The organism is Vibrio sp. RE88 (assembly GCF_013113835.1).
In the GTDB taxonomy this organism is placed as follows: Bacteria; Pseudomonadota; Gammaproteobacteria; order Enterobacterales; family Vibrionaceae; genus Vibrio.
On record NZ_VTYQ01000003.1, the window covers coordinates 631329 to 688999 of the forward strand.

54 protein-coding genes and 1 tRNA gene (2 of these 55 cut by a window edge) are annotated in these 57671 nt (G+C 45.5%); 11 read left to right on the forward strand and 44 right to left on the reverse strand.

Going from position 1 to position 57671, the window contains the following annotated elements; genetic code table 11:
• The 5 genes from F0265_RS08865 to F0265_RS08885 form a co-directional block, all read right to left on the reverse strand.
• Window positions 1–49: the 5' end (the start) of an ATP-binding protein gene (locus tag F0265_RS08865; protein ID WP_171748593.1), read on the reverse strand. 1400 nt of this gene lie to the left of the window's left edge; the window shows 49 of its 1449 coding nt (coding positions 1–49); it begins with the start codon at window positions 47–49; its stop codon lies beyond the left edge, outside the window.
• Window positions 50–52: 3 nt separating this feature from the next.
• Window positions 53–775, reverse strand: a complete 723-nt coding sequence (locus tag F0265_RS08870; protein ID WP_171748594.1) for a response regulator — start codon at window positions 773–775, stop codon at window positions 53–55.
• Window positions 776–934: 159 nt separating this feature from the next.
• On the reverse strand, window positions 935–2407 hold the full coding sequence (locus tag F0265_RS08875) for a YdiU family protein (RefSeq protein ID WP_171748595.1): 1473 nt from the start codon (window positions 2405–2407) through the stop codon (window positions 935–937).
• Window positions 2408–2902: 495 nt separating this feature from the next.
• On the reverse strand, window positions 2903–3511 hold the full coding sequence (locus F0265_RS08880) for a DUF2913 family protein (RefSeq protein WP_171748596.1): 609 nt from the start codon (window positions 3509–3511) through the stop codon (window positions 2903–2905).
• Window positions 3512–3712: 201 nt separating this feature from the next.
• Window positions 3713–3789 (reverse strand) — tRNA-Arg (locus F0265_RS08885).
• A 201-nt stretch (window positions 3790–3990) separates the two neighbouring features.
• Here F0265_RS08885 and folD point away from each other — a divergent pair.
• Window positions 3991–4854 (forward strand): bifunctional methylenetetrahydrofolate dehydrogenase/methenyltetrahydrofolate cyclohydrolase FolD, encoded by an 864-nt coding sequence (folD, locus tag F0265_RS08890; RefSeq protein ID WP_038161037.1) that lies wholly within the window; start codon window positions 3991–3993, stop codon window positions 4852–4854.
• A 47-nt stretch (window positions 4855–4901) separates the two neighbouring features.
• Here folD and recR read toward each other — a convergent pair whose 3' ends face one another.
• The 7 genes from recR to F0265_RS08920 form a co-directional block, all read right to left on the reverse strand.
• Entirely contained in the window at window positions 4902–5501 is a 600-nt protein-coding gene (gene recR / locus F0265_RS08895; RefSeq protein WP_006959387.1) for a recombination mediator RecR, read from the reverse strand.
• Between the two features lie 16 nt (window positions 5502–5517).
• Window positions 5518–5847 (reverse strand): YbaB/EbfC family nucleoid-associated protein, encoded by a 330-nt coding sequence (locus F0265_RS08900; protein WP_006959389.1) that lies wholly within the window; start codon window positions 5845–5847, stop codon window positions 5518–5520.
• Window positions 5848–5918: 71 nt separating this feature from the next.
• Window positions 5919–8003, reverse strand: a complete 2085-nt coding sequence (gene dnaX / locus F0265_RS08905) for a DNA polymerase III subunit gamma/tau (RefSeq protein ID WP_171748597.1) — start codon at window positions 8001–8003, stop codon at window positions 5919–5921.
• 12 nt (window positions 8004–8015) lie between these two features.
• Window positions 8016–8561, reverse strand: coding sequence for an adenine phosphoribosyltransferase (gene apt, locus F0265_RS08910; protein WP_006959393.1), 546 nt, complete (start codon window positions 8559–8561; stop codon window positions 8016–8018).
• Between the two features lie 162 nt (window positions 8562–8723).
• Complete coding sequence (locus tag F0265_RS08915) at window positions 8724–9089, reverse strand: DUF454 family protein (protein ID WP_171748773.1); 366 nt, start codon at window positions 9087–9089, stop codon at window positions 8724–8726.
• Window positions 9090–9136: 47 nt separating this feature from the next.
• Window positions 9137–9268: a hypothetical protein gene (locus F0265_RS24675; RefSeq protein WP_006959397.1), complete on the reverse strand. Its 132-nt coding sequence runs from the start codon at window positions 9266–9268 to the stop codon at window positions 9137–9139.
• A 166-nt stretch (window positions 9269–9434) separates the two neighbouring features.
• Complete coding sequence (locus tag F0265_RS08920; protein ID WP_171748598.1) at window positions 9435–10535, reverse strand: response regulator; 1101 nt, start codon at window positions 10533–10535, stop codon at window positions 9435–9437.
• Window positions 10536–10779: 244 nt separating this feature from the next.
• On the opposite strand from F0265_RS08920, the gene F0265_RS08925 reads away from it, so the two are divergent.
• Window positions 10780–11655, forward strand: coding sequence for a LysR family transcriptional regulator (locus F0265_RS08925; RefSeq protein WP_171748599.1), 876 nt, complete (start codon window positions 10780–10782; stop codon window positions 11653–11655).
• A 42-nt stretch (window positions 11656–11697) separates the two neighbouring features.
• On the opposite strand, the gene F0265_RS08930 is transcribed toward F0265_RS08925, so the two are convergent.
• The 3 genes from F0265_RS08930 to fadI form a co-directional block, all read right to left on the reverse strand.
• Window positions 11698–12246: an NAD(P)H nitroreductase gene (locus tag F0265_RS08930; protein WP_171748600.1), complete on the reverse strand. Its 549-nt coding sequence runs from the start codon at window positions 12244–12246 to the stop codon at window positions 11698–11700.
• Between the two features lie 104 nt (window positions 12247–12350).
• The gene (fadJ, locus tag F0265_RS08935; protein WP_171748601.1) at window positions 12351–14474 is read right to left on the reverse strand and encodes a fatty acid oxidation complex subunit alpha FadJ; all 2124 of its coding nucleotides are present in this window, start codon (window positions 14472–14474) and stop codon (window positions 12351–12353) included.
• Window positions 14474–15781, reverse strand: coding sequence for an acetyl-CoA C-acyltransferase FadI (gene fadI / locus F0265_RS08940; protein WP_043007274.1), 1308 nt, complete (start codon window positions 15779–15781; stop codon window positions 14474–14476). Before fadI ends, fadJ begins: the two co-directional genes overlap by 1 nt.
• Before the next feature lie 628 nt (window positions 15782–16409).
• Here fadI and F0265_RS08945 point away from each other — a divergent pair.
• From F0265_RS08945 to F0265_RS08960, 4 genes are all read left to right on the forward strand, one after another.
• A complete protein-coding gene (locus tag F0265_RS08945) occupies window positions 16410–16985 on the forward strand; it encodes a sigma-70 family RNA polymerase sigma factor (protein ID WP_171352227.1) in 576 nt (191 codons plus the stop codon).
• Window positions 16978–17706 carry a DUF3379 domain-containing protein gene (locus F0265_RS08950; protein WP_065740502.1) on the forward strand — a complete coding sequence of 243 codons (729 nt, stop codon included), beginning with the start codon at window positions 16978–16980 and terminating at the stop codon, window positions 17704–17706. Before F0265_RS08945 ends, F0265_RS08950 begins: the two co-directional genes overlap by 8 nt.
• A gap of 265 nt (window positions 17707–17971) precedes the next feature.
• Entirely contained in the window at window positions 17972–19258 is a 1287-nt protein-coding gene (locus F0265_RS08955) for an outer membrane protein transport protein (protein WP_171748602.1), read from the forward strand.
• Between the two features lie 317 nt (window positions 19259–19575).
• Window positions 19576–20910: an outer membrane protein transport protein gene (locus tag F0265_RS08960; RefSeq protein WP_171748603.1), complete on the forward strand. Its 1335-nt coding sequence runs from the start codon at window positions 19576–19578 to the stop codon at window positions 20908–20910.
• A gap of 51 nt (window positions 20911–20961) precedes the next feature.
• Here F0265_RS08960 and F0265_RS08965 read toward each other — a convergent pair whose 3' ends face one another.
• The 23 genes from F0265_RS08965 to sixA all read right to left on the reverse strand — a co-directional run bounded on the left by F0265_RS08965 (window position 20962) and on the right by sixA (window position 42337).
• A complete protein-coding gene (locus F0265_RS08965) occupies window positions 20962–21732 on the reverse strand; it encodes a VacJ family lipoprotein (RefSeq protein ID WP_171748774.1) in 771 nt (256 codons plus the stop codon).
• Window positions 21733–21795: 63 nt separating this feature from the next.
• Complete coding sequence (gene ccmI / locus F0265_RS08970; protein WP_171748604.1) at window positions 21796–23016, reverse strand: c-type cytochrome biogenesis protein CcmI; 1221 nt, start codon at window positions 23014–23016, stop codon at window positions 21796–21798.
• On the reverse strand, window positions 23016–23495 hold the full coding sequence (locus F0265_RS08975; RefSeq protein WP_171748605.1) for a cytochrome c-type biogenesis protein: 480 nt from the start codon (window positions 23493–23495) through the stop codon (window positions 23016–23018). Before F0265_RS08975 ends, ccmI begins: the two co-directional genes overlap by 1 nt.
• Entirely contained in the window at window positions 23492–24046 is a 555-nt protein-coding gene (locus tag F0265_RS08980) for a DsbE family thiol:disulfide interchange protein (RefSeq protein ID WP_006959426.1), read from the reverse strand. The genes F0265_RS08975 and F0265_RS08980 overlap by 4 nt, the downstream gene beginning before the upstream one ends.
• Window positions 24046–26004, reverse strand: coding sequence for a heme lyase CcmF/NrfE family subunit (locus tag F0265_RS08985; RefSeq protein WP_095572229.1), 1959 nt, complete (start codon window positions 26002–26004; stop codon window positions 24046–24048). The genes F0265_RS08980 and F0265_RS08985 overlap by 1 nt, the downstream gene beginning before the upstream one ends.
• Window positions 26001–26486: a cytochrome c maturation protein CcmE gene (gene ccmE, locus F0265_RS08990; RefSeq protein ID WP_171748606.1), complete on the reverse strand. Its 486-nt coding sequence runs from the start codon at window positions 26484–26486 to the stop codon at window positions 26001–26003. Before ccmE ends, F0265_RS08985 begins: the two co-directional genes overlap by 4 nt.
• Window positions 26483–26689 (reverse strand): heme exporter protein CcmD, encoded by a 207-nt coding sequence (ccmD, locus tag F0265_RS08995; protein WP_171748607.1) that lies wholly within the window; start codon window positions 26687–26689, stop codon window positions 26483–26485. Before ccmD ends, ccmE begins: the two co-directional genes overlap by 4 nt.
• Before the next feature lie 3 nt (window positions 26690–26692).
• A complete protein-coding gene (locus F0265_RS09000; protein ID WP_006959432.1) occupies window positions 26693–27445 on the reverse strand; it encodes a heme ABC transporter permease in 753 nt (250 codons plus the stop codon).
• A gap of 112 nt (window positions 27446–27557) precedes the next feature.
• Complete coding sequence (ccmB, locus tag F0265_RS09005) at window positions 27558–28226, reverse strand: heme exporter protein CcmB (RefSeq protein WP_006959433.1); 669 nt, start codon at window positions 28224–28226, stop codon at window positions 27558–27560.
• Window positions 28227–28228: 2 nt separating this feature from the next.
• Entirely contained in the window at window positions 28229–28849 is a 621-nt protein-coding gene (gene ccmA, locus F0265_RS09010; protein ID WP_171748608.1) for a cytochrome c biogenesis heme-transporting ATPase CcmA, read from the reverse strand.
• Between the two features lie 191 nt (window positions 28850–29040).
• Complete coding sequence (locus F0265_RS09015; RefSeq protein ID WP_038512945.1) at window positions 29041–29535, reverse strand: DUF2802 domain-containing protein; 495 nt, start codon at window positions 29533–29535, stop codon at window positions 29041–29043.
• Window positions 29535–30029 (reverse strand): chemotaxis protein CheW, encoded by a 495-nt coding sequence (locus tag F0265_RS09020; protein WP_006959436.1) that lies wholly within the window; start codon window positions 30027–30029, stop codon window positions 29535–29537. The genes F0265_RS09015 and F0265_RS09020 overlap by 1 nt, the downstream gene beginning before the upstream one ends.
• A 37-nt stretch (window positions 30030–30066) precedes the next feature.
• On the reverse strand, window positions 30067–31077 hold the full coding sequence (locus F0265_RS09025) for a chemotaxis protein CheW (RefSeq protein ID WP_171748609.1): 1011 nt from the start codon (window positions 31075–31077) through the stop codon (window positions 30067–30069).
• On the reverse strand, window positions 31070–31846 hold the full coding sequence (locus F0265_RS09030; RefSeq protein ID WP_171748610.1) for a ParA family protein: 777 nt from the start codon (window positions 31844–31846) through the stop codon (window positions 31070–31072). Before F0265_RS09030 ends, F0265_RS09025 begins: the two co-directional genes overlap by 8 nt.
• A 9-nt stretch (window positions 31847–31855) precedes the next feature.
• A complete protein-coding gene (locus F0265_RS09035; protein ID WP_171748611.1) occupies window positions 31856–32986 on the reverse strand; it encodes a chemotaxis response regulator protein-glutamate methylesterase in 1131 nt (376 codons plus the stop codon).
• A 24-nt stretch (window positions 32987–33010) separates the two neighbouring features.
• Complete coding sequence (locus tag F0265_RS09040) at window positions 33011–35302, reverse strand: chemotaxis protein CheA (protein WP_171748612.1); 2292 nt, start codon at window positions 35300–35302, stop codon at window positions 33011–33013.
• Between the two features lie 9 nt (window positions 35303–35311).
• Window positions 35312–36031, reverse strand: a complete 720-nt coding sequence (locus F0265_RS09045) for a protein phosphatase CheZ (protein ID WP_171748613.1) — start codon at window positions 36029–36031, stop codon at window positions 35312–35314.
• A 40-nt stretch (window positions 36032–36071) separates the two neighbouring features.
• On the reverse strand, window positions 36072–36440 hold the full coding sequence (gene cheY, locus F0265_RS09050; RefSeq protein WP_019277848.1) for a chemotaxis response regulator CheY: 369 nt from the start codon (window positions 36438–36440) through the stop codon (window positions 36072–36074).
• A gap of 45 nt (window positions 36441–36485) precedes the next feature.
• Window positions 36486–37220, reverse strand: coding sequence for an RNA polymerase sigma factor FliA (locus tag F0265_RS09055; RefSeq protein ID WP_006959443.1), 735 nt, complete (start codon window positions 37218–37220; stop codon window positions 36486–36488).
• Window positions 37213–38100: a MinD/ParA family protein gene (locus F0265_RS09060; RefSeq protein WP_171748614.1), complete on the reverse strand. Its 888-nt coding sequence runs from the start codon at window positions 38098–38100 to the stop codon at window positions 37213–37215. The genes F0265_RS09055 and F0265_RS09060 overlap by 8 nt, the downstream gene beginning before the upstream one ends.
• A gap of 13 nt (window positions 38101–38113) precedes the next feature.
• Window positions 38114–39595, reverse strand: a complete 1482-nt coding sequence (flhF, locus tag F0265_RS09065) for a flagellar biosynthesis protein FlhF (RefSeq protein WP_065740509.1) — start codon at window positions 39593–39595, stop codon at window positions 38114–38116.
• 30 nt (window positions 39596–39625) lie between these two features.
• A complete protein-coding gene (gene flhA / locus F0265_RS09070) occupies window positions 39626–41719 on the reverse strand; it encodes a flagellar biosynthesis protein FlhA (protein WP_171748615.1) in 2094 nt (697 codons plus the stop codon).
• Between the two features lie 153 nt (window positions 41720–41872).
• The gene (gene sixA / locus F0265_RS09075; RefSeq protein WP_171748616.1) at window positions 41873–42337 is read right to left on the reverse strand and encodes a phosphohistidine phosphatase SixA; all 465 of its coding nucleotides are present in this window, start codon (window positions 42335–42337) and stop codon (window positions 41873–41875) included.
• A 240-nt stretch (window positions 42338–42577) separates the two neighbouring features.
• Here sixA and F0265_RS09080 point away from each other — a divergent pair, with 240 nt between their 5' ends.
• The gene (locus F0265_RS09080; RefSeq protein ID WP_171748617.1) at window positions 42578–45352 is read left to right on the forward strand and encodes an insulinase family protein; all 2775 of its coding nucleotides are present in this window, start codon (window positions 42578–42580) and stop codon (window positions 45350–45352) included.
• On the opposite strand, the gene F0265_RS09085 is transcribed toward F0265_RS09080, so the two are convergent.
• Window positions 45344–45943, reverse strand: coding sequence for a VOC family protein (locus F0265_RS09085; protein ID WP_171748618.1), 600 nt, complete (start codon window positions 45941–45943; stop codon window positions 45344–45346). The two genes, F0265_RS09080 and F0265_RS09085, sit on opposite strands and share 9 nt — an antisense overlap.
• 244 nt (window positions 45944–46187) lie before the next feature.
• Between F0265_RS09085 and argS the strand changes: the two genes are divergently transcribed.
• A complete protein-coding gene (gene argS, locus F0265_RS09090; protein WP_171748619.1) occupies window positions 46188–47921 on the forward strand; it encodes an arginine--tRNA ligase in 1734 nt (577 codons plus the stop codon).
• 99 nt (window positions 47922–48020) lie between these two features.
• Window positions 48021–48449, forward strand: coding sequence for an HIT domain-containing protein (locus tag F0265_RS09095; RefSeq protein ID WP_171748620.1), 429 nt, complete (start codon window positions 48021–48023; stop codon window positions 48447–48449).
• Between the two features lie 31 nt (window positions 48450–48480).
• Here the strand turns inward: F0265_RS09095 and F0265_RS09100 are convergent, their stop codons facing one another.
• From F0265_RS09100 to znuA, 5 genes are all read right to left on the reverse strand, one after another.
• Window positions 48481–48711, reverse strand: a complete 231-nt coding sequence (locus F0265_RS09100; RefSeq protein ID WP_019277841.1) for a FeoC-like transcriptional regulator — start codon at window positions 48709–48711, stop codon at window positions 48481–48483.
• Window positions 48708–50984 (reverse strand): Fe(2+) transporter permease subunit FeoB, encoded by a 2277-nt coding sequence (gene feoB / locus F0265_RS09105; protein WP_171748621.1) that lies wholly within the window; start codon window positions 50982–50984, stop codon window positions 48708–48710. Before feoB ends, F0265_RS09100 begins: the two co-directional genes overlap by 4 nt.
• Window positions 50984–51211 carry a FeoA family protein gene (locus F0265_RS09110; RefSeq protein WP_171748622.1) on the reverse strand — a complete coding sequence of 76 codons (228 nt, stop codon included), beginning with the start codon at window positions 51209–51211 and terminating at the stop codon, window positions 50984–50986. Before F0265_RS09110 ends, feoB begins: the two co-directional genes overlap by 1 nt.
• Before the next feature lie 548 nt (window positions 51212–51759).
• Window positions 51760–55089, reverse strand: coding sequence for a helix-turn-helix domain-containing protein (locus tag F0265_RS09115; RefSeq protein WP_171748623.1), 3330 nt, complete (start codon window positions 55087–55089; stop codon window positions 51760–51762).
• Between the two features lie 244 nt (window positions 55090–55333).
• Window positions 55334–56212, reverse strand: a complete 879-nt coding sequence (gene znuA / locus F0265_RS09120; protein WP_171748624.1) for a zinc ABC transporter substrate-binding protein ZnuA — start codon at window positions 56210–56212, stop codon at window positions 55334–55336.
• Between the two features lie 82 nt (window positions 56213–56294).
• Here znuA and znuC point away from each other — a divergent pair, with 82 nt between their 5' ends.
• Entirely contained in the window at window positions 56295–57080 is a 786-nt protein-coding gene (znuC, locus tag F0265_RS09125; RefSeq protein ID WP_171748625.1) for a zinc ABC transporter ATP-binding protein ZnuC, read from the forward strand.
• Window positions 57073–57671 carry the 5' portion of a zinc ABC transporter permease subunit ZnuB gene (znuB, locus tag F0265_RS09130; RefSeq protein WP_171748626.1) on the forward strand. 187 nt of this gene lie beyond the right edge of the window, so 599 of the gene's 786 nt are visible here — the first part of the coding sequence; the start codon lies at window positions 57073–57075; its stop codon lies beyond the right edge, outside the window. Before znuC ends, znuB begins: the two co-directional genes overlap by 8 nt.

Genomic DNA, 57671 nt, shown 5'->3' on the forward strand with positions numbered 1-57671 from the left:
TACGGGTGACCAATGAATTGGGTTTTAGCCTACGTAACAGAGTGTTCATCTATCAATGTTCAATACTGACAGGAACAGCGAGGATATAGCCATTTCCACGCATAGTTTTAATATATTGCGGGTATTTACCGCTGTCGCCCAAGCGATGACGTAAGCGACTCAGTTGGACGTCAATACCTCGTTCAAAGGGAAGTGCCTCTCGTCCTCTGGTCGCAAAAGAAATCGTATCACGATCCAGAACCTCATTCGGACGCGAGAGAAACAACATTAAGAGTGCAAAGTCGCTGCCCGACAGATCGTGTTCTTCTTGGGTATCACTATGGGTAATTTTGTGCGCTAAGGTATCAAGTTGCCAGTCACCAAACGTAATCTGTTTCGGTAGAGCGTCTGAACCTTTTTCTTCATTGATTTGAACTCGTCGCAAGACTGCTTTGATTCGAGCGATGAGCTGACGTGGATTAAATGGCTTGGCAATGTAGTCATCGGCACCAATTTCCAGACCAATGATCTGATCAGTTTCGTCCGACACTGCGGTCAGCATAATAATAGGTACATTAGAGTCGCGACGAATGTGTTGGCACAAAGTAAAGCCATCATCACCCGGTAGCATCACGTCAAGAAGCACCATATCAGGGTAACCTTCTTGATCGAGGTGCACCTTTAATTCTTCGCCATCCGCCACGGCGTTGACCTGATAACCCGCTTTGGTTAGGTATTCACCCAACAGCTCCCGAATTTCTAGATCATCATCTACAACAAGTATCTTTGCGTTCATTCACTTCAATTATTACTTACGATGTCTGGCCCTAGTTTAGAGATTAATAGGTATGGGGCAGATTGATAAAATTGGATTATTTGATCACAAAACAGATTCAGATCACAACCTATTAACAAATATAAAAGTAATTCAGTACTTTTTCACAAGAGAGGTCAATTAGGAAGAACAGCTGATCTCCATTTTCTTCCCCCATTCGGGCGGCAGCTTAGCGTACTCGTCCATTTCCGGCTGCTCATCATAAGGGTATTTGAGTAGTTCAGCGACTCTGTTTACTTCACTAAAATCGCCTTCTTCAGCTTTATCGATCGCCAGCTGAGCGAGATAATTACGCAATATGTATTTGGGATTCACACGTCGCATTGCCTCGCAGCGTTCTGATGCTTCAATGAGAGAACCAAACTCATCGACCTCTTGTTCACATCGGACAAGATAGTCTGTAAGCCATACTTTTACCGCTTCACCATCGACAAACAAATCGACCACTACTTGGGGATCCTTACGGTCTAGATTGGATACCTCACGCATAAAGCGTGTGTAATCGACTTGGTTTTTCTCTAACAATTCGAACATCGATTGAAAGAGCTCACTGTCCTTTTCTCGCTTGCTCTGAAGGCCGAGTTTGCTTCGCATCAATCGGCTGAAACTCTTACCAAGTATACCTTCATACTGCTCCAGTGCTGATTCTAAGTCATTCTTCTCAATGATCGGGGTTAACGCGTGGGCAAGGGCCGATAAGTTCCACAATCCCACTCTAGGCTGTTGGTCGAACGCATAGCGGCCTTCGTAATCAGAGTGGTTGCTGATGTAGCTAGGATCATAATCGTCAAGAAATCCAAACGGGCCATAATCAAACGTCTCGCCAAGAATAGACATATTGTCGGTATTCATCACACCGTGGGCAAAACCGTAAGCCTGCCAGTGCGCAATCAAGTTAGCTGTACCTTTGACCACATGTTCAAACATCGCTAAGTAAGGTTTGTCAGTCTCGATGCAGTCCGGCCAGTACCACTCAATCACTTTATCCGCTAGCAACTTCAGTTCGGCTATCTGATTGGTGTAAAAGAAATGCTCAAAGTGCCCAAAACGAATATGGCTCTGAGACATTCGCAGTAAAAGCGCGCCCTGCTCGGCTTTCTCACGGTAAACAAAAGTATCGCTGGTTAACATCCCTAACGCCCGTGTCGTTGGGATCCCTAAGCCTGCCATTGCCTCACTGCACAAATACTCTCTGATCGTGGAACGCAGTACCGCTCGCCCGTCGCCCGTTCTCGAATAAGGCGTTAATCCAGCACCTTTAAGATGGATGTCAAATAAGATGCCTGACTGATTAGAAATTTCGCCCAGCAACAATCCCCGACCATCACCTAAATCTGGGTTGTAAATACCAAACTGATGACCCGCATACTTCATGGCCAAACAAGGGGTAGGCATAGGTTTAAGTTCGCCGGCAAGAAAAGATTTCAGTGAGCCTTGTGGCGCTTGCAAAGGTAGGCCGAATTGGCGAGCAAACTCACTGTTCCAAGTCACCCAGCGACTGTTGTCGAGCGCTTGCGGCTGAACATGGGTATAGAATGCTGAAGAAAATTGACTAAAGCGGTAATTAAGATTGAGCGACGACAGGGAAGACATATGCAGTCCATTTGCAAAGCTGTTATCGCAGAAAGTAGCATAAAGCGGATAGGAATGCTTCGAAAGCTGCCCTAATAAATGATTCTAAAAGTAAGTAGTTACACACTTATTAAGGCTTAGCTTCACTGACGTCCAATGTTAGATGAGAGCAAAAACACCCACAATACCAACAAGTGAAAATAGACAAGTACGGCTGATAACGCCAAAGTTAGAAGGTTGGATCATTTCTTGATGCTGCATACGTTCTCCTCGTTGTTTTTATTACATCTTAATTACAATATGATGAAATCGAAGGATTTTCTCAATACACACCAAGATTAAATTTTTATGACAATCTGAAAAATTTGAGAGTTTAGGCTTCTTTTTTGAGTTTTAGAGGGTGTAAAGAATCTGTTCCAATTCGAACTTTGTAGTTAAGTTGCGGCTAAAATTCGCGAAAATCTAATTAAATAACAATAATCGAAATTTAGATTCGAACAGGTGAGAAGCAGTAAACTATTTCAAGCCTAAGCTAATACGCACAAAATTATCATCTTCGTAATCAACTTTATGTTCAAAGATTGCAGAAGCGTAAATGGTTCGAAGAATGGAATGCTTTTCGCCACGAGTGCCACGAAATAGCATTGAAATATCAGCAGATAGACGATTGCGATTGTCAAAATGCGCATTCAAATCCGGTGACAGCACACACAGTAGGCAACCTTTAGGATTAAAGGCTAAGTCGACCTCTTCTGCACTAGACACCAGTACCGTCGTATTGAGTTCCTTCTCCAGCATGTTGATCAGCAGTAAAAAGCTATCTAGATGCGGTAATTCATCGCCATGAATGGGCGAGAACAGATTCCCTAGCATTGATTCCATATCCAGACGCTGAGATCGAGCGTGGCTAACCAGAGAACGAACTTTCTTCTTAAAAGGCTTATATTTCTTGCTGTTAGCCGCTTTGTTCAGCCAAGCAGAGAGAATGTCATTAATGTCCGAACGTGACTTTCGACCTAAGGCCTGTGCAGAATGATTGGTGTGCAGATGAAGCAATGCATGCAATGCTAGCTCAGACAGGAGAGGCTCAAACTCGGGTTTAATTTTGGTATGGATACTGCGCATGTTGTCTGAACGTATGGTGCCCTGTTCAAGCTTTAATCAATTTAGGTACTTTGAGAAGGAACGCCATGCTACAGAAAAGCTCAGCTTATGTACAGGTCGAATTTAGTGCAATCGTCACGCTATGATGACAGCCCAATTTTCATCCTTCTATGAAACGACAAAACCCTGACAGCCGTAAAGCTATCAGGGTTTCTAAATAAATGGCACGCCCTGCAGGATTCGAACCTGCGACCACATGCTTAGAAGGCACGTGCTCTATCCAACTGAGCTAAGGGCGCGCTACAGGGAAAGGATTATACGAGTTCGAGTCCTTAAAACAAGGTCTTTTCTTAACATTCTGATCTGAATGACTAAAAAAAGGTCACCGAACTTCATTTTGATTAAAAACACCCCAAAGCAAACGTTTGCTTCTAGATGTTCGTCAAATTTTTTGCGACAATGCGCAGCAACTAAATAGCCACTCTATTTAAAGGAACGCCATGACTGCTCAAAATATTGATGGAACACTTATTTCTCAAACCGTTCGATCGGAAGTTGCCGCTCGTGTAAAAGCTCGGGTTAATGCGGGCTTAAGAGCGCCTGGCCTGGCTGTTGTGCTGGTTGGTGAAGATCCAGCATCACAAGTGTACGTTGGAAGCAAACGTCGCGCGTGTGAAGAAGTAGGATTCGTATCAAAATCATTTGATCTTTCCGCTTCAACATCAGAAGAAGAATTGCTGTCTCTGATCGATGAGTTGAATGCTGACGAAGAAATTGATGGCATTCTGGTTCAGTTGCCATTACCGGCCGGTATTGATGCAACACATGTTTTAGAGCGTATTCACCCAGAAAAAGACGTTGATGGTTTCCACCCTTATAACGTTGGTCGTCTTGCTCAGCGTATTCCTAAGCTTCGTTCATGCACACCAAAAGGCATCATCACGTTACTTGACCGCTACAATATTAATCTTCGCGGTCTGCATGCTGTTGTTGTGGGTGCTTCCAATATTGTTGGCCGCCCTATGACGCTTGAACTTCTGCTCGCTGGCTGTACAACGACCACTTGCCACCGATTCACCAAAGATCTCGAAAGCCATGTTCGTCAAGCAGACTTGGTGGTAGTGGCTGTGGGTAAACCTAACTTTATTCCAGGCAACTGGATCAAAGAAGGCGCCGTGGTGGTCGATGTCGGTATCAACCGCTTAGAATCTGGTAAATTAGTCGGTGACGTCGATTACAAAAACGCAAAGGAAAGCGCGAGCTTTATCACTCCTGTTCCTGGTGGCGTTGGGCCAATGACAGTGGCCAGCTTGATTGAGAACACTATGTTGGCTTGTGAACAGTTTCACACCAAAAAGAAATAATAAAAAAGCCACTCGCAAGAGTGGCTTTTTCAATCATCCGATATGAATTACAGCTTTTGTCGGCCTAATAGGGAATGTGAAAGCGTTGTTCCGTCCACCAGCTCCAATTCACCACCAACAGGGACACCATGAGCAATTCTGCTCGCCTGAACCTGATGTTCCTTACACAATTCAGCGATATAGTGAGCCGTTGCTTCCCCTTCGACCGTTGGATTAGTCGCGAGAATGACTTCAGAGACATCACCTCGGCGTAAGCGATAATCGAGCACATCAAGACCTATGTCACTCGGACCAATTCCGTCAAGTGGTGACAAATGTCCCATAAGAACAAAATAACGACCAGAGAACTGACCTGTGGATTCCACTGCAGCTATATCAGCCGGGCTTTCAACCACACAAATTTGACCATTTTCCTGACGTTTGGGATTGGTACAAATATGGCACGTTTCTTCTTCGGTAAAGGTGCGACATTCATTGCAGTGGCCGATTTCCGTCATCGCTTGGCTTAACGCGTCCGCCAACTGCAAACCACCTTTTCTATCGCGCTGTAACAAATGAAAGGCCATACGCTGAGCCGACTTGGGGCCAACCCCAGGCAGACAACGTAAGGCCTCCATCAATTGCTCCAGCATATGACTGGTGCGCATTAACTAACCCTATCGATTAGAAAGGCATTTTCATGCCTGGTGGTAGTTGCATACCTCCAGTCACGCCAGCCATTTTTTCTTTCTGAGTTTCTTCAACACGACGAGCAGCGTCGTTGAAAGCAGCAGCGATAAGGTCTTCTAGCATTTCTTTGTCGTCTTCCATCAGACTTTCATCAATCTCAACGCGACGCACACTGTGGCTACCCGTGATAGTGACTTTTACTAGACCAGCACCAGACTCACCTGTCACTTCCATATTTGCAATTTCTTCTTGAAGCTTTTGCATACGCTCTTGCATTTGCTGGGCTTGCTTCATTAGATTGCCCATACCGCCTTTACCAAACATGATTATCTCTCTGGTTATTTAGCTTATTTCGTTAATAGATGGGGTCGAAGTGTAAGTTTTCAACCCCAGACTTAAATTGGTCGTACACTGTCTTTATCGAGTTCAGCAGCAAATCGCTGCTCTATAAACTGGACATGGTTGTCGCTTTCCAGGCTGACAAAAGCCTGCTGCAATCTGCCTTGATAAAGCTTTTCTCTCAGCTCTAAGGGAGTTTCTCCACTGTCGCCTATTTCAACAGTAAGATGGCACTCCTCACCGGTAGCTCTATTGACTGCCTCGAGTAACTCACTTTGCGCTCGCTCAGTATTTAAATGCGCTTGCTGAGGCCTTAATGTCAGTGCAATCGATGAACCTTGTTTTTCAAAATGGGAGTTCAGAGCCAACTGTTCGGTCATCTTTGCCGTATCCAACTGGCTAATCAGCTTCGCCCACTCATTTTTCTCTAAGCTTTCTTCTGCTAGCTTTTGGGCCATTTCAGGTGTTTTTTCATGCTCCAAGGCCTTTTTTATCTGAGTTGGAGTAAGTTCGCTGCCCTGTTTTTCGACTTGAGGCAGTGTCGGCTTCCACTGATAAGGCTCATTCTTATCCGGCTCAGGTGTCGCTACCGACTGTGAGTTTGACAATGGCGACACCGGCATAGTTCCTGAGTGTCGCTGAGCAACACGGTCAAGAACAGAATCTGATTTTTTTGCTGATGTCGCGTTAGCCTTTTTTGGCGTATTTCCTGGATTGTTCCCTTTACGTTGAGAACGAAGCTGGTGACGCAATCCACTCACAGGCGATGCAGGTTGGCTCTGTTGCACTGAAGGCGGAACCTGCTGCTCTTGAGGCATAGGTTGAACCGGTGCTTCATGCTGCGGAGGAGTGTAATCCATAGGCTCAGGACTATATTGCTCAGGCATGTAACCAGCCGGAGGTAACTCTTCTCGCTCCTGCGGATAGGAAGGAGTCGGTGCGACAGGCGGCGTTACATTGGGAGCAGGCGCACTAGAGACAGGTTGAGAGACTGACGCTGATGTCGTCGGTTCTGACTGAGCAACATCTGTCGAGATAGCATGTGCATGAGGTTTTGCCGACGGTCTGAATGCCATCATTCTCAGCACAATCATCTCTAGGCCGATACGCTCTGAAGGCGCTAAAGGTAGATCTTGGCGGCCTTTCAAAGCAATTTGATAATACAGCTGAACATCTTGAGGCGCTAACGCACGGCTCAAGAGCTCTATTTTTTCTGCGTCAGGTTGCGCCTTGTCTAGGGTCGCAGGCAGTGCCTGATACATTGCTAATCGGTGTAACTGAGTCGCAAGCTGTTGGAGTAGCCCATCCCATTCAACACCGTTTTGTGCTAAGGCCGATAAACTGTCCATCGCCACCTGAGGCTGTTTTGAACTGATCGCCTCAAGCAAATGCAACGCTTGGTCGGTATCAAGCGTGCCCAACATATGTGCCACACTGTCGGTAAGCACCAGTCCATTACCTAATGCGATCGCCTGATCACTTAAGCTCAGGGCATCACGCATACTGCCATCTGCGGCATGCGCAATCATTCCAAGCGCTCGGGGCTCAGAAGAAACTTGCTCATGCTTTAAAATATGATCCAGTTGCTCATGGATATTATCAACACTGATTGGCTTGAGGTGGAACTGCAAACAGCGGGATAAAATGGTAACTGGAAGCTTCTGAGGATCGGTTGTCGCCAGAAGGAATTTCACATACTCAGGCGGCTCTTCGAGCGTTTTAAGCAACGCGTTAAAACTGTGGCGCGAGAGCATGTGGACTTCATCAATTAGATAGACCTTAAATCGACCACGTGCAGGTTTATATTGCACGTTATCAAGCAATTCACGAGTATCTTCAACTTTAGTGCGTGACGCTGCATCGATTTCTAATAGATCAACAAATCGACCTTCATCGATTTCTCTACAGGTATCACAGGTACCACATGGCGTAGCAGTAATCCCTGTTTCACAATTCAGCCCCTTGGCAAACAATCGACCTATGGTTGTTTTACCAACACCACGTGTCCCGCTAAACAAGTAGGCATGATGGAGTCTGTTCTGGGCTAAAGCATTTTCTAATGCTGTCAAAACATGGCTTTGCCCTACAACTTCATTAAATTTTGTAGGTCGCCACTTTCGAGCTAAAGCAAGATAACTCATGAATATGTCCGATTAATGTCCGTCAAATTCACAGATACTGTATACGTCGAGACCTAAGCCTTCGAGACGCTTGTCACCACCAATCTCTGGAAGATTTATAACGAATGCAGCATGTTCTACAACGCCACCCAACTGACGAATCAGTTTAGTGGTAGCTTCAATCGTTCCACCAGTCGCAAGCAGATCATCAACAACTAACACTTTATCACCTTCTGCAATCGCGTCAGTGTGAATTTCCAGTGTGTCAGTGCCGTACTCAAGCTCATAAGATTGAGCAACTGTCTCACGTGGCAATTTACCCGGCTTACGAACAGGCACAAAACCTAGCCCTAACTCTAGGGCAAGAGGAGCGCCAAAAAGAAAACCGCGCGCTTCTGTACCTACAATCTTGGTAAAGCCCATGTCCTTGTACTTTTCAACTAATAGCTGGATCGTCGCTTGGTAAGCTGGAGCGTCTTCCATCAAGCTGGTCACGTCACGGAACAGAATGCCTGGTTTAGGGTAGTCTGGGATACTTTTGATGCTAGATTTGATCAGTGAGATTGTTTCAGTTGTCATAACTCATTTCTTAGATTGGCTAAGCGTGTACCTTATCGTGTCATTATGTGGCAAGCGCTAGCGGGGTTCTCAGCACAATTGGGTCACTAACAGTTGACTTAAATTATCTGTGCCTACAATAACAAGCGCCCACTCGAAGAGCGGGCACACTTCCCTGCAATCTTAGTGATTTTCTTGCTTGTCAGCAAGGCGCTCAATCACAGGCAAACGAATAAACCAGGTCAATAAGATGATCAGCATAACCACCAGCATAATCTTTAACCAAAAGTGAGGAACAACCCAAATAGAAAAAGTAAAGCTCGCGACCATACAGATGGCACCACGTGTTTTTACTTTGCTGGTTACAGCACCATGCTGATGCCAATTGTCTAAAATAGGTCCGAACGTTTTGTGTTCATGCAACCAACGATGGAAAGTTGGACTGCTGCGCATAAAACAAGCGCTAGCAAGAAGAATAAAAGGAGTCGTTGGGAGAAGAGGGAGGAATATGCCCAGAAAGCCCAGGCACAAACTTAAGCCACCAACAATATTTAAACCAAGTCTTTGAATACTGATGGTAAGCTCCGAAAAATCAGTTAGAAGCCCGCGTATCCGTTCACTACACGAATCCAAGTTAAAGTGGCTGGTAGTGTTGGAATCAATAGAGCTGCAATAAAACCTAGAAAGTAGAAAATATTATAAGGTTCTTTGAAATCTTTGTCTGCCATGGGATTACTTCTCTAATGTAAGTGACGATTTTTCAAACCACTAGTTAAACTTTCGTTAAAACATTGGGTCATTTTTGTTTTGGCGGACTATACCTTAATCTCTTGCTCATAAACACCGAACAAAAAAAGGGTTATTTCGATATTGCGCTCAATAACGAGAGAGCGCTTACGCGCTCCCTCCACGGAAAATATCCAAGCTAAAGCTACTTGAGCCAAGACAGCTCAAAGTTAACTGGCAAGCAGACTGTATTGGCAAGTCAGTGGTAATAAAGTTCTTCGCGCAGCTATCCCCTAGCCTGACACCAGCGGGGATATGTTGAGAAAAGTAGCCATTTGACCATTGCCCATCTAGCCCTGCCGGTAAAATGGATAATGTACCTTCAGAGACATCAGCAATACCAAACAGCGCACGCACTGGGCTAGCACATTCCGAACACGCTAAACCTTTCTCCAGTAAATCCGCAATGTCTTTGAGATCAGCGTTAAAGCACTTGAGGTTACGCAAGTAATCATGGAATAACGCACGGACCAATAAAGTAGTGGCTGCGCCATGCTGGCCTTCACTCGCTGAATCAACAAGATAAAACGCAAACTGGCCATTCATAAGCCACGCATAATCAAACACCAACGGCATGACATCTGTCGACTGCAACAAGCGGTAGCTGCACTTCCAATCACCCTGAGATGTGTCCTTATCTGGAAGCAACGCATGGAGTAAATCTTTAGCAGCAATGGGATTATCTTCAAGATATTCAAGGTGCCAGTGTAACTCTTGCTCTTCAGGCATATCACCGCTGTCTACGCGAAACCACTGACTGGCGAAATCACGCTGGTCACACAGGTGGTTGTCAGAATCATCAAGTGTGTTTTCGATTGCACTCGCAAGATGCTCATGATTAGAAATTGGTTTTGGTAGGAAATCTTTAATACCAAAACGAAGAGCCTTAGCAACATCAGACATTTCATCTGTTGCTGACACCACAATTAAAGGAAGAGATGGGTATTCTAAACTCACCTCTTCAACAAATTCGATACCGTCTAAAACAGGCATAGAAAGATCACAAAGGATGAGATCTGGTTCAGCGCTTCTTAACTTTTTAAGACCTTCTAAACCATTTTCAGCTTCGACAACCTGATAACCTTGAGCTTTAAGGAATCCACAAGTGATCTTACGAAAAACAGGATCATCGTCGACTAACATGATCAGTTTTTGGCTGGCAGCCAGCTGAGCTGAGGGCGTTGTCGCCACTTCATATGTTTTATGCATAAACCTTCGCCTCACGCAACTAAAAACGTACAACTGCTGTTATTATTGTTTTTGTAAATTGTTTCAAACACTCATTTAAAAGTAGTCGCGAAAGTGTATTTATACAAATCTTCCACTTTGCGCCCTTGTTGCATACTATATGTATGCAATGTCAAAGATCGTAAAACTTGTTGATGTGACTCAACCTTTGACATCTGTTATAGATATAAATTACCCAAATTCGTAAAAAAATGTGTCGGACGTAATGAAATTAGATGATCTCAACCTTTTTAGGCTAGTCGTTGAAAATGGGAGCTACACTGCGACATCTCGCAAGACGATGATTCCCGTTGCAACAATCACACGACGCATACAAGCGTTAGAAGAGGCACTTAACCTAAGGTTATTGAACCGCCATGCTCGTAAACTTTCCCTTACGGAAGCAGGTGAACGTTTCTACAACGAATGCTCTCCCCTACTTAACCGATTAACCTCTGCAGCCGAAGAGATCACTGACGAATGCCGAGGTGCTGCTGGTAAAATTCGTATTTCTGCCCCCTCAAACCTCACTAAGCGTAGAATGATGCCTATGCTGAATGAGTTTATGAAGCACTACCCTGACATCAACATTGAGCTCACGACGAGCAACCACGCTGATCAGCTTGACCCGACAGAGTGGGATGTCATTTTCCGTGTCGGCCCTCAGCGAGATTCAAGTCTAATTGCGCGCAAGATAAGCTCCGTTGAAGACATATTAGTTGCCAGCCCTGAGTATCTAAAAAATCACCCCACTCCCAAGCATGCGGAAGATTTACACAATCATTCCCTATTAAAAGGCGCGCCTCTTCTTAAATGGCAGCTCACCAACAGTAACGGTGAAACCGTCGTCAATAATGACAAAGGGCGCTTCCAAGCAAGTACTCTGGATGTCGTACGCAGTGCATGTTCCAACGGTCTGGGGATCACTCTCATGCCAGATGCGATGCTTAAAAAATACATTGAAGATGGCAGCTTAACGCGCGTACTCGAAGACTGGAGTGCGAACCCACGTGATATCTATATGCTTTACAATCATAAAGACCATCTACCAGAGAAAGTGCGCTTATTCATCGACTTTGTTATAGCCTACAATATTCACTAGATGAAAAAAGAGCTTGGATGATCCAAGCTCTTTTTATAATCCCTACAGATACTCAACAAATTTACTCAGATCGCGCTCTGGCACTTTCATCGGCGTGCATGTTGGTGTGCCTAAATAAAGAAAGCCGACAATTTCGTCGTCGCCTTCCAAGCCAAATGCTTGGTGAACAGCTTGATGGAACATCCACTTACCTGAGCGCCAAAAACCTTGAAAACCTTGAGCCACCGCCGCCATTTGCATCGCCTGCACCGCACAACCCGCAGATAGGTATTGTTCTAGTGCAGGTACTTTTTCATGCTCAGTGACTTTGGCAATCACTGTAATGACCATAGGTGCACGGAATGGCGCATTTTTCAGTTTCTCTATTACCGCTTCTTCGCTGCTTTCTGCTTTGGCCGCTGAAACCAGAATATCTGACAGCTTGTTCAGCCCTTCACCCTGGGAAATAACAAAACGCCAAGGCGTCAGGCCTGCATGATCCGGGGCTCTCAATCCTGCACGGATTATGTTCTCAAGCACATGGCCTTCTGGCGCGGGTTCAGATAGTTTTGCTATCGAACGGCGATTGAGCAACAAATCTAAAGCATCCATTTGAAATCCTTACTGAGTTTTTATAATTGCTTTGGTTTGATCATAACCTCAGGTAGCAAAAAAGGCGAACCTTACGGCTCGCCTGATTGTCATCTTGTCGCGTATCACTCGTAAAACAATTTATCCAACCCTGCTCGAGTCAATAAGCCGTCACATGGAGCGAAACGATCACCGTATTTCTGTGCGTGCTCGTTCATCATTTCTACCAGCGTCTTCACGCCAATCTGATCCATGTAGCGGAAAGGACCACCAAGGAAAGGAGGGAAGCCAATGCCAAAAATAGCACCAATGTCACCATCACGAGGGCTACGAATAATGCCTTCGTCCAGACAACGCACCGCTTCGTTCAGCATAGGTAGCACACAGCGCATCGCGATGTCTTTCTCTGCCATTTTAGACTCTGGTGATAAGCTCAATAGCTTATACACTGACTTATCGACTTCTTTCTTCTTACCTTTATAGGTATAGAAACCTTTACCCGTCTTACGCCCTTTACGATTGTCATTCAGCAAGATATCGAACACGTCCGGACCTTGGAATCTCTCACCCAACTCTTCAACCAGAATCGGCATGATCTTAGCACCAATATCAACACCAACTTCGTCAAGCAAGGTTATCGGACCTACTGGGAAGCCAAAGTTCAGCAAAGCTTTATCCAATTGCTCTATCGGCTCGCCAGACATCAACACTTGTGCCGCTTCATTCATGTACGGTGCAAGAATACGGTTCACGTAGAAGCCTGCACAATCTTTGACAACAATCGGCGTTTTGCCTTGCTTACGTGCAAACTCAACTACAGTCGAGATTGTTTCATCAGACGTTGTTTCATGAGGGATCACCTCAACCAACGGCATTTTTTCTACTGGGCTAAAGTAATGAAGACCTACAATGTTTTCAGGTCGCTGCGCTTTTTCCGCTATCTGATGAATAGGCAGCGAAGAGGTATTAGTAGCAAAAATAGTGCTATCTTTCGCATTCTCTTCCACATCAGCAACCATTTGCTGCTTCAGGTTCAAATCTTCAAATACGGCTTCAACGACAACATCCGCGTGATTGAAGCTGGTGAAGTCTGTGCCACCTGACATCTGCAACATTTTGGACTGCAGTTGTGCTTTAGAAATAATGCGACGCTTACGCTGCTTGTCAAACAACTTGTAGTTGTACTTCAATGCGTTAAGAACACCATCATTAGAGACATCTTTAATACGCACTGGAACTTTCGCTTTCGAGACACTGACGTGGCTAATTCCAGCACCCATCAGGCCACCACCAAGAACCGCCGCACGTTCAATCGCTTTAGGCTCAGCATCGCTGCCATTCTCTTTCTTCATTTCCGTTGTCGCGAAGAAAATAGAACGAAGTGCTTTCGACTCTGAGGTCATCACCAACTCACCAAAGCGCTGCGCTTCTTTTTGCTGGCCTTTCTCAAACCCTTTCTCTAGGCCGTGGCGAATCACTTCTAGGATTGCCTCTGCCGCTGGGTAATTGCCGCGAGTCTTTTCGATGGTCTTCTTAGACGCTTGTTCAAAGATCACTTTACGACCAAGGCCGGTATTAGCGATCAGTTTCTCTTTCGTTGAAACCTTACGTTTGGCTCGCGATTTTCCGGCATGCTTTTCGACAAAGCTCTTCGCGACTTCAAGCAAAATCGTTTCAGGTACCACGGCATCCACGACACCAAGCTTCTTGGCTTTTTTAGCGCGTAACTGCTTACCTGTAAGAATCATATCTAGAGATGGCAACAATCCGACAAGGCGTGGCAATCGCTGCGTACCGCCAGAACCCGGTATAAGTCCAAGTTGTACTTCAGGTAAACCTAAACGGGTTTTATCTGAATTGGTACAAACTCGGTAATCACATGCAAGAGCAAGTTCCAAACCGCCACCTAGGCAAGGGCCGTGAATGGCAGCGATAACAGGATAAGGTAGATCAGAGAGCTGTTGAAACATCTGCTGGCCTTGCTCAGCTAGTGCTTGAGCTTCTGACGCACTATTACATGCGTCCAGCATCCTAACATCAGCACCTGCGATGAAGTTATCAGGTTTCAGAGAGTGGACAATCAAACCTTTTACTGAGGATGTTTTCTCCTTCAGTTGGGTAAAGATGTCTTCCATTTCCTGAGCAAACGCTGCCTGCAAGGTGTTCATTTTCTCACCCGGAACATCAATGGACAGCCAGGCGATATTTTGTTCGTCTATTTTTAACTCAAACGCTTTTTGCTCGCTCATTACTCAACCTCCAAAACCATAGCTGCACCCAAACCACCTGCGGCACACGCTGTATTCAGCGCCAGTCCACCACCTCGACGTTTTAGCTCTCTCAATGTCTGAGTAATCATTCGTGCGCCAGTGGCTGCAAATGGGTGACCATAGGCAATCGAACCACCAAGCACATTGAACTTATCCATATCGATTTCACCAATCGCTTTAGAGCGACCCAGTTGCTCTTGTGCAAACTTATCAGAAGCAAACATCTTCACGTTTGATAAGGTTTGAGCAGCGAATGCTTCATGCATGTCAATTAAGGTAAGGTCGGACAGTTCGATACCCGCTCTATCGAGCGCCATCGGCGTTGAGTAAGAAGGCCCCATCAGCATATCGGTTTCAACACCAATAGCGGAGAATGCGTAAGAGCGGATGTAGCCCATAATTTCAAGGCCCAGCTCTTTAGCTTTACCTTCACGCATCAGCATAATTGCCGCTGCGCCATCTGTAAGTGGAGTACTGTTTGCGGCGGTTACGCTGCCATATTGACGATCAAAAGCAGGACGTAATTTCGCGTAACCTTCAAGTGTAGAATCATGGCGAATATTATTATCTTGCGAGAGCCACTTTTTGTACGGTTCAGGGAATGCCGTCATGACTTCCCCTTCAATTTTCCCGTCATTCCAAGCCTGAGCCGCAAGAGTATGCGATCGATGCGCCAACGCATCCTGCTCTAGACGGGTAATCGAATGTGATTTCGCCATCTGTTCAGCAGTTTGACCCATCGACAAACCTGTTGAGTATTCAGCAACCGCTGGAGGCACTGGCATCAGATCTTTGAACGACAGGCTTTTAAGAATTTTGAGCTTTTGACCCATGGTCTTAGTTTTGCTCAGCGCCAGTAGGTTCGCAGCAAGCTTTTTAGAAACGCCAATAGGTAAAACAGAAGAAGAATCCGCACCGCCCGCGATACCCACATCGATTGTGCCTGACATAATGCTCTCTGCCACATTCACTGCCGACTGAAAGCTCGTCGCACAAGCGCGCGTCACACTGTAAGCATCGGTATGAATATTCATTCCCGTTCCCAGTACAATCTCACGTGCGATGTTCGGAGCTTCCGGCATTTGCACAACCTGACCGAATACCACTTGATCAATCAACTTTGGATCAATCTCGGTGCGAGCCATCATTTCACTCACCACCATTTTACCTAGATCAACCGCTGGAACTTGGCTGAACTCAGTACTTTGGCGTGCAAATGGCGTACGCAAACCAGCGACAACTGCGACGCGCTCTCCGGAACGCGTTTTCACTTCCTGCTTGCCCATTGTTTCTCCTTTAAGAATAAGAGGTCTGACCAGAAACATTGTAATCAGAATGTTAACACAATCAAACAACCGTTTAAATAAACGTGACTTAGGATGGAAAAGCAATTTAAACCAAGAGAATGAACTAAAGCTGAACGCAACAGTCATTTATAGAACAAATAGCTTGCAGACAAAGACTTAGTCCAGACAATCTGTGAGCGTAAAGCTCAATCATCTATAATTGCCATACGAGCATTAAGTGTGGGCAAAAAAAAACCACACAGAACTGTGTGGTCGGAATATATAAAACAATTAACTTACGCCAATTGAAAATAATCAGTTTCCTGATTAGGAGAAAGTAAAGTCAGCCTTCAAAAGGAAGTGTCATCTTGCTCAACTTGTTAGTCATAAGACCAACTAGATGACAAGGAGTACTATAACCTTTGAAATTCATCGGATTTTGAAATAGATCAAGTTTAAGTGGATTTATCCCCCCAATTCGATTTTATAAAATATATCTAGTTAACTTTCACTCTATCAGTAGCTATGAGAACATTCGCTTGCACATAAAGTTGGACATACCCGTTTGATTTAGGTCTCACGCTATAGCCTTTACTTACAGGCGTACAACAAAAACCACAGAGCAAATTTGGAGGCTCATGTGTCAGTCATCAATTTTTTTGGGAAGAAAAAGTCCAATAGTCCGGTCAACTCGGATATGGACAGACAAAGAAAGTACGAAGCGCTTGTCAGAGCGTATCACAGAGATCTGTACCGCTACGCTTACTGGCTATGTAAAGATCAGTCTGTGGCAGAAGATTTGGTACAAGAAACTTGCCTAAGGGCATGGAAATCTCTGGATAGCTTACAGGACGAAAAAGCGGCAAAATCTTGGCTCATTACCATATTGAGACGAGAAAATGCTCGCCGCTTCGAAAGAAAACAGTTTGATCTGGTCGATATTGATGATCATGGTAATGATGCAAAGGTCAGCGATGACCCGCACCATCAGTCGGAATGGATCCAGGCACAGATCATGAAGCTGGAAGATGAATATCGCGAACCACTTTTCTTGCAAGTCGTTGGAGGCTTTAGCGGCGAAGAGATTGGTGAAATACTAGGTCTGAATAAGAATACTGTGATGACTCGTCTGTTCAGAGCAAGAAATCAATTGAAAGACATGTTAGATACAGAAAACAGTCACAGAGGGCAGCAAAATGGATGAGTTAGAATTTCGTCGTCGCATCATGTCCGATCCTAAAGACCGGGACAGCGATATTTTAGAAGCAATGAAGTCGAATGATGCCAATGGCAAATTCGCCGATGATATTCTGGATCTTGACGCTCAGATTGCCAAAGCAATGAATGTAGATGTCCCTGAAGATCTGGCAGACAGAATATTGTTCAATCAGACATCAAGCACAGAATCAAACGTGGTTAGACCGAACTTTGCCAAACGTGCAATGGCCATGGCTGCATCGATTGCTTTTGTCTTTGGTTTGCTCGTCGGGCAGGTGAATTGGGGCAACATCGTTGTATCTCCAGCACAAGCAAGTTTGGCTGATACCGCCATCAAGCACGTCATTGATGAGAAGCCATTTGTGGAACATTTGGATGAAAACGTCGCATCATCGCAAATAAACGCCAAGATGATGCCGTTCGACCATCAGCTCGGTGAGAATTTCCCTTATCACGTCTACTACCTTAATCACTGTGGATTTGGTAAATCGAATGCGCTGCATATGGTATTCCAGGGTAAGAAAGGTAAAGTCACCTTGTTCTTAACAGGCATCGCTTCCGACAAAACTGTCGATTTCGAGGAGAAAGGCATGGCGGGTGTTGTAGAACCTGTCGGTCAGACCAGTTTAATCTTGGTCGGAGAAGAAGGTGAAGATGTGGCCAAAATCGCCGAAAACCTGATGACTATCATCAAACCGATGAGTTAACCAAATTTTAACATTTTGTGACCTACCTCATGGCTTGAACGAATCGTTTAAGCCATTTTTTTAGCACAAAATTAGAGCTACAGCTCTAAAAAGAAGAATTTTTCAGCATTTTCCTGCCAGATACACATCATTTCCATAATTTTATCATCCAATTAGGCAATGGTCGGATTTCTATCTTTTATACTTGAGTCTAGTATCAGCCACCACTGAGCTTTTGCTCGAGTATAACGTCCGGTAGAGACGAACAAAAAAGGAAAAAGCAAAAATGAACAAGACGCGTCTGTTTAAAAAATCACTTTTAGCAGTGACCATTGCCACAACTACAATGGCTTCGCAGCAAGCTCTCGCTGCAGGTTTCCAACTTAACTCTCAATCAGCAACAGGCTTAGGCCGAGCATTCGCTGGTGACGCTGTTATTGCTGACAATGCTTCTGCAATGGCGCGTAATGCCGCTGCGATGGCACTATTTGATCGCACGGAAATGTCACTTGGCTTCAACATCATTGATTCAGAAGTAGATGTTAAAGACGTTAGCCATTCAGTTACTGGCCCTCAAGACCTAAATACAACGAACGATGCAACCTCTTTCGTCCCAAACCTTTATGTTTTGCATCCAGTAAACGACAAAATTGCCGTTGGCCTAGGTTTATATTCTAACTATGCAACTACTAACGAGTTCGACAGTAATTGGGGCCGAGGTACAGGTACAATCCTCACTTCCCCAACTATTGTTCCCGTTCCTGGTGCTGATGCTTTTGGTGGAATCACTAACCTGAGCTCAATGAATCTTCTACTTGCGGCCTCATATAGAATCAACGAACAATGGAGTATCGGTGGTGGTCTTGACGTAATTTACGGTCAAGGTGAGTTGAAGCGCAGCACCAACTTCAACGGTGCATCTGAGCAACAATTGCTTGATGTTGACGTTGATGGTGTTGGAGTAGGGTTCAACGTAGGTACTGTATTTGAACTCGACGAAAATAACCGTTTTGGTCTGAGCTACCATTACAGCCCAGAGATAGAAGCTGATGGTACGGCTAAACAATACAACTCAACGACCACACAATTTGAAGACATTGGCAAAGTAAAAATTGCCCTACCATCACGAGCAGAATTCTCAGGTTACCACCGCATCGAAGATACTAAGTTCGCTGTTCACTACAGCATCCAGTACATTAGCTGGAATGACTTCGAAGAGCTAGGGTCTACTAGTGGTACGCAGATTAAAGAATATAAATGGCAAGATACTTTCCACTACTCAATTGGTGGTACTTACTACATTAACCAAAATTGGGAAGCTCGTATCGGCTACATGTTTGATGAAGGTGTACAGGATGAGCTAACATCAGTCTCCGTACCAGACTCTGACCGTCAGTGGTTCTCTGCAGGTGCGACATACCATCTAAACAAAGATCAAGCGATCGATGTCGGCTTTACGTATCTAACAAGTAAAGAGAAGCAAGTTAATGACAAGCTTGGTTCAGTAACCTTAGACGCTACAACACAAGCAACAGCTATGCTATTTGGTTTGCAGTACACTCACAAGTTTTAACTCTTAGTTAATAACAACTTTAAAGGGCCAGTTTTTTACTGGCCCTTTCTTTTAGCTGAACGATAAAACCCACCTTAAGCCCCTGTTTCTCAATTATTCTCAGCTTACAAATGTACTCGTAAACAGCACTTTCATGCTACATGTGTACGCTCAATACCCAAAACAAACCATTAACATTCAGTCAATTAAATAGAAAAATAACCACATGACAATATTTTATGCCGAAGACAAGGTTAACACTGTTTTTAATTTTTAAAGCAATAACTCTAAACTTATGATCGCACGACAAATTACCCATACGTTCAGCGAACATAAAAATGAAAACAAACAAAACTCTCCTATCTCTTGCAGTGGCAGGTGGCCTTCTTTCAGTATCAGCATCTGTGAACGCAGCAGGGTTCCAGCTCGCTGAGTATTCAGCAACTGGTTTAGGTCGTGCGTACGCTGGTGAAGCAGCTATGGCCGACAACGCGAGCGCACAGTGGCGCAACCCAGCAATGCTAACTTATCTCGAAGGTACTCAGATTTCTGTCGGTGCTATCTATGTAAACCCTAATGTAGATGTCAGTGGTAGTGTGGACGGCTCTAAGTCATCGAATCCGACCCTTCCTACATCAAATGCCTCTTCTGATGATTTCGCGAATGATGCCGTTATTCCTAACTTTTATATCTCTCACAAGTACTCTGAAAAAGTCGCTGTCGGCTTTGCGATGGGTACTAACTACGGCATGGAAACCAATCTGGGCGATGACTTTGCCGCAGCGCATTTTGGTAATGAGGCTAGCGTGACCACTATGGAAGCCAATCTAAACGCTGCCTACAAGCTTAATGAACAGTTTAGTTTTGGTGGCGGTATCCGTTACGTCATGGGGGAAGGTAGCTTTGGCGCAAAAACGCCGGAAAACAATGTAATTGGTGTTATCGGCACGACTCCAATTTCCGCTGCCAAGGGAACCACTCTAAAATACATGGAAGGTGATGATACCGCGTGGGGCTGGCAAGTCGGTACTGCTTGGCAAATTAATGAAGATCATAGAATTGGTTTTACTTACAAATCTGAAATTGATCTAAAACTTGAGGGTTACGCCACGGGTATCGGTTTTGACTCGTCCCTTAAGGATGGGAACCGTGACAACGGCTCAATGGATCTCGCCCTGCCTGCAACTGCAGAACTAGCAAGCTTCCATCAACTAACGGAAAAGCTCGCGATCCATGCTAGCTTAAACTGGACGGATTGGAGCAGTTTCGAGAAACTTGAAGCACAGCTTGATACCCATGGCACTAAAATGGTGAAGGTTGAAAATTGGGAAGACAACTACCGCTTTGCTATCGGTGCAACCTATCAGGTTGACCAAAAACTAACTCTACGCACGGGCGTAGCATACGACACGTCAGCAGTTAGTGATAAAAACCGCACGATTACCATTCCGGAAACCGATCGCACATGGCTAAGCCTAGGGGCAAGCTACGAGTTTACTAAACAGTTCACACTGGATGGCGGATTAACCTACATCCTTGCGAAAGACGCACCTATCACAGAATCGCGCGGATACGCATCAGATAATGAAGCACAAAACGTTGCTGGCCAATTTGTCGGCGAGACTAAAGGCAGCATCTGGCTAATTGGTGTTCAAGCTAATTACAAGTTCTAAGTAAACTATCCAAATAAAGAAAAAGGCTTGGTCAGTGACCAAGCCTTTTTATTAGAAATCTTCATCCAGATATTCATCTAGATAAGCTTCTTCATCAGCATCGTAATCGTCCTTAGGCTCGATTTCTGCTTTAAAGTCTTGCCTCTGAAGAAAAGCATCACGTGTAAGCGCATAAGGATCGGGGGAATTCTCCAGCATCGCTTCTTGAGACACTAATGCCGCACGTGTCTCCATACCTTCAAGTGCCCACTTACCTAGCCCAGCCCAGAAGTTGAGTAATGACAGTGGCACATATAATCCATCAACAATGTCTGTGGATTCGCGCACAGTCCAAGGACCATAGCCCGGCACCATCACATAAGGGCCATTACCTACCCCATAATGACCAATGGCATCACTGAAAGCTTTCTCATTGTGGTCTGTGATCCCAGCTTCAGAAGCGATATCAATGATGCCTAAAAGCCCAAATGTACTGTTAATCCAAAAGCGATTGAAATGATCGAGTGCTTTCTCACCATTCCCCATGAAGATGTTGTTCACCATACTTGCTGGCTCATCTAAGTTGCCAAGGAAATTGGATACACCATGACGTAGTGGATCGGGTACGTAATTAACGTATGCCAACGAAACCGGACGAACGAAGTAAGGGTCTAAATAGTCATAGTTGATTGTCCACATCGTGCGGTTAAACCCCTCAAATGGGTCATTGACCTCCGATTCGGCTGACGTTGAGTGTTCACTTTCCTGAGGCGAGCCCGCACAGCCAAATAGAAAAATCGACGTGCAAGCAATCACCCATATCTGAGACTTGAGGCTCTTCATTATTATAATTTCCATAAAAAAGGCCGGTGTAGTCACCGGCCTTTGTACATTCATAAGGGGTATCTATTGATACTGCTTATCAATTATAACTTCAACAGGTTCGCCCATTTTAACGGCTTCGCTCTCTCCAAACCAGTCCCCTTGTTTAGTTGCGACATTTCCATCGCTGTCTAGACGTACTCTCACCATCAAAGATTCGAGTGAAGACAGCTTGCGATCTTGCAACATGCTGTTTCCATCATCCAAAACAACGGTCCTCGGGAAAGAACCCATCGGGTATCTGGCAGCCGCAACTGGCATTGGAGAACCATCGGCAGTATGAACTGAAACAATCAGCGCTGAATTTGGGTCAGCCTGAACCTCTGTGCTCAAAGCGATAGATACAGACACAGATTTACCACTCGATACGTGATCGCCCATTTGTTTCTGAGCATTTTCGATGCTGCGAGAAAGCATCTCGTAGCGACTGTCCTGCGGACCGATCATCTGCTGCATCACACTCCAGTAGCGAACCGCTGCTGGGTAATCTTTGCGTTCATATGCATCGAAAGCTAACAATGAGAATACGCGTAAGTCAACGTAATCGCTCTGAACCAGCTGACCGAGAATCTTACGAGCTTTGTCTTGGTCGATATCATCCTGAGACAACATCAAAGCTTGCGCATAACCCAGTTTGACATCTGCGTTATCTGGTTCGAGTCTGTACGCTTTTTTCATTGACCCGATTGCCGTTTCCACATCCCTATTGGCTAGTGCAATACGACCAAGAAGCAACCAGCCTGTAGAGTCATCAGGTTGGTAATGCAGACGAGTACGAAGTGCTAATGTCAGATCCTGCATTTCGTCATCGCTCAATGCCGTGCCTTCTGGTGCCATAAGCTTTTTAGACAGAGCAGGAAGATTTGCACTCACTTGCTGCCATTCTACAACTTCATCCGAAGCACCAAATTTCATGTACATGGCGTAAGACAACACTACAACCAGAAGAACAGATGGAATAAGCACTGCCATTGGTGAGATGCCGTTTTCACGCTCTACTTTCTGATCTTCCGGGATATCGTCTAACAGCGATTGTTTCAAGTCGTCGATCAGATCTTGTTGGTTTTCAACTAAGCCTTCTTCGGCTTCTTCTTCGAGCTCCGATAAACGGTCTTTGTAAAACGCTTTGTTTAACTCATCACGCAACGCTTCATCATTATTCGCTTTTTTTCTAATGATCGGCAAAGCGATCAGCAGTGAGCTCAGTACAACAAGAATGACTGAAGCTACCCAAAATAGTGTCATTACTGCTTATCTCCATCATTCTTATTATCCAGCAGCTCTTTCAAGCGCGCTTCTTTATCTTTGTCCCAAGATTCTGACTCTTCTGGTTGCGCCTTACGTGATCGAGTTCTTAGGACAATAAAGCCAAAGCCAAATACCACGACAAAAATCGGCCCTAGCCATAAAATTGATGTCGCCATTGTGAATGGTGGATTGTAGGTAACAAAATTACCGTAACGGGCAATCATATAATCAACGATTTCCTGTTTTGACTTGCCTTCTTTGGTCATTTCATACACTTTTTGACGTAAGTCGACAGCCAACTCTGCGTTGGAATCCGCGATAGTATTGTTTTGACACTTAGGACAACGAAGGGTGTTCCCGAGTTCTTTGAACTGCTGCTCTTGCTCCAAGTCATCAAATTCATAGATTTGGATCGTGGCATGTGCTGCCAAAGACAGAGTCATCGCAGCAAACAGAGCCAATATCATCTTTTTCATTGTCCAGCCTCCGCCAGAACTTGCTCATACATCGGCTTCAGCGTTTCGTTCCAGTTTCGGTCATTCACATCACCGACATGGCGATAACGAATCTTGCCTTGCGCATCAATAAGGAATGTTTCTGGTGCACCATATACGCCCAAGTCTAAACCAAGCATTCCATTACCATCAAATAGGCTAATCAGGTATGGATTACCAAGCTCATTCAACCACTGAACGGCTTTATCACGTTCATCTTTGTAGTTCATACCAATGATCTTAACGCCTTGAGACGCTAACTCATTCAGGTACTGGTGCTCTGCATAACAAGTTGGGCACCAAGTCGCCCATACGTTTAGCAGTAGTGGCTCACCTTTAAAGATAGATTGATCGTAAAGTTTGCCTGGTTCGGCGAGATCTTCAAGACGAAACTCAGGAACCGATTTGCCGACAAGTACCGACTCTAGCTTGGTCGGATCATCGCCATGTGAGTTTTTTACAAGTTGGGTGGCAAAAACTGCCACCAAACCCAAAAACGCCAACAGTGGGATGAATAATAATTTCTTATTCATTATGCCTCCTGCGTTTTAGCGCTTTTTCTGAAACGATAGCGCTTGTCACTGATTGCAATAGCGCCGCCTAGAGCCATTAGCAATGAACCAGCCCAGATCCAGCGAACAAACGGCTTGTAATAGATACGTACCGCCCAAGACTTATTATCGTCTAGACGTTCGCCCATCGCGATATACAAATCACGAGTCACACCACGATCAATCGCAGCCTCGGTCATCATCGAGCGTGCAGTGCGATAGAAGCGTTTTTCTGCATGAAGTGTATTGATGTACTTACCGTTATGAGTGATTTCAAAGTCAGCGATATAACCATCATAGTTCGGGCCATCTTTGTCACGCAGTCCTTCAAAGTAGAAATCATAACCCTGAATGTTGTAATGTTGACCAGGAGCCAAACGTACATCTCGCTCAATACTGTAATTCTGAACCATCGCAATACCAATGATACTTACAGCAAGGCCAATATGGCCCATCATCATAGCCCAGTGGCTACGCTGAAGTTTCTTGATACCAACAGCAAAACTGTGACGGTGAGTAGCACGTTCATGCAACTCAAAGCCGTGCATAAAGATAATCCACAACGCCATCACCCAGCCGAGATAAGCCATAAACTGGAAAAAATCAGCAAACAAGTAAACAAACACACCAGCAAGTACAAGCGACGCGACACCTGAAACCAGCATAGGTTTGATCAAGCTTGACAAGTCATCTCGCTTCCAACGAATCAGCGGGCCTATACCTAGCAAGAAAGAGAAAGGAATCATCAGCCACGCAAACAACATGTTGAAGAATGGCGCACCGATAGACACGGAACCCAAACCAATCTGTTTATGAACCAGTGGTAATAATGTACCGACCAGAACCACTACTAAAGCGGCAATCAACAAGACGTTGTTTGATAGTAGCGCATTCTCACGGGAAACTAAGCTAAAGTTACCTCGAACACGAACTGTTGCCCCTTTCAGAGCGAACAGCAGTAGCGAACCGCCGATAACAAACACGAGGAAGCCAAGAATGAACATGCCCCGTGACGGGTCAGATGCGAACGCGTGAACTGAAACCAAAATACCCGAACGTACAAGGAAAGTACCTAATAAACTCAGCGAGAAGGCAGAGATTGCCAATAGCACAGTCCAAGCTTTAAAGGTACCACGCTTTTCGGTTACAGCTAATGAGTGCATTAGCGCTGTACCCGCAAGCCAAGGCATAAACGATGCGTTTTCTACTGGATCCCAGAACCACCAGCCACCCCAGCCGAGTTCGTAGTACGCCCACCAAGAACCTAGTGCAATACCTAGAGTCAAGAATAACCAAGCAGCTGTCGTCCAAGGGCGAGACCAACGAGCCCAAGCGGTATCAAGTCGACCTGTCATCAATGATGCAATAGCAAAAGAGAACGCAACTGAGAAGCCTACGTAACCCATGTAAAGCATTGGTGGGTGAATAATCAAGCCTGGGTCTTGAAGCAATGGGTTTAAGTCACGACCATCGACAGGAAAGAATGGCAAGGTACGTAGGAACGGGTTAGATGTAACGATGATGAACAGTAAGAATCCAACCGTAATCATGCCCATTACAGCAAGCACGCGAGCAACCGATTCTTGCGGCATGCCACGGCTAAATGTCGCGACGGCAACTGTCCAAGCAGCTTGAATCAGAACCCAAAGAAGCAAGGAGCCTTCGTGTGCTCCCCAAACCGCCGTCAGGCGATAGTACCAAGGTAACTGACTGTTTGAGTTGGTAGCAACATAGTTGAGCGTAAAGTCATTGGTGTAGAACGCCCAAAGCAGCACACAGAAAGATAAAAGAAGTAGCAGGAACATTCCCCAAGACAAAGGTCTTGCGGTGTTCATCAACATAGTATTATTTCGAGACGCACCGACTAATGGCAGTATGCTCAACAGCACTGCCATTGCCAGTGAAACGATCATTGCAAAATGACCAATTTCAGCAATCATTGACCGCTTCCTTGTTTTTGTTGTTCTGTATATTCAAGCGGTTGGTGATTTTTCTTCATCGCTTCCGCTATCTCTGGCGGCATGTATTCTTCATCATGCTTTGCCAACACTTCAAAGGCTTCAACGGTCGTCGCATCTTTCAATACACCCTGAGCGACAATCCCCTGCCCTTCACGGAACAGGTCTGGAAGAATACCGTCATAGACGATGGTGACCTTAGGGCCGACATCATGTAAATCGAAAGAAACACGCAGTGATTCAGGATCTCGTCGAACCGAACCTTCAACCACCATACCACCAATCCGCAGACGTTGACCGACTTCTGGCTTGGTGCCGTCAGGTTTACCATCCACCAACTCTGTCGGTGTATAGAACAAATCCATATTCTGATTTAATGCGTAAAGCATCAGGCCAACAGTCGCGCCAATACCAATGAAAATTGCTAAGACAATGCCCAGCCTTTTCTTCCGCCTAGGGTTCATAATGTGTTCTCCAAATTTTTAGCCGCATCAATACGCGCTTGCCTGTCTACCTTCGACTGCACTTCATTCAACAGGTTTTTGCCACGGCGAATACTGACCATAAGCAGAACAAACATCGAAAAGAATGTGATACCAAAAGCGCTCCAAACATAGCCGGCATAACCGCCCATCGCGAAAAAATCGCTCAAAGATTCAAAATGCATCGTTTAGTTACCTCGCTGAGATTTAGCCTGAGCTAAAGCAATCACCCACGGGCGGTGACTCTCTTTGCTAATAATCTCATTGCGTAGACGAATCATCGTCACTACACCAAAGAAAAATGCAAAACCGAAAATGTTCAGCAATAGAGGCCAAAGCATATCGCTAGAGATGGAAGGTTTTGCAAATTTAGTGATAGTCGCTCCCTGATGTAGGGTATTCCACCACTCTACTGAGAAATGAATAATCGGTAAGTTCACAACGCCAACAATCGCAAGAATACCTGCCGCTTTAGCTGCCGTTTTCTGGTCATCAAACGCGTGATAAAGCGCGATGACACCGAGATAAAGGAACAAGAGGATCAGTTCAGAGGTTAAACGTGCATCCCATACCCACCATGCACCCCACATCGGCTTACCCCATACAGCACCCGTAAGCAGGGCAATAAAGGTATAAACTGCGCCGATTGGCGCCATTGCGGAGGCGGCCATGTCTGACAGCTTGACCTGCCAGACCAAACCAATAAACGCTGCAATAGCCATGGACATATAAACACCCATAGACCAAATCGCAGAAGGGACATGGATATAAATAATCCGGAAGCTGTCACCTTGTTGATAGTCAGAAGGGGCGAAGGCCAGTCCCCATACCGTCCCTACCGATAAACACAGCAGGGCTAATATGGAAAACCAGGGCAATAGCTTACCGCACAGCTGATAAGCGGTTTCGGGCTTGGCATAAGGATGGAGCCATTTCCACATCGTCGTTCTCACTCTTACTTCAGTGTTGTCTTATTTACGTCTCTTGGACTTTTGACAATTATTAGTTTTGTAATTTATAGAAAGGGAAAATTTCGTGCTTGATCGAAAACAATTAATTGACACTTACTCTCAACGCAGCGCTAATCGCAAAAGGTGTCAGTGTCATTGCTCCCATAAACATCGCCCCCAGTATTGCAAGCTGCCCGTTATATGCCATTCCAAGTGAAGCAGCATCAATAGCCGACGTCGCAAAAATCAATACGGGAATGTAAAGCGGTAACACCAACAAGCTGAGCAACACGCCCCCTTTTTGTAGACCAACTGTCAACGCGACACCAATAGCTCCGATGAAACTCAATGTTGGAGTGCCTATCAGCAGTGTTGTAACAACAGCCAGCCAAGAATTCATATCAAGCGAAAGCAAAATAGCCAGCAAAGGGCTAATCAGAATCAATGGTAAGCCCGTCAAAACCCAATGCGCTATCACTTTTGAAATCACGACTATAGGCAATGGGACAGGCATTAACATCATTTGTTCCAGTGAACCGTCCTGAAAATCGTCCCTGAATAATCGTTCAAGAGATAACAACGCAGACAGCAATGCAGCGACCCAAACAATACCAGCAGCAATACGCGCTAACAGGTTGGGCTCCGGGCCAATACTGAGTGGGAAAAGTGTAATCACTATGATGAAAAACCACAGTGGATTGAATATGTCTGCCTGACGGCGAAACGCAATAAGCAATTCACGTCGAATAATGCTGTTCATCGTTGCAAACATGGCTAATCACCCAGTTTTATTTTTCTTAGTTTTGGATTATCAGCGAACATGTCCTGATGCGTTGTAAGTATCACAATGCCACCCTCTTCAGCATGACTGAGGAAGAGAGATTCCAGAACCTTCACACCCTGTTTATCAATAGCCGTCAACGGTTCGTCCAAGATCCAAAGTTTATGGTCGCTCAGCCACAAACGGGCCAGTGCAACTCGACGTTGTTGTCCAGCGGAAAGCTGAGCAACTGGGACATCTTCACGACCCACTAAACCCACTTTCGCCAAAGCGCTATAAATAGTCTCTTTATCCACTGGTTTACGAGAATGAATATTGAGATAAAACCTCAAATTTTCATAAGCAGTTAGCTCACGCTTCACACCCGTTTGATGGCCCAAAAACAGCAAGTCCTGATGATAACCATCTCGGTTTGACTCAATGTTTTCGCCGTTCCAGAAAATCTCACCACTATCGCGATCTCCGAGCCCAGTAACGATACGCAACAACGTTGTTTTGCCTGTACCATTTCGGCCTTCAATCTGTACTAACTCACCGGAATTTATAGTAAAAGAGAGGGATTCGAAGAGAATTCTTTCATCTCTGATGGCAGTCAGCTGAGATACTTCTAACATGAATGTTCACTACTTAAATTTTGTGTGGGTATAGTACCACAGCCGTACTCACACAAAATAGAATTCGACCCATACGAATCACGAAACTCGGTAAGATTCTGTTAATAATCTACCACAGCCTAATTTAACTACCACTAAATGGTTACAATTGAACACAAAAAAAGGATGCTATTTGCATCCTTTTTCAATCGTTATTTTCTTGCACTTTTTCGCCGCACTGGTGCTTTTCTTTGTTCATTGCCAGCTCTTAGGGGAGGGATTTTCTCTTTCCCTGCAATCTTCTTTTGCAAGGACAACATCAGCTCTGCCTCGGCTTTCGGCAATTCACATTCTTCAATGAGTTCGTTAACGTCAGCGCCTAATTGAACCATTTTTGTGGCTCGTGAGTACAACCTGCCATCACCATCTTCCTGTTCTAGTTCTGATATTCTTTCATTCAGATGCTGGATGAGGTCCTGCTGCTCACTGACACGTTGCCCTAATCCGACTACCACGGATCGTACTTCAAGCAATTGCTTTGTTGCCTTCTGCAACTCTTTATCAAGGTGGCGATTCTGCTGCCGCCAATGATCGGCCATTAACCGCTGACTCTTCTTAATACGAAAAAGAGCCAATACAAACAACAGTACAACTAACGCAATGGCTCCTGCGATCACAGGAGCATTTGCAAATACAACTGCATCCATTACAGGTGAGCCATCTCATCCCATTCTTCGTCAGTCAGAAGTTTGTTCAGATCAACCAGAATTAGGAGCTTACCATCACGGTTGCTCACACCCTGAATGAACTTAGCACTTTCATCAGTACCAACACTTGGTGTGGTATCAATTTCAGAAGAACGCAAATAAACCACTTCAGCAACGCTATCCACTAGAATACCAATCACCTGATGTTCAGATTCAATCACGATGATACGAGTATTATCGGTAATTTCGCCTTCCATCAAGCCGAAGCGTGAACGAGTATCGATTACCGTTACGACGTTACCACGTAGATTAATGATACCTAGAACATAATCAGGGGCGCCCGGTACAGGAGCAATCTCTGTATAGCGAAGTACTTCACGTACCTGCATTACATTGATACCGTAAGTTTCTTCTTCTAGCTGGAACGTCACCCACTGAAGTACTTCGTCATTGGACTGATCTTTTCTTACTTCGACTTCATTAGTTTGAGACATACCTATTCCTCTCTAAGCCTAAATCGGCATAAATGTTTTATTTATCTAAGGCTTTTACATCAAGTCCTGCATTAAGCATAGCTATCAATGCTTCAACATGGATCAAAGCACACATTTTTTCTTTAACCATTCCAGCTAGCCACGGACGCTTCCCTGCTGTTTTGCGCCAGCGGACTTTTTCTGGATTTAGCGATTCTGTTCCTTTTAGTTGTGTTGAAGCCAGTCCCCACATACTTTCATCCAGCATCACTATATATTGGTATTCATCCTTGTAGCTGTCATCTATCAGCTTTTCGGCCATCACCCACTTTGCCGTATCTACCACATCAAGCTGAGCTTCTCGGCTTGTTTGTAGGCCCAAATACCATTCAGGGCGACCTATCAGATGATTCAGTTCCGCGATTCGGTGTATACCACCCAGTTCGTCAAGAGGAACCGCGAAAGTCACGCTATTCACGTCAAAGTAAAGTACCTGAAACTCAGCGTCACGCTCGGTCGAGTGCCAAATGCCTAATTCGCTGCCACCAGTTTGAGTCTCTGGCTCAACAGAAGCTTCTTCCGCCAATTCAATTTCTGGCTCTTCAATTTGAATTTCAGCTTCTGATTCTACTTGGATGGTTTCTTCAAAAAAATCAGAAACATCCAATTCATCTTCAACTATCGGCTCGTCTAAGTCAGGAATTTCAACTTCCCAATCCTGAACTTCTTCAGCAACCTCTTTGGCTTCAGCAATCTGAACTGTGTTCTGCTCCATCACCTCTTCAAGCTGAAGTTCTGCGACGGGGTTGGTTGACTCGAGTTGTTCCAGCAACCTTTCCACGTCATCTAAATTGGGAACTTCAACTTCGGCAGTTGGTGCTGAATAGTAGCTTTTCTCTTCAACCGACTGAACAACGGGCTCCAGTTCCATCTCTTCCGGTTCTGGTGAGATATCAGGAGCGTTTTCAGGAGCCTCTGTCAGCTCTTCTACTTCAATCGATTCATCGAGTAGCGCTGAAAAATACTCGTCCAGCGCTTGTTCACTTGAGAGTAAAGTATTGCTACTCATCCACCGCTAACCTCTCTAAATAGATCAACAGCTGTTTATAGGCGAAAACACCCCGACTACCCGATGCAAAATGTGAAACTGGAAGGTGCTTTAAACTGGCATCGCGAAACTTGGTATCAATCGGTACAGCCGATGTCCAAACTTGATTAGGGTAATCCTTCTTCAATTGCTGTAGTGTCTGCAATGATGCTCTCGTTCGTTTGTCATACATTGTTGGTACAATCGTGACTTTAAATTCACGATTGCGCGACTTTTGCATAATCGCCAATGTACGAACCATACGTTCCAGGCCTTTCATCGCCAAAAACTCCGTTTGGACTGGGATTAATATACGATTGCTCGCAGCCAATGCATTGACCATCATGACCCCTAGAATCGGCGGACAATCAATGAGCACATAGTCATAACGCTCTTTTATTGCCATTAGAGCTCGCTTCAGGATAAGCCCCATCCCACTGCGATTCCCCATTACGCGATCAAGCGTCGCTAGCGACATGTGGGCAGGTATTAAGTCAATACCTTCAATATCTGACTTCATGACCAAAGGCAAAACGCTTTGTTCACTAAACTCTTTGAGTTGGAAAAGGTCGAACAGGCTTGAAGCCACACCGTCGGAGTCATAACCTAAATACGTAGTCAGCGAAGCATGCGGATCCGTATCTACAAGTAGAACACGTTTCCCTTGCTTGCTAAGCAAACCAGCCAACGTAATCGTCGTTGTCGTTTTACCAACACCGCCTTTCTGGTTTGCGATACTCCAAACAATCATGCGATACCTCTACGACAGACCGACTTCTACCAGAATGCGCTCAGCAATGCGCTCCAATGGTAGGTCTTCGGTGGAAATACCCGCTTTTGCTACAGCTTGAGGCATACCATAGACAACACAACTCTCTTCATCTTGTGCCCAAATTGTAGAGCCTGCGCTCTTTAACATGCGAGCGCCTTCTCTTCCATCTGCTCCCATGCCAGTTAAAACCATTGAAAGCACTTGATCAGAATAGATTTTTGCCGCACTGCCAAAAGTGACGTCAACACAAGGCTTGTAGTTCATTCGCTCACCACCATCAATGACACGCAACTTTGCCGAGCCCGGGCGTCCGTCAATCATCATTTGTTTCCCGCCCGGCGCTAGGTATGCGACTCCTGGCTTAAGAGCGTCACCATCGGCCGCCTCTTTTACCTGGATTTTGCACAGCGAGTTTAAACGACTCGCAAACGCAGCCGTAAATGTTGCTGGCATATGCTGGATCAAAACGATTGGATGCGGATAGTTAGCGGGTAGCTTGGTGAGTATTTTTTGTAATGCAACAGGTCCTCCTGTGGAGGTTCCGATTGCAGTCAACTGGTATTTTTTGCCGCTTGCTTTAAATCGCGCAGCTGAAGACGGTTTAGGCGCCGCTGCGGCAGGGCGCGTCGTTCGTTGCGCAGGAGCTGTCGATGTAGCAGGCTGCCTTGCCGTCGGAGTAGCTGTTGGCGCTGGTTTTGCAGCAGGGCGACGCATGAAGGTACGACGCGACGAGATTTGAATCACGCGCTGTTGTAAAAGAGAAACAGCGTCATCTCGATTACGTGCAATATCTTCGAACTTCTTTGGTAAGAAATCCAACGCACCTGCATCAAGCGCATCTAACGTTGCTTTAGCACCATCATGAGTCAATGAAGAAAACATCAAAATTGGAACCGGACTTTTTGCCATGATTTCACGAACGGCTGTTATACCATCCATGACTGGCATCTCAATGTCCATAGTAATGACATCTGGCTTTAATCTGATGGCTTTTTCGACCGCTTCTTTACCATTGGTCGCTACATCCATCACCTCTAACCGAGGCTCTGAATTGATTATTTCACTGACTCGGCGACGGAAAAAACTCGAATCATCTACCACTAAAACTTTAATCGCCATAGCAATCCTTTTTTGTTCTACGACTTAGATTCGAGAAGCAGCAGCATACTGCTTAAGCAAATCCGGCACATCCAGAATCAGAGCGATATGACCATCGCTGGTAATCGTTGCACCTGCCATTCCTGGTGTGCCTTGTAGTAGGTTATCAAGCGGCTTAATCACCACTTCTTCTTGGCCTATTAGAGTATCAACGACAAAGCCAACACGCTGGCTGCCGATCTGAACAATAACGACGTGTCCGTGTCCTTTACGTAATTCAACTTCTCCAGCTCGTGGCGCTAGCCAATTCTGAAGGTAGAACAGCGGAATTGATTTCTCACGAACAATGATTGTCAGTTGTCCATCAACTACGTTAGTACGGCTTAGATCTAGATGGAAAATTTCATTCACGCTCGCCAATGGCAGAGCAAATGGGTGATCTGCGACTCCAACCATCAATGTTGGCAGAATTGCTAATGTCAAAGGTACTTTAATCGTAATCTTAGTTCCTTTGCCCATTTCAGAATCGATATCAATGGAGCCATTTAAGGTGTTGATGGCGGTTTTAACAACATCCATACCTACACCACGACCAGAAATATCCGAGATTTGTTCTTTACTGGAGAAGCCCGGCATAAAGATAAGATTAAAACACTCTTTGTTGGTCAGACGTGAGGCCGCATCTTCATCCATAATACCGCGTTTAACCGCAATGCCTCTTAGCTTGTCTGGGTCCATACCGCCACCATCATCAACGATAGCAAGTTCGATATGGTCACCTTCCTGAGCAGCAGACAGTATGACTTTACCTGTTCTTGGTTTACCGGCTTTGACTCGGTCTTCTGGCATCTCGACACCATGGTCAACAGAGTTACGTACCAAGTGAATTAGTGGATCCGCGAGTGCTTCAACTAGGTTTTTATCCAAGTCGGTATCTTCACCACGCATCTCGAGGTTGATATCTTTCTTCAGGCTACGAGCTAAATCTCGAACAACACGAGGGAAACGGCCGAATACTTTCTTGATCGGCTGCATGCGCGTTTTCATCACAGCGCCTTGAAGATCAGCAGTCACAACATCCAGGTTTGCTACCGCTTTTGACATTTCTTCATCGTTACTGTTCAACCCAAGGCTCAATAGACGATTTCGCACTAAAACGAGTTCGCCGACCATATTCATAATGATATCCAACGTTGAGGTATCAACACGAACGGTGGCTTCAGCTTGAGGTTTCTTAGCTTGGGCAGCTGGAGGCGTGGCCTCCTTTTTCGCCGGCGGTGCAGCTTTGGCTTTTGGTGCTGGTGCAACGGCAGCAGTTGGTGCCGGAGTCGCAGCAGGTTCTGCTGGCTTAGGTGCTGCTTTAGCGGGTGCAGGAGTCGGAATCGGATTTTCCGCTGCAGGCTTAGTCGCAGCCTCTAACTCTTCCGCTGATGGTCCTTTACCTGAACCATGTAAATCATCGAGCAGTTTTTCGAACTCCGCATCCGTCATCAGATCGCTATCACCACCACTTGCAGCTGGCTTAGCAGGTTCCGGACTTGGAGGGGGAGTTACTGGCTCAGCAGGAGGAGCCGTGGCCGACACATCGCCAGGTGCGTTACCTGAGCCATGCAGTTCATCGAGCAATTTTTCAAATTCATCATCGGTAATATCGCCGCTCATATCGCCATTCAAAACTGAAGGCTCATTGGCGGGTGATGCAACTGCTGCAGGCGCCGCTGGTTCATCAGCATTACCTGGTGCACTACCTTTACCGTGCAATTCATCCAGCAGTTTTTCGAATTCGTCTTGAGTGATTTCATCAATAGAGCCTGCAGATACAGCTTCCGTGCTAGGCGCTTCTGGCGGTGCTGCTACAGGTTCTGGAGCGACCGGCTCTTCAGCAACAGGTTCATCCGCCACTGGATCTGCAGGAGCTTCTGCCGCGGGTTCCGCTTCATCTTCGGTTTGTGGTTTGCTTAGACGATGCAGCTCATCAAGCAATGCTTGGTCTGCAGGGGTCAGAGGCTCTCTATCCTGTACTGCCTGAAACTGCTCATTGACAGTATCCAGCGCATTCAGCATGGTATCCATTAGACTTGCTGTTACCTGACGCTGGCCGTTACGCAAAATATCAAACACGTTTTCAGCACCGTGGCAGGTATCAACCAGTTCGGTTAATGACAAGAAACCCGCCCCGCCTTTGACAGTGTGGAAACCACGAAATATTGCATTTAAAAGGTCTTTGTCGTCAGGGTTGTTTTCTAGTTCTACCAACTGCTCAGAAAGAAGCTCTAATATCTCGCCAGCTTCAACCAAAAAGTCCTGTAGAATGTCTTCGTCTAATTCATAGCTCATAAGTTACCTCTAAAACCCAAGACTTGAGAGTAAGTCGTCGACTTCGTCTTGTGATGAAACCGCATCTTCCCTTTCATGAGGGTTGAGTATTGGCCCCTCTGGGTCTATCGATGATTTGTTCTTATTGTTTGTAGCGTCCTGTAGTTGACTTGCGCCAAACGCTGTCAGAATTTCCACTAGTCTCTTTTCAACTTCATTAACGAGGGTAATCACTCGGCGAATGATTTGACCTGTTAAATCCTGAAAATCCTGCGCCATTAGAATTTCTGTTAGCTGCCCTCTAAGCTCGGAGCTATCTCCTTCTACTTCGCCAAGTAGACCATCAATGCGATGGCACAGAGCTTTAAATTCTGCAAGTTCAATACGACCATGCATTAATTCGTTCCACTGAGGGCGAACCTGGAGCAATCCTTCGTGAAGGTTGTCTGCTATTGGCATGCAGCGGTCAACAGCATCCATGGTTTTATTCGCCGCAGTCTCTGTCTTATCAATGACATACTGGAGTCTATCCCTGGCATCAGGGATTTCATCGTTCGCGATCTCACTCATACGTTCATCAATACTAAATTGCTTGATAGATTCGTGAAGATCACGCGTCAGCTCACCTATTTCCTGTAGCATTGGATTAGAAGAGCCTTCGTGTATCTCTTTGACAAGTTGGTCAGCTTCTTGCTGCTGATCGTTTTCTAACAACTCTACGAGGTGCTTTGCCTGTTCTAATGAAATCATTCTGAATTGGCCTTTCGCGTTCCGTCGTCAATTCCTTGACTTATAAACGCTCAAAGATTTTATCTAATTTTTCTTTTAGTGTAGCTGCGGTAAATGGCTTAACGATGTAGCCATTAACACCTGCTTGCGCAGCTTCAATGATTTGTTCGCGCTTCGCTTCTGCTGTGATCATAAGAACAGGTAGATGCTTAAGCTCCTCGTCGGCACGAATATGCTTCAGAAGGTCGATACCTTGCATACCAGGCATGTTCCAGTCTGTTACTACAAAGTCGAACTCACCTTTCTTAAGCATTGGTAACGCCGTTAAGCCGTCATCCGCTTCTTGAGTGTTATTGAAACCCAAGTCACGAAGTAAGTTCTTAACGATACGGCGCATTGTTGAAAAGTCGTCAACAATAAGGATCTTCATGTTTTTATTCAAAATTGCCTCCACTGAGTTCGATATCAGTGATTTTTAGTCATTATTTGTCCAAACACTCAACTTTGTGCGTAGACGCTGCATTGATTGGCTTAGTATTTGGCTAACGCGCGACTCGCTAACACCAATAACTTCGCCGATTTCCTTCAAGTTTAACTCTTCATCATAATAAAGCGAAAGTACTAGAGCTTCTCTTTCAGGAAGTGATTTAATTGATTCTACTAGTGCAGTACGAAAATATTCATCTGCGACGCCCTGAAAAGGGATATTTTCTTCGTCAGCATCTTCGTGCGATATCGCATCTTCTGACACACCTAAATCGTCAATACCAATGAGACGAGAACTGTTAATATCCGTTAATGCACTATGGTATTGCTCAAGACTCATTTCTAAGCGCTTGGCGACCTCTGCATCGGTTGGGTCCCGATTGAGTTCACCTTCTAACTGCGCAATGGCCTGACTGATTTCTCGACTATTTTTGTGTACTGAGCGGGGAACCCAATCCCCACGGCGTATATCATCAAGCATAGCACCACGGATGCGAATACCAGCATAGGTTTCAAAACTGGCGCCTTTACTGCCGTCGTAGTTCTTTTGAGCTTCTAATAAGCCGATCATTCCGGCTTGAATAAGGTCTTCGACCTGTACGCTCGGAGGCAATCGCCCGAGCAAGTGGTGAGCAATGCGCTTCACCAGCACCGAGTATTTTTCTAAAAACGCTCGCTGGCTGTCTTGATTTGCGTATTGGTCATAGGTCAATGCCTTATTCACCAAATGGTTCCTCTAACATCTCTGTTCCATGAAGTAAGCGTTCTACAAAAAACTCCAGATGTCCACTCGGTGTCTTAGGAATTGGCCAAGTTAGCGCTTTATTTGCTAACGATCCCAAAGCTAATGACGCTGGCGAGCGAGGGAATGCATCCACGACAATCTTTTGTTTTTTCACAGCTTGTCGAACTTTATCATCCAATGGAATACATGCTACGAGCTCAAGGCTAACATTCAAGAATCGCTCTGTGACCAAGGTCAACTTTGCGAACAATTCTCTGCCTTCACGATAACTTCTGACCATATTTGCAACAATTTTAAATCGTTGAACTTGGTGTTCTTTGCTCAAAAGTTTGATCAGAGCATATGCATCCGTGATAGACGTCGGTTCGTCACAAACCACAACTACCACATCCTGAGCTGCGCGTGAAAAGCTCACTACCATATCTGAGATCCCGGCAGCAGTATCAATGAGTAGCACGTCCATCTCATCTTCTAAGCTGCCAAAAGCACGAATTAAACCAACATGTTGCGCATGAGACAGTTCGGTCATTGACTGAGTGCCTGAAGTCGCTGGGATAATTTTTATTCCATACGGTCCTTCAACAATAGCATCTTGTAAGTCACATTCGCCTGCTAATACATGGCCAAGATTTTTCTTCGACCGTATACCCAGCATTACATCAACGTTTGCCAAACCAAGGTCAGCATCAAGCACCATGACCTTCTTGCCTTGGCGCGCCATACATATCGCCAGGCCTAAAGTCACATTTGATTTACCCACGCCGCCCTTACCACCAGTAACCGCAATTACTTTAGTGAGTGAAGGTTGTGTTAAGCGGCGTAGTCCGCTTGCTTGGTCTTGTATCATATTCTTAGTCATAATCGTCCGCCGCCTAGAACCTTTCTGATTCACTATTCCAATAGTGAGGTTCGTCATCTGTCGACTTCTCTAACAATTCATTTGCCTTCGCAACCATGTACTTAGGTTGCGCTATCACTATGTCTTCTGGAACTCGCTGTCCATTCGCGATATAAGCCACGGGTAATGAGTTTTGTACTACGACACTGACAAACTCTCCTAGGCTTAACGACTCATCCAGTTTGGTGAGAATACAACCCGAAAGTGGAATTCTCTTAAAGTGGTCGATGGTCTCTTGCAGTACCTTTCGCTGCGCAGTAGCAGGTAACACTAGGTAGCTGTGGATCACTTCACCGCTTTCGTGCATGAGCGTATCGAGCTGCTCTGATAAGCGAACATCACGCTGTCCCATACCTGCTGTATCAACCAGAATTAGGCGACGATTTCTCAATTGATATATTACATCGGCTAACTCTTTGGAATCTTTAGCAACTTTTACAGCACATCCCATAATTCGGCCATAAATCGATAATTGCTCGTGTGCACCGATACGATAAGTATCCGTTGTAACTAGTGCGACATTGTCTGAACCAAACTCCATGGCAGCTCTTGCTGCAAGCTTGGCAACCGTCGTCGTTTTACCCACACCTGTTGGCCCGAGAAGGGCAACCACACCACCACGTTTGAGAATATCTTGTTTGGAAATAGGAATTTGGTCTGAAACCAGACCCAGCAACGCTTTCCATGCTTTTGTGGGTGGCGTGTCTTCAGGAATGTAGCATGCCAGTTGATCCGCTAGCTCAGCAGAAACTCCCATGCGTTCAAGTCGTTTGATCAACATGGCTCGAAGAGGTTCGCGGCGCTCAACTTCCTGCCACATCAGCCCGGACACTTGATGCTCAAGAAGTCGGCGAATTGACGTCATCTCTTCACGCATGTCTTCAAGATCTTCGCCGCGCATATTCTGCTCTTCGGCACGACTGCGTTCATAACGTGTCGGGTCAAGACGTGGAGCTGGTCGCTCTGCGCTTCGGTCTTCCGCAATCAGTCGGGCTAACGGCGAGTCTTCACGCACCTGAACGCCGTTATTATCCCCTCGAGCAGCAGACTGTCTCTTCAGCAATGCCGACAATGAATCCGCACTTTCAGGTTCATTACCATCGGCTTCTGCAGCACCATTGCTGTATTGTTTAAGCATGTTAGCAAAGCGCTTCGTCATGGAGCGGCCTGAATCCGCCTTACCTTGCAGACTCACCCTGTCTTCGTCTAACTGACGTTGCTTAGGAGTTGGAGCGCTCTGCATGTTTGCAGCGGCCTGAGAGTTGTTGTAGCGAGGTTGGGAGTTATAGTTAGCGCCTGAGCGCGCTGCGGCTGTCTCATTGTCGACCGCCGCAACAATCTCCACACCACCAGCGACTTTTTTATTAGACATGATAACTGCATCATCACCTAACTCCCCTTTGACTTGGAGTAAGGCGGTCCGCATGTCTTTGGCAAAAAATCGTTTAATCTTCAAAGTAGATATCCATCTATTCACGCATTACTGCTAGTTACCAACGGCTTGAACAATACGTATTTGTTTCTCGTCTGGGATTTCCTGATAAGAGAGTACTCGCAGCGATGGGATTGTGTTCTTCACAAACTTCGCCAACGTAGAGCGCAATACGCCAGAGGTCAGAAGGACGGCTGGCTCTCCTTTCAACTCTTGCTCTTGAGTCGCTTGAGTTAAAGAAGATTGTAGTCGTTCTGCCAAACCTGGTTCGATGCCTGCAGACTCTCCCCCAGATGCTTGCATTGTTTGATGCAATATTTGTTCCAGTTCAGGAATCAATGTAATGACTGGCAACTCAGGCTCTATTCCATTGATTTCCTGAACAATTAATCGTTTTAAAGAAATACGAACGGCTGCTGTGAGGATGTCAGGTTCTTGACTCTTACTTGAGTATTCAGCCAAGGTTTGGACGATAGTTCGAATGTCTCGGATAGGTACCGCTTCATTAAGTAAGTTCTGTAGCACTTTCACTACAACGCCCAGCTGAAGCTGATCCGGCACAAAGTTCTCAACCAATTTAGGTGCACTTCGGCCGAGCATCTCCAACAGGTTTTGCACTTCTTCATGACCAATCAGATTTGAAGCGTTGTTCGTTAGCAGTTGACTTAAATGAGTAGCAAGAACGGTTGAAGAGTCCACGACGGTATAACCCAGCGCTTGAGCATGCTCGCGCTGTTCATCTTTAATCCACACCGCCTCAAGGCCAAAAGCAGGGTCGATGGTCGGCTCACCTTCCACCATGCCATACACCTGCCCCGGGTTAATCGCTAGCTCCATATCAGGGCGAATCTCTGCCTCACCCACGGCTACGCCCATCAAGGTAATCCGATAGCTGTTGGGCGTTAGTTCTAAGTTATCGCGAATGTGGACTGCAGGAATCAGAAAACCAAAATCTTGCGAGAGTTTTTTGCGAACGCCCTTAACTCGCTCTAACAACTCGCCTCCTTGGTCTTTATCCACCAATGGGATCAATCGGTAACCTACCTCAAGGCCAATGATGTCAACGGGTTGGACGTCATCCCAAGACAATTCTTTAGGCGTCGGGGCATCTTGCTCTGTGGTGGCTGGTAGGTTAGATTTTTCTGCTTCTAGTTTCTGTTTACGGTGAATCCAGTACGCACCAGCACCGGCTAAAATCGCAAGCAACAGAAACGCAAAATGCGGCATACCAGGAACGACACCCATCACGCCAAGAATACCTGCGGTAATCATCAGTGCTTTCGGGTTGTCGAACATCTGGAACACAACCTGCTGCCCCATATCCTCGTCAGTGTTCTGACGAGTTACCATTATCGCGGCACCAATCGACAAGAGTAGCGACGGTATCTGAGCAACCAAGCCATCACCGATAGTCAACAGGGTATAGATCTGGATCGCATCATTGAATGCCAATCCATACTGAGCCATACCAATCGATAAGCCACCGATGATGTTGATAAACAGAATCAGAATACCTGCAATGGCATCGCCTTTTACAAACTTTGACGCACCGTCCATCGAGCCATAAAAGTCCGCTTCTTTCGTCACTTCCTGACGGCGAGTCCGAGCTTGGTCTTGATCTATCAGTCCTGCGTTCAAGTCAGCATCGATCGCCATTTGCTTACCTGGTAATGCGTCCAAGGTAAAACGTGCGCTCACTTCAGAAATACGGCCAGCACCTTTGGTCACAACCATAAAGTTGATGATCATCAGAATGAGGAAGACCACTAGACCGACGGCATAGTTACCACCAATAACCACGCTACCAAACGCTTCAATCACACTACCCGCAGCCCCGGTGCCTTCGTGTCCATACAACAAAACAACACGAGTTGAAGCAACGTTCAGCGCTAAACGTAGTAAGGTCGCGATAAGAAGTACTGTCGGGAAGGCTGCGAAATCTAATGGTCTACGGGTGTAGACTGTGACCAATAACACCACCATCGCCAGTGCGATGTTAAATGTGAAGAATAAGTCGAGCAGAAATGGCGGTATCGGCAGCACGACCATCGCCAGTGTCGCCAATACCATGACAGGCGCACCTATCGCTGGCATTGCTCTCTGAGGGATGGAAGGTAACTTATCCGCGAACGGCAATGTAAACTTCATAGAAGAGAAATCTATAATTTAACCAAAATTAAGGGACTTAGGCGGTTATGCAAGTTCCAGTCCATAAGTCCTGTCAATTTTATGGCTAAATTGCAAAGTCAGAGAAAGCAGTAACTCGTTGAATTACTTTGTTTCCTACATGAGCGATACACTTTAAGGTTGGATATTAAAAATCAGCTCGCCACGTCGTTTATTCAGATCGTAATCAACACATACGATGCCCGAGGTAGGAAACATCGGTGGCACCATATCTGGCACAAATTCCGCCGTAAGATAACCGACCAATGGCAAGTGAGAGACTAATAGGATCGATTCCAGACCTTCCACTTGAGCAACCGCCGCCACATAATCCGCCACATGTGTCGACTCACCATACGGAGTGATCTCTTCAAACGTTTGGATTTGTTTGGCGTTGAAACTACGGGATACTTCCTGCCAGGTTTGCTGGGCACGTAAGTAAGGGCTTACCAGTACTTTATCAAACTGTGCATAGCCTTGATCTGCACATGCTCTGGCCACTGCGGCTGAGGCACTGCGTCCTCTTTCTGTTAGCGCACGTTCTGCGTCTGAAGCAGCGTAATGTTCTGCTTCTCCGTGACGCATTATAAATATTTTCATGGCTTCTTCCTAAATCGGTGACTGCTCACTAACCGTGATTGTTATTCTTTAATACACGGACTTTTGTTGTCCGTTTAAAAATAATTATATCAAGTACCTTGCTAAAGACTTCGACTTTCTTAACAATCTTAAGGAACGGATAAATAAATTACGTATGCTTATATTTCTCAAAGAGATAGTTGGCACTCGTTCGCATCCCGTACATACTAGTATCTAGGCACCTTCAGCGGAGAGACCCTTGTGCATATAAGCCCAAATGACACCAACCAATATCGCTACCTCACGTTGGAAAACGGGCTCAGGGTCTTGCTAGTTCAGGATTGCGATGCACAGAAATCAGCCGCCGCTCTAGCAGTCAATGTTGGCCATTTTGATGACCCGATGGATCGTCAAGGGCTCGCTCATTACCTAGAGCACATGCTGTTTTTGGGTACAGAAAAATACCCTAAAGTCGGGGAGTTTCAAAGCTATATTAATCAGCACGGTGGCAGCAATAATGCTTGGACTGGCACCGAACACACTTGCTACTTCTTTGACGTTACTCCTTCGGCCTTTGAGGATAGTCTTGACCGGTTTAGCCAATTTTTTACTGCTCCACTGTTTAATCCTGAGGCGTTAGATAAAGAGCGCCAAGCGGTGGAATCTGAATACAAACTCAAACTCAAGGACGATTCCCGTCGGCTTTATCAGGTGCATAAAGAGCTGGTGAATCCAGATCATCCGTTTGCCAAGTTTTCGGTCGGCAACCTAGAAACACTGGGTGATCGTGATGGCCAGTCGATCCGCGACGAGATTGTCGAATTTCATTATCAACAGTACTCTGCCGATTTGATGACATTAACCGTTATGGGCCCCCAATCTCCAGACGAACTTGCGCTCTGGGTGGAAGAGAAATTCTCTTCCATCCCAACCCATGGTCTGGCGGGTAAATCTATCAGCACACCCTATATGGACGAAAACTCTACCAGCATTATGGTGAATGTAGAGCCAATCAAAGAAATCCGGAAACTGATACTGACCTTCCCAATGCCAAGCATGGATGAGCATTATCGTCAGAAGCCTCTCTCTTATTTCGCGCATTTGCTTGGTTATGAGGGCGAAGGCAGTCTGATGTTAGCGTTGAAGGAAGCTGGTTGGATAACCTCCCTTTCTGCCGGTGGTGGCACCAGCGGCAGCAACTATCGTGAATTTACGGTTAGCTGCGCGTTAACCACAGAGGGGCTTGGCTGTGTTGATGAAATTGTACAGGCGATCTTCTCCTATTTAACACTATTAAGCCGCGATGGGTTTGATGAGTGGCGTTACCTTGAGAAGCAGGCCGTGCTCGAGTCGGCTTTCCGCTTTCAAGAGCCGACACGACCATTAGATTTGGTCAGTCACCTTGTGGTCAACATGCAGCATTACGCGCCAGAAGATATAATCTACGGCGACTTTATGATGAATGAGTATGACGAGCCTCTGCTCAAAGACCTGCTGCAATATTTAACGCCTGAGAACCTTCGCATTACGCTAATTGCGCAGGGCTTCAAGTATGATAAGCAAGCCCAATGGTACGCTTCTCCCTACTCTGTCACTCCATTTAATTCAGAGAATCTGGCCTACTATAAAGCAACAAGCGAATTGAGCTTTTGCCTGCCGCCAAAGAACCCGTTTATTTGTTATGACTTAGATCCGCAGCCCATCGATTCTCGGTCTGATATCCCTGAAGTCATTGAAGAACTTCCAGGCTTCAAATTATGGCACCTCCAAGACCATGAATTCCGCGTACCTAAAGGTGTTATCTATGTAGCGATTGATAGCCCGCATGCCGTCGCTAATCCGAAAAACATTGTCAAAACACGCTTATGTGTAGAGATGTTTCTCGATTCACTGGCTAAAGAGACCTATCAGGCGGAAATTGCCGGTATGGGCTACAACATGTATGCCCATCAAGGTGGCGTGACATTAACACTGTCCGGCTTTAGCAAGAAGCAGCCAGAGCTGATGAAAATGATCCTCAACCGCTTTGCTAAACGCGAATTCAGTGCCAAACGCTTTGAGACCATCAAAACTCAGTTAATCAGGAACTGGCGTAACGCAGCTCAAGACAAACCCATTTCTCAGTTGTTCAACGCCATGACTGGGCTGTTGCAACCCAATAATCCACCTTACGTGGAATTGTTGGAAGCGCTTGAAACTATTCATGTCGAAGAGTTAGCGGACTTCGTTCAAGACATTTTGGCTGAATTGCATGTCGAGATGTTTGTTTATGGTGATTGGACTCGCGCTGACGCCATCAGCCTTGGTGAGACACTTAAAGACGCGCTTAGAGTCCATAATCAGCAATATGAGGAAGCACTCCGTCCTCTCGTGATGCTTGGCAAAAACGGAACATTCCAACGTTCAGTGGAGTGCAATCAAGAAGATTCCGCCATCGTTGTCTACTATCAGTGCGACGATATCGAGCCGCGAAACATTGCCCTCTACTCGCTGGCTAATCACTTGATGTCCGCCACGTTTTTCCATGAGATACGTACCAAGCAACAATTGGGTTATATGGTAGGAACAGGAAACTTACCACTCAATCGTCATCCGGGTATTGTGCTCTACGTACAATCGCCCAATGCCGCTCCTATCGATTTAATTAGCTCGATTGACGAGTTTCTCAATGCGTTCTATATGGTGCTTCTTGAGCTCAACGAATACCAATGGCACAGCAGTAAACGAGGGTTGTGGAACCAGATTGCAACGCCAGACACCACCCTACGCAGTCGAGCTCAGCGTTTATGGGTTGCGATAGGTAATAAGGACCGCTGTTTCAATCAAAAAGAAGTGGTGTTGGAAGAACTCAAGACACTTACTCGCGCTGACATGATTCGCTTTGTCGTGAACGAACTCAAACCCAGAACAGCAAACCGTCTCATAATGCACACTCAAGGGAACGCACACCATGAGTCCGCTCCGCTTGAATTAGGTTTTGAAATTGGCTCAATTGAGGAATTTCAATTGAGACCAAAAGACATCGACTTAGGCTGATTGCTCCGACTCGACAATCTTTTTCAATGAATGCGGGTGAAGCTTGATACAAATACCATCGTGCTTAAATGCCACTGTTGGGTTATTGAGTCGCTCGCCCTCTCCTTTCGGGCTCGATAATTTTACCTTAATTCCCTGCTCTCCCAACTGATTCCAGTGTTTCGCAAGTTCTGGCTGTTGTTGCTTGATGCCCTGCAAAAATTCCTCTGCTGTTTCAGCTTGCGAAGGAACAACGAACTCGACATGCTCCCATGACTGCTGCGGATAGCTTTTTCCCTCGGCTGGATAAGGCAATTCTAAGCACTCAATCGACCAATTTAACGCCTTCAATGGCTCAGTGAATTCAATCACAATGATCGGACGACCATTTATCACCGCATTTGATATTTCACAGCCTTCTTTTAACCATTCTTGATGAGCCAGTTTTGCCAATTCCAAGTCATTGATACGTAATGCAATATGATCCGCCTGAAAAGGACGTAAATTAATATGCAGTTTCTCGCTTAAACCTTGAATTTTATGCATAAAATCTTCAATCTTGCCTTTCATTTGTGAAGGCATCAATTCAGCATCCAGTAGTCTTTGAGACATTTTCATCTATCCAAAACGTTGATTTTTCCGCAATACTAGCAAGAACCTAAGGAAAAGTAGAAAATTTCCCAGAACACTCCCTATAAGAAAAGTAATAAAGTTGGTATTATGTGCGCCAAATTATGAACTCTATAGAGATATGCATTCATTCCACCAGAGTGGATATTATTCAGCAATAGCGTCTGACGAAGCTGAATAACTCAATGCATATCCAACCAATTCCCAAGAATTGAAGGAAGCGCGTGTGAATATCCAAGCACTTATTAACGACAAAGTATCTCAGGCTCTTGAAGCCGCTGGCGCACCTGCAGGCAGCCCTGCAGCCGTTCGTCAATCAGCAAAGCCACAGTTTGGTGATTACCAGGCAAACGGCGTGATGGGCGTTGCTAAGAAACTCGGCACAAACCCACGCGAATTTGCTCAAAAAGTATTGGATGTTCTAGACCTTGACGGTATCGCAAGCAAAACTGAAATTGCAGGCCCTGGTTTTATCAACATCTTCCTGAGCGAAGAATTCCTCGCTAAACAAGCTGAGTCCGCACTATCTGACTCTCGCCTTGGTGTTGCAGCTGAAGCGCAAAAAACTATCGTTGCTGACTACTCAGCGCCAAACGTTGCTAAAGAAATGCACGTTGGCCATCTACGTTCAACAATCATCGGTGACGCTGTTGTTCGTACTCTCGAATTCCTTGGTCATAAAGTGATCCGTGCTAACCACATCGGTGACTGGGGTACTCAGTTCGGTATGCTTATCGCCAACCTAGAGCGTGTTCAGCAAGAGCCTGGTGAAGTTTCAATGGAGCTGGCTGACCTTGAAGCCTTCTATCGCGAGTCGAAAAAGCTTTACGACGAAGATGAAGAGTTTGCAGTCAAGGCGCGTAACTACGTGGTTAAACTGCAAGGTGGTGATGAATACTGCGCAGAGATGTGGAAGAAACTGGTGGATGTCACCATGATCCAAAACCAACGCAACTACGATCGTCTTAATGTCTCTCTAACTCGTGAAAACGTAATGGGTGAGAGCATGTACAACGACATGCTACCTGGCATTGTGGCAGACCTGAAAGAGCAAGGTCTTGCACAAGAAGATGACGGCGCACAAGTTGTATTCCTTGAAGAGTACAAAAACAAAGACGGCGAGCCTATGGGTGTTATCATCCAGAAGCGTGACGGCGGCTTCTTGTACACCACTACCGATATCGCTTGTGCGAAATACCGCTACGAGACGCTAGGTGCCGACCGCGTATTGTACTTTATTGACTCACGCCAGCATCAACACCTCATGCAAGCATGGACAATCGTTCGTAAAGCGGGCTATGTGCCAGAAGAGGTAACTCTTGAACACCACGCTTTCGGTATGATGCTAGGTAAAGATGGCCGTCCATTTAAGACGCGTGCAGGTGGCACAGTTCGTCTGGCGGACCTGCTAGACGAAGCAGAAGAGCGTGCAATCAAGCTTATCGAGTCTAAGAACCCAGACTTAGAAACTGCTGAAAAGCAAAACATCGCCAACACTGTAGCAATGGCTGCTGTTAAGTACGCAGACCTGTCTAAACACCGTACGACTGACTACGTGTTTGACTGGGATAACATGTTGGCATTTGAAGGCAACACAGCGCCATACATGCAGTACGCTTACACGCGCGTTGCATCTATCTTTGCCAAAGCAGGCATCTCTATGGATGAACTGGCTGGTGACATTAAGATCACCGAAGAGAAAGAGAAATCTCTTATCGCCAAGCTACTGCAGTTTGAAGAAGCGGTGCAGTCAGTTGCTCGTGAAGGCCAACCACATATCATGTGTAGTTACCTATTCGAACTTGCTGGCCAGTTCTCAAGCTTCTACGAAGCATGCCCAATTCTGAACACAGAAGATGAATCTGTTAAACAGAGTCGCCTGAAGCTGGCAGCACTGACAGCGAAGACCATCAAGCAAGGTCTTTCTCTGCTAGGTATTGATACGCTAGAACGCATGTAAGCTAGGGCTTTAGCGATACAAAATAAAGGTTGATGTGAAAGCATCAACCTTTTGTTTTATCTGGCGTATACTGGCTAAAAATACTAATAGGAATGAATCATGAGTTTTGAACTCCACCCACAACTGGCAAAGGATACTAGCGTCATCGGTCACTTTCCTTTGACGATTGCTCTGCTCCACAAAGACAACGCTGTTCCTTGGGTCATTCTTGTTCCTAAACGGGAAAATCTAAAAGAACTGCATCACTTGCCAATGCAAGAGCAACAACAGTTCTTACTCGAATCACAGGCGGTGAGCCAAGCATTAGAAGCAACGTTTCGCCCAGATAAACTCAACTTAGGTGCGCTTGGTAATATGGTTCCGCAACTTCATGTCCATCACATCGCTCGTTTTAAGGATGACGTTGCCTGGCCGGGGCCCGTATGGGGGAATACTCAAGGGTATTTTCGCTCTGAAGAAGAACAACAAGCGATACTCAGTAAGATTCAGAATGTCTTATCACTAAGTAGCTTGTTTAAAAAAGCATAAAAAAATGCCGCTGTTACCAGCGGCATTTTCTTTACATGGTCACCGTGAGAGATAACTCATCGGCACCATTCGCGGAGTATCTGACCCGGGTCACTTTACGAGCTTTATTGGTATCGACCAAGCGAGATATCTTCCCTTTCTTGATCCATACCGCCAGCATGGCATCGACACCGTCTTCGCTCATTGAAAATTTCTTCGCGAGTTCTTTCTGGCTAACGCAGCCCTGCTGCTCGATGTGCCGTTTCAACTCCTGTAAGATCATGCTGTTTGTGCCTCAGCATAATGTACCTGCTTCTGCCCCGCCGCTTTCAGCGCGCGATATGTCGCAAAGGAAACCAAAATGACTCCGGCTATCCAGGCTGCACTGTAGATTGGGTGGTCTGTGAAGTGCATCGTCTGGTAGTAAAGCACCGCACCGCCATACGCAAGACCCATCGTCCAAACCGCAATAAAGCGCGCGTATTTCTGGCCAAACTCACGGACATAAGCCCCCATAGCCGCGACACAAGGCGTGTACAACAAGATGAAAATCAAGTAAGCAAACGCGGCATGACCCGAGACGAAATATTGGTTCAGGTTACCAAAAATAGAAGCATCGACTTCCTGCTCTTCTGCCACAGTAGAGCTATCGGTCAAATCGCCTACTTCAATACCCAATGGATCGGAATAACTCAATCCAGCTAAGTTTTCTGGGATAGACATGACCGCCTCTTCCAAGCTCGCCATTAAATTGAACTCACCTTCTTCACCTTCACTTGGTGCGTAAAGGTTGTTCAAAGTACCCACTACCGCTTCTTTGGCAAAAATGCCTGTAATAATACCCACTGTCGCTGGCCAGTTGTCTTCATGAACGCCTATCGGTTCAAATACAGGCGTCACCACCTGAGAGACTTTAGACAACACTGAATTTTCGCTGTCTTCATTGCCAAATGATCCATCAGTACCGACAGAGTTGAGGAAGCTAAGAATAGTCACAACAACAACGATAGTTTTACCTGCCCCAAGAACAAAGCGTTTCAGTTTTTGCCACGTTTTGATCAGCACATTCTGTATCGTTGGTAATTCGTAATCAGGCATTTCCATGATTAAGCTGTCGCTTGAACCCGGGTAAAGCGTATGCTTAAGCACCAACCCAGTGAATACCGCCGCAGCAATTCCCAGTAGATAAAGTGCAAATACGATATTCTGGCCGCTTTCAGGGAAAAACGCGGCAGCAAACAATGCATATACAGGAAGGCGTGCACCACAAGACATGAACGGCGCCATTGAGGCCGCAAGTTTACGTTCACGTTCCTGATCTAACGTTCGTGTTGCCATGATGGCTGGTACGTTACAACCGAAGCCTAGAACCAATGGGACGAAGGCTTTACCCGGTAAACCAATCTTCTGCATCACTTTATCGAGAACAAAAGCTGCACGAGACATGTAACCTGAGCTTTCCAAGATTGCCAAAAAGAGATACAAGCAAGCAATCACCGGAATGAACGTGGCGACAGTCTGAATACCGCCACCCACGCCATCCGCAATCAATGTCACCAACCAAACTGGCAGATGATCATCTAACAAGTAGTGCCCGCCATCGACTAGCAAGGCGCCGACACCAATATCAAAGAAGTCGATAAACGCACTACCGATGTTGATAGAGAACATAAACATCAGGTACATAACGACAAAGAAAAATGGAACGCCTACCCACTTATTGAGAATGACGTTATCCACCTTTTCCGTAAAGCTATGGCTAAGTTTGCCTTCGGTCCGGCGCACTTTCTTGCACTGCTCATGAAGGAAGGTATATTTCGTATCGGCAACCATAAGATCGACATCTAGGTCAAGACTGCCCTGAATCTTCGCAATGTTGTCTCTTTCCTCAGAAGAAAGATTGTTTAAGACCAACAGATCCTGCTCTAAAGCTCGAATAGAAAGAGCGCGTGCGGAAACCTCAGAATGATTAGCAAAAACAGGTTGGATTTGGTCTATCGCTCGCTCAAATTCTACATCGTAGCCAATCTTCAGTTCGTTCAGTGCAACACCTTGAACCACCGCTTTATGTAGACGCTCTTTCAGACGTTGGACCTGATTTTTGTTGTTTGCGGATAAAGCATACACCGGACAGCCCAGCATTTTTTCCAACGCTTTGACATCGATAGTTTGTCGTTCACGCTTCAAGGCATCCATTTTATTCAGCACAACCATCATTGGTCTGCCAAGCTCTCGCAGCTGAAGCGTCATATATAAACTTCGCTCGAGACACGTCGCATCAACAACGTTAATGATTAAATCCGCTGGATGTGTCAAGACCGCACGTGAGGCAATTGACTCATCGATACTGTTGCCATCGTTACCACTATCTAATGCGTAGATGCCAGGAAGGTCGGTGAGCATGAAATCATCACCAGAATGACTGTAACGACCGGTTTTCTTTTCAACCGTCACACCTGCCCAGTTACCGACTTGCTGTTTGGCACCTGTCAAACCATTAAACAGGGTTGTTTTACCACTGTTTGGGTTACCGACAGTCAGAATTTTGTATTTCATCAGTTGGCCTCTACATGAATTGAATTAGCAATATTGGTTCTGACTGCGAGAGACACACCGCGAACTTCAACCTGAAGAGGATCGCCCATTGGGGCCTTACGAATAAGCGTGACTGGAGTTTGAGGAAGCAACCCCATCACCATCAGCTTTTTTCTAACTTCATTAGAAAGCTCTGAAAAACCGGTGATCGTTGCTTTTTGCCCTTGCGTTAAATCTGAAAGTTTCATAGACAGGCCAATTAAAGATAAAAATGAGAAATATTATTATTAAGACTTTAGATCTTAGCCTGTGTAAATTTTGTAAATCTTGTCTGAAATCAAACATTGCGAATATGGAACGTCATTTTCGTCAATTAAACACCCGTTAATTCCGTTAAAAACAATCATTTTTGGTCAGTTAATCAACACAGTCCATTTCAAACACCTGCCAAGAAATTGACAAAAACCCATTTAAAATCAGATATATAAGCACCATGTCGCTTTTATCATGTAACCTTGGCGTTAATTTTATAAGTAAAATAAGTCGATAGTTTTATAGTTAAACACGTCGACAAGGAGAGCTCCTTAAAAGACATTGAATTCCAGAGGTGGTGCTACCCGCACCACTCCGGCAGCAAGCGAAGGTGTCATTGGCACCCGTGGTATAGTCCCCCCGGCTATACCACGATATTTTTTTCATCACGCATCACGCCAATCAGTGTGCTAAGTACAGCCTCCTTAACACAACTCATTTTATTTAGCTTTTTGATTCATTTAAGTCGATAGGCAACGTCAAGTCACCGATCTTGCTCTTCAATAAACTGAGAAGGGGAAACGCCAAAACGATGTTTAAATCGTTGGCTAAAGTAGGAAGGGTCATTGAACCCGCATTCGAAGGCTACATCTGAGATTTTCTCACCAGCCAACAAACGTCGACAAGCATAGTCCAGCCGTACTTCGGTCACGTAGTCCATAAACGTACGTTCTGCAGCTGACTTAAATCGACGCTGTAAACTACGCTCGGATACGTACATTTGCTTAGCCGCTGAAGCCGTACCAAATTCCGGATCTGAATAATGTTTGACGACCAAAGCTTCGAGTTTTTCAATCCACGGGTCTTTCGATTGTTCTTCAGATAAACCTGTGTCGGTAAGCTGAACAATCGAGTTTTCTTCAAATTCACTACCAACTGGCCAAACAAACTCAATTAAGTTTCGTTCATCAGAACTGTATCGATGGAAATTGCCGCCATTTTCTTTGACCAAAGACTCGATTTCATTCCACACTTCAATGGCTGTCACGGAAGTATCATCAAGCTTTGCGCCTTGCTCGGTCATGGAAAAGTAGACTTTTTCGTCATTGATACGATACCGCATCAGCACGACTTGCCCGCGATATGAGCGCTTAATCAGGTTATCAATCAGAAGATTAAACACACTATCGAGGTTAAAAGCGTCGAGCGTGACATAAATGTCCTTATCTTCTTCTGAGTTTATCTCGACAGATAAACCAGCCTTACTAAGCTCTTCTTGCCAACCATCCAATGCAGAGCGCAATACCAAAGACAGGTTGTAAACTGGCAAGGCATCACCATTAGCCGCGCGAACGTTGAGCAGTAGATCCAGTTCATGAATCATAAATCTCAATAATTGCTGTTTGCCTTGTTCTGAATCAGTGGTCGTCTGTGATGCACACCCTTGCAGCCTTTCCCGCAAAGATTGCACCGACTGTCGATAGAGGATACGCCGGATTTGTAGCTGTTTTCTTAATTGATCGTTGTTGGTCAGCAGGATTCGGCTTTGATGACGCAGCTGATTAGTCTTGAGCGCTACCTGAGACTTCAACTCTTTATTGGTTCTTGCCATCATGCGGGAGCGCCAATAAATAACAAACGCTAACAGAATAAAAACGGCGGTCACGTAGGAGAAGATCGCATACCCTCGGATATACCAGGGCTCATCAACTGAGAAAACAAACGGCTCAATAGCACTCTGCGCCATACCATTATTTACAGCACGCACTTCAAGCGCGTAGTCGCCAGGAAGGATATGTTCTATGGTCAGCTTCATTCCTTCGAGGTCTTGCCATTCTTCCTGCGCTCCCAATCGATATTGTAGGGAAACATTACTGACCTGTGGAAGCACACCAAACTGAAAAGCGATTGATTCCCCGTATGTCACGTGCGGAGCACCTAAAATACTCCCTCCAAGAGAATACAGCTCTTGGTTAGCAACCACTTGGCTGTATATCACCTGTACGTTGGGGGATTGGCTGGCACTGAGACTTTTGGTGTCCACCTTGATGAGGTTTCGCCTAGAGCCAAGTAATAGATTTTGCTGGCTTTCTGAGCCTGGGCTGCATAATCCTGACTGGAATTCGTTGTTCACTAAGCCGAGTGGCTCACCATAATGTGCTTCGATTTGCCCGTTACTCGAATAGCGAGTCAACCCCGCTGACGAAGTCATCCAGATGCCATTACGATTACTGATCAAACACTTAGGTGTGATATGATCATCCACCATAGTTAGAGACTTAAGTTGCAAGCTGGCTACGTCTAATTGATACAATCCGTAAGTGCTCGCCACCCACACTTCACCATCATTCACTTCTTTTATGCTAGCCACACGTCCATAGTGTTCTGAGGCACTAACATAATGAATTTGACCGTTAATCAGTACATAGGTGCCGTGATCGGTCCCCAACACTAAACTGCCATTGTCAGCCACCGTCATCTGAGTAACCTGTGCTGGTAAATACTTGTTCAGCATCCACTCAGAGCCATATTGCATCAACTCGCGACTTTTGGTGCCAAAGCGCCACAACTTGTGATCGCTGGCGCCCCAGATTCGACCCTGTTGATCCAATTCCAATAACTCAACCGACGAGGTTTTTAAAAAGTTAGGTAAACGATCTGCAACCACAGTACCGGATACACTATCAATACAAATGATGCCATTCTCGGTGGCTAACCAGAGCACGCCATTATGCTCAATAACATCGTTGACTCTACCTTTATAAAGCAGCTTTCTGGACGCCTTGCGGTTCAATTTAAGTGAATACACCCCCACATTGGTGACCATCCAAAATCCACTACGACTCTTCTTATTAATCAGTTGAATCAGCTTTTCTGACGTGGCTCCTCGGCTTAACATCAAATCAGGAAAGCGCTTAAATTGATGAGCAAACAATGAGAAATAATGAATGCCCCGCTCAGTGGCGATCCACATTCCCCCTCGATGATCATTGAGCAGTGAGTAAACCTTTTCGCCAAACAGCGCATAACTGTGTGTACGGTCTCTGGAGAAATAAGCGCTCTCTTGTGATGCAAAGGAATACGCCTGCAAGCCAGACTCTGTACCTATCCAGTATCCTTTTTGCGTTTCCGCAATACTCAAAACATGCCCACCCGGTATTCGTTTCAGTGGCTCATCGGGGTGGTTAAGATTGAAGAGAATTGTTCCGTGTCGAGTTCCGACGACCAATTCTTGACGTTTTTCGGAAAAATAGAGGGTTTCTATATGGCTAGTGCCAGAGCGAGGCGCATGTTCAAAACGGCTGCCATCTGACAAATACACTCCGGAATTGGTCGCCAGCACCCACTTTGACTGAATCAGTTTGGCATCGGTAATGTTGATTTGAGCAGATTGGTTGTACTGATACAGTCCCATTAATGAATAAGAAGAAAATTCTCCACTATCAACATGATAGGTGTAGAAGTTTGAAGCATCAGACACCCAAACGTAACGACCAGACACCCCTATTCGTAAAATCTCAGTACCCGGTGTGAGGCTGAACATCAGCTCTCGACTTTTACCCGGGGTGGTGCGATAAATCTCATTGCCCGCAAATGACCAAAAAGCACTGTCGAGAAAGGCAACTTGGTCTGATTCAAATTCGAGTGCAGAACCTGATTTGGGCAAAATGTTTTGCCCGTCAAAAAACAGCACCTGATTTCTAACATCTTGAAACCAGATACCACCATTGTCAGCGAGGAAAAGTTCTTTAGCGGCAAACGCTTTGCCCTGAGCTTGCGTTGGCAGAGGGTAGAAAACTGACAAAGGGAGATCCATTGCCATCGCGAAACGAGTCAAAAATAAAAACGACAGAAAACAAACAGCTTGTTTCACTAGCGATTCCCTTGCAGCAATATTGGACAGTCAATAACATTCCATACCTAAGCGTTTCGAAGGACCCGCCCAGATTAGGACTCAAGGTTAATTGAACTGAGTCATCAAATTATTTTGTGATAATAATTATCTTGGATTTCCAATGATAAACAAGATGCTGCTTCAAAAAATCGGCGTTTTCTTATCTGGATCAATCAAAAAAGGGAAGCGTTATGCTTCCCTTTGATGACATATCACACAGATATTAGTTGCTAAGACATTCAGTAAAGCTGTCTGTGATGGACTGAATAAAAGTAAAGTAGCTGCCTGGTCCAACTTGAATATTAGTACCAATAGGATCAAGTACACCTTGTCTGGCTTGACTACCACGCGTCACAGACTCAACAACGGCTGGAGTAAACTGAGGTTCAGCAAAGACACACTTAGCATCCCCTTTTGCTAATGCTTTCTTGATTTTGATGAGTGTCTTAGCTCCCGGCTTTCTCTCAGGGCTGACCGTAAATTCACCTAAATGATTCAAGCCATAATCCTGCTCAAAATAACCATAGGCATCATGAAATACGTAGTAACCCACATCTTTTACTGGCTCTAACGCCGCACGCCATTTTTCATCGTACTGGTTTGCATTTTTCACAAACGTCTGATAGTTCGCTTGATAAACCTCTTTATTGCTCGGGTCTAACTCAGCAAGTTTTTGGCTGATCGCTTCCGCGGCCTTGATGCTCTGCTCACGACCTAACCAGAAATGCGGATCGTGTGAACCATGATTATGCCCATCATGATCGTGATTATGCCCACCTTCAGAAAACTCACGAAGTTCCAAACCATCTACTTCACTTATGGTCAAAACATTCTTCTGATCCTCAAGAACTTTGGTTAAAAAAGGTTCTAGGTCATTACCAAACCAAACCACCAAATCCGCTTTTCTAACTCGCTTCACATCAGATGGTTTCAGCGCATAGTCATGCGGAGAAGTGTTGGACTCAAGCAATAAATCTGGCTCAGAAACTCCTTTTGTAATCTCATAGGTAATCATCTGAATGGGTTTAATACTGGTCAGTATTTCACTGGCGTTTGCACTACCTATAGCAAAAATGGATAGCAAAGGAATAAGGTGTTTCATAAATCAATACCACTAGTCTCTGGCGTTAAAGTTTTTCAAATGTTACATTATAACAATAGTTATTTGCAAATGAGTTCCATTCATGTCGGCACTGGTCGAACTTCAACAAGTCTGTGTTCAATTTGGAGAACGCAAAGTCCTTGATAATATTAGCCTTACCCTCAAACGAGGAGAAATAACAACATTAATAGGCCCTAACGGAGCAGGTAAATCGACTCTCGTGAAGGTGTTGTTAGGTCTCCAAAAGCAGTTCAGCGGGACAGTCAATAAGACGCAAAACCTGAAAATTGGTTACGTCCCTCAAAAGCTTAGGCTGAATGACGCATTGCCTCTGGATGTGAAACGTTTCATGAAGCTCGCGGGTAAGTTTAGTGAGCAAGAGCTGCAAGATGCGTTGAAACTTGTCGGGGCACAGCACTTGATGCGAGCAAACATGCACTCTTTGTCTGGTGGAGAGAGCCAACGTGTTCTTTTAGCAAGAGCACTACTGCAACGACCAGACTTGCTGGTTCTAGATGAGCCTGCTCAAGGTGTCGATGTCCAAGGACAGATTGATTTATATGAGTTAATTGATACTATTCGCCATCGCTTCAGTTGCGCGGTGTTTATGGTATCCCATGACTTACATCTGGTGATGGCGAAAACTGATGACGTCATCTGCCTCAATCATCATATTTGTTGTTCAGGCGCGCCGGCGGACATCACCAAACACCCAAGTTATATTGCTCTGTTTGGCGAAACGAGAAATGAGTCTCTCGCGTTTTACCACCACCAGCATCAACATCATCACCATGACTTAGCGGGTGATCCAGTATCTGGCGAAGCGTCTACCTGTTCACAGCATTCACACGGTCACCATCATGATTGAGTTTCTATTACCTTCTATTCTTGCTGGCTTGGGGATTGCAGCTATCGCAGGACCGCTAGGCTCATTTGTTGTATGGCGCAGAATGGCTTACTTTGGCGACACCTTAGCTCATGCCTCCTTGATGGGACTTGCATTAGGCTTCCTGCTTGACGTCAATCTGTATTTTGCTCTGATTGTCTGCTGCTTGGCTCTCGCCTTTATTCTTGTCGCCCTCCAGAGACAACAGTTGGTCGCAACCGATACGCTGCTGGGTATTCTGGCGCACAGTGCTTTGTCTCTTGGCTTAGTGGCGGTCGGCTTCCTAGACAATGTACGAATTGACCTGATGAGTTACTTGTTTGGCGATTTACTGGCTGTTAGCCCAACGGACCTCGTTTATATCTACGCAGGCGCAGCGCTAGTTTCCGCAATACTGGTCTATTTTTGGCGTTCTCTGCTGGCAACAACGGTTAACGAAGACCTCGCCGCTGTAGAAGGCCACAATGTCGACTTAATGCGTTTGGTGCTGATGATTATGGTTGGCCTTGTGATTGCCATCGGTATGAAATTCGTCGGGGCTTTGATCATGACTTCGCTGTTGATTATTCCAGC

Bases quoted from the DNA above. Each gene is read 5' to 3' on its own strand.
- F0265_RS08870 (WP_171748594.1), bottom strand. From the start codon at position 775: ATGAACGCAAAGATACTTGTTGTAGATGATGATCTAGAAATTCGGGAG.
- F0265_RS08875 (WP_171748595.1), bottom strand. From the start codon at position 2,407: ATGTCTTCCCTGTCGTCGCTCAATCTTAATTACCGCTTTAGTCAATTT.
- F0265_RS08880 (WP_171748596.1), bottom strand. From the start codon at position 3,511: ATGCGCAGTATCCATACCAAAATTAAACCCGAGTTTGAGCCTCTCCTG.
- folD (WP_038161037.1), top strand. From the start codon at position 3,991: ATGACTGCTCAAAATATTGATGGAACACTTATTTCTCAAACCGTTCGA.
- recR (WP_006959387.1), bottom strand. From the start codon at position 5,501: ATGCGCACCAGTCATATGCTGGAGCAATTGATGGAGGCCTTACGTTGT.
- F0265_RS08900 (WP_006959389.1), bottom strand. From the start codon at position 5,847: ATGTTTGGTAAAGGCGGTATGGGCAATCTAATGAAGCAAGCCCAGCAA.
- dnaX (WP_171748597.1), bottom strand. From the start codon at position 8,003: ATGAGTTATCTTGCTTTAGCTCGAAAGTGGCGACCTACAAAATTTAAT.
- apt (WP_006959393.1), bottom strand. From the start codon at position 8,561: ATGACAACTGAAACAATCTCACTGATCAAATCTAGCATCAAAAGTATC.
- F0265_RS24675 (WP_006959397.1), bottom strand. From the start codon at position 9,268: ATGGCAGACAAAGATTTCAAAGAACCTTATAATATTTTCTACTTTCTA.
- F0265_RS08920 (WP_171748598.1), bottom strand. From the start codon at position 10,535: ATGCATAAAACATATGAAGTGGCGACAACGCCCTCAGCTCAGCTGGCT.
- F0265_RS08925 (WP_171748599.1), top strand. From the start codon at position 10,780: ATGAAATTAGATGATCTCAACCTTTTTAGGCTAGTCGTTGAAAATGGG.
- F0265_RS08930 (WP_171748600.1), bottom strand. From the start codon at position 12,246: ATGGATGCTTTAGATTTGTTGCTCAATCGCCGTTCGATAGCAAAACTA.
- fadJ (WP_171748601.1), bottom strand. From the start codon at position 14,474: ATGAGCGAGCAAAAAGCGTTTGAGTTAAAAATAGACGAACAAAATATC.
- fadI (WP_043007274.1), bottom strand. From the start codon at position 15,781: ATGGGCAAGCAGGAAGTGAAAACGCGTTCCGGAGAGCGCGTCGCAGTT.
- F0265_RS08950 (WP_065740502.1), top strand. From the start codon at position 16,978: ATGGATGAGTTAGAATTTCGTCGTCGCATCATGTCCGATCCTAAAGAC.
- F0265_RS08955 (WP_171748602.1), top strand. From the start codon at position 17,972: ATGAACAAGACGCGTCTGTTTAAAAAATCACTTTTAGCAGTGACCATT.
- F0265_RS08960 (WP_171748603.1), top strand. From the start codon at position 19,576: ATGAAAACAAACAAAACTCTCCTATCTCTTGCAGTGGCAGGTGGCCTT.
- F0265_RS08965 (WP_171748774.1), bottom strand. From the start codon at position 21,732: ATGAAGAGCCTCAAGTCTCAGATATGGGTGATTGCTTGCACGTCGATT.
- ccmI (WP_171748604.1), bottom strand. From the start codon at position 23,016: ATGACACTATTTTGGGTAGCTTCAGTCATTCTTGTTGTACTGAGCTCA.
- F0265_RS08975 (WP_171748605.1), bottom strand. From the start codon at position 23,495: ATGAAAAAGATGATATTGGCTCTGTTTGCTGCGATGACTCTGTCTTTG.
- F0265_RS08980 (WP_006959426.1), bottom strand. From the start codon at position 24,046: ATGAATAAGAAATTATTATTCATCCCACTGTTGGCGTTTTTGGGTTTG.
- F0265_RS08985 (WP_095572229.1), bottom strand. From the start codon at position 26,004: ATGATTGCTGAAATTGGTCATTTTGCAATGATCGTTTCACTGGCAATG.
- ccmE (WP_171748606.1), bottom strand. From the start codon at position 26,486: ATGAACCCTAGGCGGAAGAAAAGGCTGGGCATTGTCTTAGCAATTTTC.
- ccmD (WP_171748607.1), bottom strand. From the start codon at position 26,689: ATGCATTTTGAATCTTTGAGCGATTTTTTCGCGATGGGCGGTTATGCC.
- F0265_RS09000 (WP_006959432.1), bottom strand. From the start codon at position 27,445: ATGTGGAAATGGCTCCATCCTTATGCCAAGCCCGAAACCGCTTATCAG.
- ccmB (WP_006959433.1), bottom strand. From the start codon at position 28,226: ATGTTTGCAACGATGAACAGCATTATTCGACGTGAATTGCTTATTGCG.
- ccmA (WP_171748608.1), bottom strand. From the start codon at position 28,849: ATGTTAGAAGTATCTCAGCTGACTGCCATCAGAGATGAAAGAATTCTC.
- F0265_RS09015 (WP_038512945.1), bottom strand. From the start codon at position 29,535: ATGGATGCAGTTGTATTTGCAAATGCTCCTGTGATCGCAGGAGCCATT.
- F0265_RS09020 (WP_006959436.1), bottom strand. From the start codon at position 30,029: ATGTCTCAAACTAATGAAGTCGAAGTAAGAAAAGATCAGTCCAATGAC.
- F0265_RS09025 (WP_171748609.1), bottom strand. From the start codon at position 31,077: ATGAGTAGCAATACTTTACTCTCAAGTGAACAAGCGCTGGACGAGTAT.
- F0265_RS09030 (WP_171748610.1), bottom strand. From the start codon at position 31,846: ATGATTGTTTGGAGTATCGCAAACCAGAAAGGCGGTGTTGGTAAAACG.
- F0265_RS09035 (WP_171748611.1), bottom strand. From the start codon at position 32,986: ATGGCGATTAAAGTTTTAGTGGTAGATGATTCGAGTTTTTTCCGTCGC.
- F0265_RS09040 (WP_171748612.1), bottom strand. From the start codon at position 35,302: ATGAGCTATGAATTAGACGAAGACATTCTACAGGACTTTTTGGTTGAA.
- F0265_RS09045 (WP_171748613.1), bottom strand. From the start codon at position 36,031: ATGATTTCATTAGAACAGGCAAAGCACCTCGTAGAGTTGTTAGAAAAC.
- cheY (WP_019277848.1), bottom strand. From the start codon at position 36,440: ATGAAGATCCTTATTGTTGACGACTTTTCAACAATGCGCCGTATCGTT.
- F0265_RS09060 (WP_171748614.1), bottom strand. From the start codon at position 38,100: ATGACTAAGAATATGATACAAGACCAAGCAAGCGGACTACGCCGCTTA.
- flhA (WP_171748615.1), bottom strand. From the start codon at position 41,719: ATGAAGTTTACATTGCCGTTCGCGGATAAGTTACCTTCCATCCCTCAG.
- sixA (WP_171748616.1), bottom strand. From the start codon at position 42,337: ATGAAAATATTTATAATGCGTCACGGAGAAGCAGAACATTACGCTGCT.
- F0265_RS09085 (WP_171748618.1), bottom strand. From the start codon at position 45,943: ATGTCTCAAAGACTACTGGATGCTGAATTGATGCCTTCACAAATGAAA.
- F0265_RS09095 (WP_171748620.1), top strand. From the start codon at position 48,021: ATGAGTTTTGAACTCCACCCACAACTGGCAAAGGATACTAGCGTCATC.
- F0265_RS09100 (WP_019277841.1), bottom strand. From the start codon at position 48,711: ATGATCTTACAGGAGTTGAAACGGCACATCGAGCAGCAGGGCTGCGTT.
- feoB (WP_171748621.1), bottom strand. From the start codon at position 50,984: ATGAAATACAAAATTCTGACTGTCGGTAACCCAAACAGTGGTAAAACA.
- F0265_RS09110 (WP_171748622.1), bottom strand. From the start codon at position 51,211: ATGAAACTTTCAGATTTAACGCAAGGGCAAAAAGCAACGATCACCGGT.
- znuA (WP_171748624.1), bottom strand. From the start codon at position 56,212: ATGAAACACCTTATTCCTTTGCTATCCATTTTTGCTATAGGTAGTGCA.
- znuC (WP_171748625.1), top strand. From the start codon at position 56,295: ATGTCGGCACTGGTCGAACTTCAACAAGTCTGTGTTCAATTTGGAGAA.